This is a genomic window from Gordonia sp. NPDC003425 (assembly GCF_053588635.1).
Genome location: NZ_JBSFQI010000014.1, coordinates 1 through 57201 on the forward strand (window position 1 = coordinate 1; position 57201 = coordinate 57201).

54 protein-coding genes are annotated in these 57201 nt (G+C 67.6%); 15 read left to right on the top strand and 39 right to left on the bottom strand.

All coding sequences use genetic code 11. The annotated features are described in order from the left end of the window. Positions 1 to 91 precede the first annotated feature (91 nt). The 7 genes from ACWDTD_RS15685 to ACWDTD_RS15715 all read right to left on the bottom strand — a co-directional run bounded on the left by ACWDTD_RS15685 (position 92) and on the right by ACWDTD_RS15715 (position 5172). A complete protein-coding gene (locus ACWDTD_RS15685; RefSeq protein WP_449748053.1) occupies positions 92 to 313 on the bottom strand; it encodes a hypothetical protein in 222 nt (73 codons plus the stop codon). Positions 314 to 356: 43 nt separating this feature from the next. Next, positions 357 to 1181 carry a DUF1542 domain-containing protein gene (locus tag ACWDTD_RS15690; RefSeq protein WP_449748054.1) on the bottom strand — a complete coding sequence of 275 codons (825 nt, stop codon included), beginning with the start codon at positions 1179 to 1181 and terminating at the stop codon, positions 357 to 359. A 97-nt stretch (positions 1182 to 1278) separates the two neighbouring features. After that, positions 1279 to 2415 carry an LmeA family phospholipid-binding protein gene (locus ACWDTD_RS15695; protein ID WP_449748055.1) on the bottom strand — a complete coding sequence of 379 codons (1137 nt, stop codon included), beginning with the start codon at positions 2413 to 2415 and terminating at the stop codon, positions 1279 to 1281. A 51-nt stretch (positions 2416 to 2466) separates the two neighbouring features. Further along, the gene (locus ACWDTD_RS15700) at positions 2467 to 3276 is read right to left on the bottom strand and encodes a carbon-nitrogen hydrolase family protein (RefSeq protein WP_449748056.1); all 810 of its coding nucleotides are present in this window, start codon (positions 3274 to 3276) and stop codon (positions 2467 to 2469) included. Positions 3277 to 3292: 16 nt separating this feature from the next. Next, complete coding sequence (locus tag ACWDTD_RS15705; protein ID WP_449748146.1) at positions 3293 to 4045, bottom strand: class I SAM-dependent methyltransferase; 753 nt, start codon at positions 4043 to 4045, stop codon at positions 3293 to 3295. 29 nt (positions 4046 to 4074) lie between these two features. Then, the gene (locus ACWDTD_RS15710) at positions 4075 to 4584 is read right to left on the bottom strand and encodes a DUF2505 domain-containing protein (protein ID WP_449748057.1); all 510 of its coding nucleotides are present in this window, start codon (positions 4582 to 4584) and stop codon (positions 4075 to 4077) included. A gap of 93 nt (positions 4585 to 4677) precedes the next feature. Continuing rightward, entirely contained in the window at positions 4678 to 5172 is a 495-nt protein-coding gene (locus ACWDTD_RS15715; protein WP_449748058.1) for a DUF2505 domain-containing protein, read from the bottom strand. An 87-nt stretch (positions 5173 to 5259) separates the two neighbouring features. Here ACWDTD_RS15715 and ACWDTD_RS15720 point away from each other — a divergent pair, with 87 nt between their 5' ends. Continuing rightward, entirely contained in the window at positions 5260 to 6339 is a 1080-nt protein-coding gene (locus ACWDTD_RS15720; RefSeq protein ID WP_449748059.1) for a UDP-N-acetylmuramate dehydrogenase, read from the top strand. Here the strand turns inward: ACWDTD_RS15720 and ACWDTD_RS15725 are convergent. The 6 genes from ACWDTD_RS15725 to ACWDTD_RS15750 form a co-directional block, all read right to left on the bottom strand. Next, positions 6323 to 7411, bottom strand: a complete 1089-nt coding sequence (locus ACWDTD_RS15725) for an alpha/beta fold hydrolase (RefSeq protein ID WP_449748060.1) — start codon at positions 7409 to 7411, stop codon at positions 6323 to 6325. The two genes, ACWDTD_RS15720 and ACWDTD_RS15725, sit on opposite strands and share 17 nt — an antisense overlap. A 51-nt stretch (positions 7412 to 7462) precedes the next feature. Then, positions 7463 to 8353: a MerR family transcriptional regulator gene (locus tag ACWDTD_RS15730; protein WP_449748061.1), complete on the bottom strand. Its 891-nt coding sequence runs from the start codon at positions 8351 to 8353 to the stop codon at positions 7463 to 7465. Between the two features lie 66 nt (positions 8354 to 8419). Continuing rightward, on the bottom strand, positions 8420 to 8716 hold the full coding sequence (locus tag ACWDTD_RS15735; RefSeq protein WP_449748147.1) for a DUF2516 family protein: 297 nt from the start codon (positions 8714 to 8716) through the stop codon (positions 8420 to 8422). Positions 8717 to 8785: 69 nt separating this feature from the next. Beyond that, on the bottom strand, positions 8786 to 9766 hold the full coding sequence (locus ACWDTD_RS15740) for a heparin-binding hemagglutinin (RefSeq protein WP_449748062.1): 981 nt from the start codon (positions 9764 to 9766) through the stop codon (positions 8786 to 8788). A gap of 128 nt (positions 9767 to 9894) precedes the next feature. After that, positions 9895 to 10380, bottom strand: coding sequence for a helix-turn-helix domain-containing protein (locus ACWDTD_RS15745; RefSeq protein ID WP_449748063.1), 486 nt, complete (start codon positions 10378 to 10380; stop codon positions 9895 to 9897). 94 nt (positions 10381 to 10474) lie between these two features. After that, a complete protein-coding gene (locus tag ACWDTD_RS15750; RefSeq protein WP_449748148.1) occupies positions 10475 to 11782 on the bottom strand; it encodes a DUF445 domain-containing protein in 1308 nt (435 codons plus the stop codon). 85 nt (positions 11783 to 11867) lie between these two features. On the opposite strand from ACWDTD_RS15750, the gene ACWDTD_RS15755 reads away from it, so the two are divergent. Both ACWDTD_RS15755 and ACWDTD_RS15760 read left to right on the top strand, forming a co-directional pair. Beyond that, positions 11868 to 12683 carry a TetR/AcrR family transcriptional regulator gene (locus ACWDTD_RS15755; RefSeq protein WP_449748149.1) on the top strand — a complete coding sequence of 272 codons (816 nt, stop codon included), beginning with the start codon at positions 11868 to 11870 and terminating at the stop codon, positions 12681 to 12683. After that, positions 12676 to 13104 carry a hypothetical protein gene (locus tag ACWDTD_RS15760; protein ID WP_449748064.1) on the top strand — a complete coding sequence of 143 codons (429 nt, stop codon included), beginning with the start codon at positions 12676 to 12678 and terminating at the stop codon, positions 13102 to 13104. Before ACWDTD_RS15755 ends, ACWDTD_RS15760 begins: the two co-directional genes overlap by 8 nt. 13 nt (positions 13105 to 13117) lie before the next feature. Here the strand turns inward: ACWDTD_RS15760 and ACWDTD_RS15765 are convergent, their stop codons facing one another. Then, complete coding sequence (locus ACWDTD_RS15765; RefSeq protein WP_449748065.1) at positions 13118 to 14299, bottom strand: benzoate/H(+) symporter BenE family transporter; 1182 nt, start codon at positions 14297 to 14299, stop codon at positions 13118 to 13120. Positions 14300 to 14362: 63 nt separating this feature from the next. Between ACWDTD_RS15765 and ACWDTD_RS15770 the strand changes: the two genes are divergently transcribed. Then, positions 14363 to 14926 carry a helix-turn-helix domain-containing protein gene (locus tag ACWDTD_RS15770; RefSeq protein WP_449748066.1) on the top strand — a complete coding sequence of 188 codons (564 nt, stop codon included), beginning with the start codon at positions 14363 to 14365 and terminating at the stop codon, positions 14924 to 14926. Positions 14927 to 14994: 68 nt separating this feature from the next. On the opposite strand, the gene ACWDTD_RS15775 is transcribed toward ACWDTD_RS15770, so the two are convergent. From ACWDTD_RS15775 to ACWDTD_RS15790, 4 genes are all read right to left on the bottom strand, one after another. Next, entirely contained in the window at positions 14995 to 15816 is an 822-nt protein-coding gene (locus ACWDTD_RS15775; RefSeq protein WP_449748067.1) for a heparin-binding hemagglutinin, read from the bottom strand. Positions 15817 to 16022: 206 nt separating this feature from the next. Beyond that, a complete protein-coding gene (locus ACWDTD_RS15780; protein ID WP_449748068.1) occupies positions 16023 to 16910 on the bottom strand; it encodes a 3-hydroxybutyryl-CoA dehydrogenase in 888 nt (295 codons plus the stop codon). A 166-nt stretch (positions 16911 to 17076) separates the two neighbouring features. Then, complete coding sequence (gene aceA / locus ACWDTD_RS15785) at positions 17077 to 18363, bottom strand: isocitrate lyase (protein ID WP_449748069.1); 1287 nt, start codon at positions 18361 to 18363, stop codon at positions 17077 to 17079. A 429-nt stretch (positions 18364 to 18792) separates the two neighbouring features. After that, positions 18793 to 19539 carry a hypothetical protein gene (locus ACWDTD_RS15790; RefSeq protein WP_449748070.1) on the bottom strand — a complete coding sequence of 249 codons (747 nt, stop codon included), beginning with the start codon at positions 19537 to 19539 and terminating at the stop codon, positions 18793 to 18795. 81 nt (positions 19540 to 19620) lie between these two features. Between ACWDTD_RS15790 and ramB the strand changes: the two genes are divergently transcribed. The 3 genes from ramB to ACWDTD_RS15805 all read left to right on the top strand — a co-directional run bounded on the left by ramB (position 19621) and on the right by ACWDTD_RS15805 (position 24046). After that, a complete protein-coding gene (ramB, locus tag ACWDTD_RS15795) occupies positions 19621 to 21039 on the top strand; it encodes an acetate metabolism transcriptional regulator RamB (protein ID WP_449748071.1) in 1419 nt (472 codons plus the stop codon). Between the two features lie 63 nt (positions 21040 to 21102). Next, on the top strand, positions 21103 to 22497 hold the full coding sequence (locus ACWDTD_RS15800) for a lipase family protein (RefSeq protein ID WP_449748072.1): 1395 nt from the start codon (positions 21103 to 21105) through the stop codon (positions 22495 to 22497). Between the two features lie 190 nt (positions 22498 to 22687). Beyond that, the gene (locus ACWDTD_RS15805) at positions 22688 to 24046 is read left to right on the top strand and encodes a lipase family protein (RefSeq protein WP_449748150.1); all 1359 of its coding nucleotides are present in this window, start codon (positions 22688 to 22690) and stop codon (positions 24044 to 24046) included. On the opposite strand, the gene ACWDTD_RS15810 is transcribed toward ACWDTD_RS15805, so the two are convergent. Beyond that, complete coding sequence (locus tag ACWDTD_RS15810) at positions 24033 to 24500, bottom strand: MaoC family dehydratase (RefSeq protein WP_449748073.1); 468 nt, start codon at positions 24498 to 24500, stop codon at positions 24033 to 24035. The genes ACWDTD_RS15805 and ACWDTD_RS15810 overlap by 14 nt on opposite strands. Positions 24501 to 24538: 38 nt before the next feature. On the opposite strand from ACWDTD_RS15810, the gene ACWDTD_RS15815 reads away from it, so the two are divergent. Further along, on the top strand, positions 24539 to 25075 hold the full coding sequence (locus ACWDTD_RS15815; RefSeq protein ID WP_449748074.1) for a carboxymuconolactone decarboxylase family protein: 537 nt from the start codon (positions 24539 to 24541) through the stop codon (positions 25073 to 25075). A gap of 7 nt (positions 25076 to 25082) precedes the next feature. Here ACWDTD_RS15815 and ACWDTD_RS15820 read toward each other — a convergent pair whose 3' ends face one another. Beyond that, positions 25083 to 25928, bottom strand: a complete 846-nt coding sequence (locus tag ACWDTD_RS15820; protein WP_449748075.1) for a carbon-nitrogen hydrolase family protein — start codon at positions 25926 to 25928, stop codon at positions 25083 to 25085. Between the two features lie 44 nt (positions 25929 to 25972). On the opposite strand from ACWDTD_RS15820, the gene ACWDTD_RS15825 reads away from it, so the two are divergent. Further along, positions 25973 to 26614 (top strand): GntR family transcriptional regulator, encoded by a 642-nt coding sequence (locus ACWDTD_RS15825; RefSeq protein ID WP_449748076.1) that lies wholly within the window; start codon positions 25973 to 25975, stop codon positions 26612 to 26614. Here the strand turns inward: ACWDTD_RS15825 and ACWDTD_RS15830 are convergent. After that, complete coding sequence (locus ACWDTD_RS15830) at positions 26586 to 27920, bottom strand: MFS transporter (protein ID WP_449748077.1); 1335 nt, start codon at positions 27918 to 27920, stop codon at positions 26586 to 26588. The two genes, ACWDTD_RS15825 and ACWDTD_RS15830, sit on opposite strands and share 29 nt — an antisense overlap. Positions 27921 to 28046: 126 nt before the next feature. Between ACWDTD_RS15830 and ACWDTD_RS15835 the strand changes: the two genes are divergently transcribed. Continuing rightward, complete coding sequence (locus ACWDTD_RS15835; RefSeq protein WP_449748078.1) at positions 28047 to 28739, top strand: DUF2848 domain-containing protein; 693 nt, start codon at positions 28047 to 28049, stop codon at positions 28737 to 28739. Between the two features lie 25 nt (positions 28740 to 28764). On the opposite strand, the gene ACWDTD_RS15840 is transcribed toward ACWDTD_RS15835, so the two are convergent. From ACWDTD_RS15840 to ACWDTD_RS15860, 5 genes are all read right to left on the bottom strand, one after another. Continuing rightward, positions 28765 to 29862 carry an LLM class flavin-dependent oxidoreductase gene (locus ACWDTD_RS15840; RefSeq protein ID WP_449748079.1) on the bottom strand — a complete coding sequence of 366 codons (1098 nt, stop codon included), beginning with the start codon at positions 29860 to 29862 and terminating at the stop codon, positions 28765 to 28767. Then, complete coding sequence (locus ACWDTD_RS15845) at positions 29859 to 30641, bottom strand: ABC transporter ATP-binding protein (RefSeq protein WP_449748080.1); 783 nt, start codon at positions 30639 to 30641, stop codon at positions 29859 to 29861. Before ACWDTD_RS15845 ends, ACWDTD_RS15840 begins: the two co-directional genes overlap by 4 nt. Next, entirely contained in the window at positions 30638 to 31480 is an 843-nt protein-coding gene (locus ACWDTD_RS15850) for an ABC transporter permease (RefSeq protein ID WP_449748081.1), read from the bottom strand. The genes ACWDTD_RS15845 and ACWDTD_RS15850 overlap by 4 nt, the downstream gene beginning before the upstream one ends. Next, entirely contained in the window at positions 31477 to 32487 is a 1011-nt protein-coding gene (locus ACWDTD_RS15855) for an ABC transporter substrate-binding protein (protein WP_449748082.1), read from the bottom strand. The genes ACWDTD_RS15850 and ACWDTD_RS15855 overlap by 4 nt, the downstream gene beginning before the upstream one ends. Before the next feature lie 292 nt (positions 32488 to 32779). Then, entirely contained in the window at positions 32780 to 33664 is an 885-nt protein-coding gene (locus ACWDTD_RS15860) for a DNA-3-methyladenine glycosylase family protein (protein ID WP_449748083.1), read from the bottom strand. Between the two features lie 147 nt (positions 33665 to 33811). On the opposite strand from ACWDTD_RS15860, the gene ACWDTD_RS15865 reads away from it, so the two are divergent. After that, complete coding sequence (locus ACWDTD_RS15865; protein ID WP_449748084.1) at positions 33812 to 34822, top strand: linear amide C-N hydrolase; 1011 nt, start codon at positions 33812 to 33814, stop codon at positions 34820 to 34822. Between the two features lie 88 nt (positions 34823 to 34910). After that, positions 34911 to 35762 (top strand): universal stress protein, encoded by an 852-nt coding sequence (locus ACWDTD_RS15870; protein ID WP_449748085.1) that lies wholly within the window; start codon positions 34911 to 34913, stop codon positions 35760 to 35762. A gap of 8 nt (positions 35763 to 35770) precedes the next feature. Here ACWDTD_RS15870 and ACWDTD_RS15875 read toward each other — a convergent pair whose 3' ends face one another. Together ACWDTD_RS15875 and ACWDTD_RS15880 are read right to left on the bottom strand one after the other, a co-directional pair. Then, positions 35771 to 38110 carry a glycoside hydrolase family 65 protein gene (locus tag ACWDTD_RS15875; protein WP_449748151.1) on the bottom strand — a complete coding sequence of 780 codons (2340 nt, stop codon included), beginning with the start codon at positions 38108 to 38110 and terminating at the stop codon, positions 35771 to 35773. 2 nt (positions 38111 to 38112) lie between these two features. Next, the gene (locus ACWDTD_RS15880) at positions 38113 to 38844 is read right to left on the bottom strand and encodes an HAD family hydrolase (protein ID WP_449748086.1); all 732 of its coding nucleotides are present in this window, start codon (positions 38842 to 38844) and stop codon (positions 38113 to 38115) included. Between the two features lie 264 nt (positions 38845 to 39108). On the opposite strand from ACWDTD_RS15880, the gene ACWDTD_RS15885 reads away from it, so the two are divergent. Beyond that, the gene (locus ACWDTD_RS15885) at positions 39109 to 39762 is read left to right on the top strand and encodes a class I SAM-dependent methyltransferase (protein ID WP_449748087.1); all 654 of its coding nucleotides are present in this window, start codon (positions 39109 to 39111) and stop codon (positions 39760 to 39762) included. 427 nt (positions 39763 to 40189) lie between these two features. Here ACWDTD_RS15885 and lpdA read toward each other — a convergent pair whose 3' ends face one another. From lpdA to ACWDTD_RS15900, 3 genes are all read right to left on the bottom strand, one after another. Then, positions 40190 to 41587, bottom strand: coding sequence for a dihydrolipoyl dehydrogenase (lpdA, locus tag ACWDTD_RS15890; protein WP_449748088.1), 1398 nt, complete (start codon positions 41585 to 41587; stop codon positions 40190 to 40192). A 69-nt stretch (positions 41588 to 41656) separates the two neighbouring features. Next, positions 41657 to 43291: a serine hydrolase gene (locus tag ACWDTD_RS15895; protein ID WP_449748089.1), complete on the bottom strand. Its 1635-nt coding sequence runs from the start codon at positions 43289 to 43291 to the stop codon at positions 41657 to 41659. A 292-nt stretch (positions 43292 to 43583) separates the two neighbouring features. Continuing rightward, entirely contained in the window at positions 43584 to 45239 is a 1656-nt protein-coding gene (locus ACWDTD_RS15900) for a hypothetical protein (protein WP_449748090.1), read from the bottom strand. Positions 45240 to 45524: 285 nt separating this feature from the next. Here ACWDTD_RS15900 and ACWDTD_RS15905 point away from each other — a divergent pair, with 285 nt between their 5' ends. Beyond that, positions 45525 to 46466: a hypothetical protein gene (locus ACWDTD_RS15905; protein ID WP_449748091.1), complete on the top strand. Its 942-nt coding sequence runs from the start codon at positions 45525 to 45527 to the stop codon at positions 46464 to 46466. Here the strand turns inward: ACWDTD_RS15905 and ACWDTD_RS15910 are convergent. Beyond that, complete coding sequence (locus ACWDTD_RS15910) at positions 46435 to 48888, bottom strand: excinuclease ABC subunit UvrA (RefSeq protein ID WP_449748152.1); 2454 nt, start codon at positions 48886 to 48888, stop codon at positions 46435 to 46437. The two genes, ACWDTD_RS15905 and ACWDTD_RS15910, sit on opposite strands and share 32 nt — an antisense overlap. 142 nt (positions 48889 to 49030) lie before the next feature. Between ACWDTD_RS15910 and ACWDTD_RS15915 the strand changes: the two genes are divergently transcribed. Then, positions 49031 to 51157, top strand: coding sequence for a prolyl oligopeptidase family serine peptidase (locus ACWDTD_RS15915; protein ID WP_449748092.1), 2127 nt, complete (start codon positions 49031 to 49033; stop codon positions 51155 to 51157). Here the strand turns inward: ACWDTD_RS15915 and ACWDTD_RS15920 are convergent. The 7 genes from ACWDTD_RS15920 to mbtM form a co-directional block, all read right to left on the bottom strand. Then, positions 51063 to 51743, bottom strand: a complete 681-nt coding sequence (locus tag ACWDTD_RS15920; RefSeq protein WP_449748153.1) for a rhomboid-like protein — start codon at positions 51741 to 51743, stop codon at positions 51063 to 51065. The two genes, ACWDTD_RS15915 and ACWDTD_RS15920, sit on opposite strands and share 95 nt — an antisense overlap. Positions 51744 to 51792: 49 nt before the next feature. Next, entirely contained in the window at positions 51793 to 52602 is an 810-nt protein-coding gene (locus ACWDTD_RS15925; protein WP_449748093.1) for a hypothetical protein, read from the bottom strand. Between the two features lie 2 nt (positions 52603 to 52604). Then, the gene (ppk2, locus tag ACWDTD_RS15930; protein WP_449748094.1) at positions 52605 to 53552 is read right to left on the bottom strand and encodes a polyphosphate kinase 2; all 948 of its coding nucleotides are present in this window, start codon (positions 53550 to 53552) and stop codon (positions 52605 to 52607) included. 60 nt (positions 53553 to 53612) lie between these two features. Further along, positions 53613 to 54131, bottom strand: a complete 519-nt coding sequence (locus ACWDTD_RS15935; RefSeq protein ID WP_449748095.1) for a DUF6764 family protein — start codon at positions 54129 to 54131, stop codon at positions 53613 to 53615. Positions 54132 to 54251: 120 nt separating this feature from the next. After that, entirely contained in the window at positions 54252 to 54692 is a 441-nt protein-coding gene (locus ACWDTD_RS15940; RefSeq protein ID WP_449748096.1) for an SRPBCC family protein, read from the bottom strand. A 45-nt stretch (positions 54693 to 54737) separates the two neighbouring features. Then, positions 54738 to 55415, bottom strand: a complete 678-nt coding sequence (locus ACWDTD_RS15945; protein ID WP_449748097.1) for a DUF4166 domain-containing protein — start codon at positions 55413 to 55415, stop codon at positions 54738 to 54740. Between the two features lie 82 nt (positions 55416 to 55497). Further along, the gene (gene mbtM / locus ACWDTD_RS15950) at positions 55498 to 57159 is read right to left on the bottom strand and encodes a long-chain-fatty acid--ACP ligase MbtM (RefSeq protein WP_449748098.1); all 1662 of its coding nucleotides are present in this window, start codon (positions 57157 to 57159) and stop codon (positions 55498 to 55500) included. Positions 57160 to 57201 lie beyond the last annotated feature (42 nt).

A 57201-nucleotide genomic window follows, 5' to 3' on the forward strand; every position in this document is an offset into this window, starting at 1 on the left:
GAACGACCGCAAACACCCCTTCGTGTGGACGAAACCGGTCGAGGAGATTCTCAAGAAAGCTCAACCGAAAACCAACTAACGAAACGCGACACTAGTTGAGCCGTCGCTCGCTGGTTGAGCTCCTCCTGCTGGTTGAGCTCCTCCTGCTGGTTGAGCTTGTCGAAACCACCCACACCCGCTGGTTGAGCTCCCCGTTGAGCGTGCCCAGATCGGCGTTGAGCGTGCCCAGAATCCCGTCGAGCGTGCCCAGATCCCGGTTGAGCGTGCCCGGATCGGTGGTTTCGACAAGCTCAACCAGCGGGTGGCGGCTCAACCAGCGGGAGGCGGCTCAACTAGGGGCACGCTCGACGGGTGGGTCAGAAGTCGAAGCCGCCGAAGTCTCCCCCGCCGAAATCGCCGCCGCCCCAGTCGCCGCCAGAATCACCGCCGCCCCAGTCGCCGCCACCCTGGTCGCCGTAGTCGCCACCCTGGTCGCCGTAGTCGCCGCCCTGGTCGCCGTAATCGCCCGAGTCGAGGGCGCCGCCGTCGGAGCCGTCACCGGCCCCGCTTTCGAACGAGCTCGCGTCGTAGGGCACACCGTGCATGCCGGAGAACATTGTGGAGAACAACAGCATCGAGCCCACACCCCAGGCACCGCCGATCAACGCGGGCTTCCACCACGGTTCGGAGTACCAGCCGGCCGGCACCGGACGGCCGGCCACGCGCCCTCCCGGGTAGTAGTTCGGGGTGTTCGGCGACGGCGACGGCGACGCCTCCACCTTGCGGCCCTCGAAATCGACGACACGGTCCTCGGTGACCTGACCCGCGCTGCGCTGCCCGTCCAGTTCGGGGATCGCGGGACCGGGATCGAGATTCATCGCGGTGCGCGCCGCACGGATGTAGTACAGCCCCTCGAGTGCGGTCTGCTTGGCCAGCCGCGCCTGCGCGGGCGTGGAGGCCTGGTCGATCTGCGACCCGGCGGCATTGAGTCGTTCACCGGCGTCGGCAAGTGCCTGTTTGGAGGCCGGCGAGTCGCCGACCAGCATGTAGACCTGCCCACCGAGACGCTCGATGGCCTGGCGGGCGTCGGCCTTGGCGTCGTCGAGGGTGCGGGCGTTGGAGGCGCCGGACCGTCGCTGGCTGACCACCACCACCCCGACAACCAGGGCAACGACGATCACGATCAAGAGCAGGGTGCTCATCTTCTCCTCCAGCGGCGGGTCGCTCGGATCGGCGGGCCCGCCCGACGAAATCGGACATTCACCAACGAGCGTACCGGCGTCGCAGCAGTGGCAGCGGTCAGAGAACCTTGCAGCCGCCCGCGTTGCCGCCGGTTTCCGACGAGGCGAGCTTCACGTCCTTGCCCGCGATCGAGAAGTCGACGCCCTGTTCGGTCACCTTGAGGTTGCGGACGTCGATCTCGTCGAAGAACGGCCCGAACAACGACGTGGACACCCCGTCGACGATCTCCTGCGCGAAGTTCGCCGGAATCCCGAAGATGAAGGCACTGGCCTTGACCACTTCGAAGTGGATGTGACCGTCGGTGACGACGGGTTTGATCGTGGTGGAAACGGGAATCGGCAGGAACGCCATCTGGAACGACGACTGCACATCGACCGTCCCGTCGGCCGGATTGCCGGTCATCGACTCGATGGTGGCGCCCTGCACGATGTCGGTGTTACCGCCCGTGCCGTTGGTGCCGCCCGTGCCGTTGGTGCCGCCCGTGCCGTTGGTGCCACCCGTACCACCCGTGCCACCCGTGCCGTTCTGGCTCATCCCCTGCTCGCCCAGATCCACCACACGGGAGAACGGGATGTAGCCCGCACCGTTGAGTGAGCCGACGCTGGTGGTGTCACCGTTGGCGGTGATGTCCTCGGCGCGCACGTGCATGCGGGTACCGCCGGCACCGTCGTCGGTGTCCACCTGGACGTACGGGATCGATCCGCCGCCGAAGCCCTGCATCAGGATCGGGGTACGGCTCAGCGAGACGCTGGTGGGGACCCCGGTGAGGGCGCTGAATTGCTGGTCGAGGCAGTCGGTGACGCGTTTGCGCAGAATGAGTTCCGAGGCCACCGCGCCGATCACCAGGATCAGCACCAGCCCCAGCGCGGTCAGCCCGATGATCTTCGCGGTTCGTCGTCGGCCCGCGGGGGCGGTCTTGACCGGTTCCCCGGATGGTTCGGGTTGCGGTGCCGGCGCCTCGTCGACCACCGCGGTCTGCGACCCGGTGGAGAACCGCGCCGTCTCGGCGCGCCGCACCTGCGAGTAGGCGCGAGGTTCCGGCTCGGTGGGCGACGGCTCGAACCGCTCGGTGCCGGGCGCAGTTCCGGAGCCCGTGTCGGCCCCGGTGCTCGGCACGGCCTGTGTTCCGTCTTCGGGTACCGGCGTCCACTCGTCGTCGCCGGATGCCGGCGCCGGCTTTTCGTTGTCGGTCATGATGTCGCCTCGCTCCGTGTCGGCGGTCTCCGGGGATGGGCCCGGATCGAGTCAGAAGGTCTTCCGGTTGGCCAGGACGGCGAGCTGCTCACGCGCGGTGGTGACGAGCGACAGATCGATGTCGTGCACACCGACCGTGTGACCTGGACCATATGCGGCGACCACGGTACCGAAGGGATCTGTGATTTGGCTGTGGCCGACCCCGGTGGGTGCACTGCCGTCGCGCACCGCGGGATCCGACGGCTCGGCTTGCCCGACCGCCGCGACGAACGTCGTGGAATCCAGGGCGCGCGCGGTGGCCAGGATCTGCCACTGATGCACCTTTCCCGGACCCGATCCCCACGATGCAGGCACCACGATCAACTCGGCGCCACGGTCGGCGAGCGTGGTGAACAGCGAGGGGAACCGGATGTCGTAACAGGTGGCGACCCCGACCGCGACACCGTCGACGTCGACCACCACCGGGCTCGTCCCGGCCGCCACCGTGCGGGACTCCTGGAAGCCGAAGGCGTCGTAGAGATGGATCTTGTCGTAGGACTCCACCCGACCGTCCGACAACGCGATGACCAGCGTGTTACGCACTCGTGCGCGGTCGTCGGCGGGGTCGCCGGCCGGGGTGAACATGCCCGCGACGACGGCAACCCCGTAGGCGGCGGCGATCGCCGACACCTCACCGGCCCACGGGCCGTCGACCGGCTCGGCGATCGGTCCGAGCGGCACCCCGAAACGGCACATGGTGGCCTCCGGGAACACCACGAGTGAGGCGCCAGCCGCCGCGGCGTCGGCGGTCGCGTCGGCGACGAGTCTCAGGTTGGCGGAGGGATCATCGCTCGAACTGATCTGGGCCATGGCGATGCGCATGGCCACACCCTAGTTGCTATTCGCGAGGGGCCACCACGGCCCAGGGAACGGTCAACACACTGTCTGTCATTCGATTGCGGGACACCTGCACCGGCACACCGGACTCGGCGAGCAGCCGCAGCGCCGCGCGCCAGCGGGCCCGCGGACCGAAGGGGGCGTGCCCGGCGGCACGGTCCCAGCAGTCGTCGGCGGCGGCGAGAAGATCGTGGACGGGTTCGCCGGGCACGTTGTGGTGGATGAGTGCCTTGGGCAGTCGCGGTGCCAGTTGCGAGGGGCGTTCGGTGTGCGCCGGGGCCCAGCACAGGGTCAGGCTGAGCGGACCGTCGGCGTCGAGGAGGACCCACGCGCAGCGACGGCCGATCTCGTCGCAGGTGCCTTCGACGATCAGTCCGCCGGGGCCGAGCCGGTCGGTCATCTGCCGCCAGGCGGGCCACACCTCGGACTCGTCGTACTGCCGCAGCACGTTGAAGGCGCGCACCAGTTGGGGTCGCAGACCGGCAAGTTCGAACCCGCCCACCGCGAACCGCACCCCGTCACGCGCCTCGACCACCCGGTCGGGATCGATCTCGAGTCCCACCATCTCCAGGCCGGGTGCCACCGCCCGCAGCCGGTGCGCCATCTCCACGGTGGTGTCGGGTCGGGCTCCGTAGCCCAGGTCGACGATCAGCGGCCGCGACACCTGATGCAGTGCCGAGCGGATCGCCGGGTGGTGGGCCATCCAGCGATCCACCCGGCGCAGCCGGTTGATGTTGGTGGTGCCGCGGGTGATGCGGCCGGACGGATTCAGGCCGGAATGGGTCAGAGGTTCTTGGTGATCCAGTCGGCCGCGTATTCGGCCTCGGCGCGGAACAGGTCCACCAGGTTCACCAGCATGAGCTGTTCGAGCTTGCCGTTGATGAACGGGATGAACACCTTGACCTCGGTGGTCTTACGGATGGTGCAGCCGGTCTCGGTGGGAAACAGTTCTTGCCAGCCGTTGAGGCTGCCGGGACCGGCGGGGATCGACGCGGTGTAATCGCCCTTGGTGTTGTCGACGTCGAACGGACCGAAGCTCTCCTCGCGCGTGATCACCATGTCCTTCATCAACACGGTGTGCGCGATGGCCGGTAGCTGGTCGCGTCCGATGGTCTGTTTGAGCACCACCCGCATGCCGGTCTCGTCGGAACGGAAGTCCTCCACCGAACAGTGCGGGGAGATCATCTGGAATCCGGCCATCATGTCGTCCCAGTACTGGCGGGTGCTCTGCGCCTGGTAGAGCTTCTCCACGGGATGCTTGTAGCGCGCTGAATAGCTGAGCCGTCGTGCCATGGTAGAAGAGGCTACGTGAGGTTCAGTGGGCGACCAAAGTCGAGGTCAGCGCCCGCGAGTCAGGGATGGTCCGCAAGTCAGGGATGGTCCGGATCAGGGATGGTCCGCAGCCCAGGTGACGGTTTGCTCACGTTCGGCGTCGAGGAGTGCCCCGATCTCGTTGATGACCACCTTCTCGATCTTGCCGCCGACAAACGGTATGGCGACCGTCACCTCCGCGGTGTAGTCGGCGTGCGCCGGGTCTCCCGACACCGTGAACGTGCCGTCGACCTTGGCCGAGACACCGCTGATCGAGGCCGTGATCGTTCCGGTGATCGTGTCGCCGGTATGGGTGAACACGACGGCGCGTGGGATGTCGAGATCTCCGGGCCGCACCTTGGTGACCATCGGCGGCAGATGACTCTCCGGTATCCCCTGCTGCATCTGGACGGTGACGGTGTCGCCGTCGATGGTGAGCGAGTCGAGTTTGCCGTGGCTGGAGTTGATGGCCTCGAGCAGATCGTGCCAGTACTGCTCGGTGGACACGATCTCCCAGTACCGCGCCACCGTGAACGGGTAGGTGACCGTGTGTTCCAGCTTGCTCGCCATGACTGAGCAGACTACCCGAGGCGGCGCAGAATACCCGGGCGGCACAGACTCCCGAGGCAACGTCGGGCGCTCGGTTACGGTTGGTCCGTGACGGACATTCCCGCGAGCACCGCGACGCCGCTGGCCGAGTTGACGACGCTGCGTCTGGGCGGACCTCCGCGCAGGTTGGTCCGTTGCCCGGATACGCGGAGCGTGGTCGAGGAGGTCACCGCACTCGACCGGGAGTCCGAGCCGGTGCTGATCGTGGGCGGCGGCTCCAATCTGGTGGTTGCCGACGAGGGCTTCGACGGTACGGCTGTCGTGATCGAGAGCGACCGAGTGGATTTCGGGACGGGACGCGAATCAGGGCGCTCCCACGTCACCGCAGACGCCGGTGTCGTGTGGGATGACCTCGTCGCGGCCGTCGTGGACGCCGGGTTCGGTGGCCTCGAATGCCTGTCGGGTATCCCCGGGGCGGCCGGTGCGACGCCGGTACAGAATGTCGGCGCCTACGGTGTGGAGGTGGCCGATGTGCTGCGCAGCGTTCAGGTGCTCGACCGCCGCGCGGGCACGCTGCGGTGGGTGTCTCCGGGCGAACTGGGCCTGGGGTACCGCACCAGCAACCTGAAGCACCGCAACGACTTCGTCGTGGTGGCGGTCTCGTTCTGGCTCAACGACGATCGCCTCGGTCAGCCCTTGCGCTACCGCGACCTCGCCGCACGCCTCGACGTCGCCGAGGGTTCCCGGGTGGACGCCGCGACACTGCGGGATCTGGTGCTGGAATTGCGTCGCGGCAAGGGTATGGTGCTCGACGCCGACGACCACGACACATGGAGTGCCGGTTCGTTTTTCACCAATCCGATCATCGACTCCGAGTCGACGCCGGAGATCATGCGCCGGATCCACGAGCGCGTCGGCGCCGACATCTCGGTACCCGCCTATCCGATGGTCGACGGGCTGAAGCTCTCGGCCGCGTGGCTGATCGAGCGTGCCGGCTACGCCAAGGGATATCCCGGACCCGGTTCGGCGGTGCGGCTGTCCACCAAACACACTCTGGCACTGACCAACCGGGGTGACGCCACCACTGACGAATTGCTCGACTTGGCCCGCGACGTGCGGTCGGGAGTGGCACAGGCCTTCGGTGTGACGCTGCACCCAGAGCCGGTGCTCGTCAACTGCGCACTGTAGGAGTTGAACCAACCGGCTCAGGCGTGGCGGTCAGCAGGTCGTCGAGCAACGCGTTGACCCTCTGGTCGGCCTCGATGGTCGACATGTGCCCTACTCCGTCGAGCACCACCAGCTCACGCAGATGTCCGGACCGCGCCAGCACATCGGCCATCTGGTCGGCATGGGTGCGGGGGGTGAGTCGGTCTTCGGTGCCCACCACCAGGGTCACCGGCACCGTGAGCGCGTCTAGTCCCGCGGTCACGTCGAGACGTCCCATGGCCGCGCCCCATCGCCCGCGGGCGCGGGCGGGGCACGCCGAGATCATGTCGTCGACGAAGGCCACATGCGATGCGCGGGCGTGCGTTCCCAGCGCGATGTAATGCGCCAACAGAGGGCTGTAGTGGTTGTGCGGCAACGGGACCGGCGCAGAGGTGAATACTCGGCTTACCGCGGGCGCGAACGGTCTGCTGTAGCGAGGCAGGTCGACGGGGATGAGCAGGTGATTCTGGACCACGGCCTTGGCCGCGGTGGACGCGAGCACCACCTGCGAGACCATGGTGGACACCTTCTCCGGGTACTGCGCCGCCCATGACAGGACCGTCATCCCGCCCATGCTGTGACCGATCAGGACGGCGCGGCGACCGGGCGGCACCACCGCGGCGAGCACGGCGTCGAGGTCTTGGCCGAGCATGGCGACGCTGGGGCGGCGGCGGCCGAGTTCACTGGCACCGTGACCGCGCTGGTCATAGGCCACAAAGGTGTGGCTGTCGGCGAGATGGTTGATCTGCGGATTCCAGTAGTGGGTGTTGCAGGCCCAGCCGTGGACCGCGACGATCACGTCGCCGGTGTCGGCGGCGGTGGGGTCGGGCCCGTACACCTCGACGTTGAGCCGGGTTCCGTCGGACGTCGACACCGCAGGCCGGGCGCATGGGGCCACGGGGTCGGCGAGCAGGGCGTCCGGGCCGTCGTCGACGGCGGGTTCACCGCGTAACGCGTCGCGCACCATCCCAGCGGCGTTGGTACCCATGCCCACGGCGACCGCGGCGACACCCGCAGCCACTCCGGCACCGATCAGCCAGGCTTTGCGGTTCACGCGCTGTCACATCCCCTCGCAGACGGGAGCACCCCGTCGACGGCGGAGTGCTCAGGAGTTGTCGGCCGCCGACTCCGCGGCCGCGGTGGGCGCCGAACCGTCGGCGCTCACGCGATGTGATGTAACACTACTCGTTGTCACGTTATTGTCGAGGCCGCCGTCCGTGGCATGGCCGGTCGCGGGCTCGCTCGGCACGGGCTCGTCGGCGGTGGGGGGTTCGTCGGCGGCGGCATCGAAGTAGGTCGACGCCTCGCCGATCGCCTTGGAGATCTCGTCGTCGAGAGCCTTGCGGAAGGTGGTCTCGACGATGTCGTGCGCCATCGGGCGGACGGTCCCGATGAGTTCGGCCATCTTGCTGATGTTGGCCTCGCCCAGGTCGGGCAGGTTCTCGTCGAAGTACTTGTCGGTGATGATCGAGACGAAACTCTTCGCGGCGTCTTCGAGGTCAGCCTGTACGCGCACGAAGCGGTCGAGGAGGACGTCGATGTCGATTCCGCTCTTCACGAGCACCTCGGCACCTTCGAGTACCTCGGGATTCTTGATCGCGTAGTGGGCGCCGTCCTTGACGAGGAGGCCGAGTTTCTGGCTGAGCGCGATCGAGCGGTCGCTGGCGTTGAGCGACTTGCGCAGTTCGGTGATGGTGATGGTCGCGGCGCGGCGGAAGTTGCGGAAACGACCGCCCTTCGGCTCGGCGCGCAGCACGCTCTCCACCTTCATGCCGTAGTGGGCGGCGTGCAGCAGTTCGCTGATCGTGGCGAACGTGTAGCCACGTTCGAGCATGCGGGAGATGAGATTGAGCCGCACGAGGTGTTCGGCGGAGTACCAGCCGGTGCGGCCGCGGATGACCGGCGGCGGCAGGAGCCCGCGGTCCTGGTAGACCCGGATGTTGCGAACGCTGACGCCGGACGCCTCTGCCAGGTCGTTGATCCGATACTCAGCCACGATGGTCAGTCTATGCGGGCCGGCCCGGTGCTCTGTGCACCGCTCCGGGGGTGGGATGGTGCGACGTCACGCCCGCTTGCTGAACCAGTGCTTGCCCTGGATCGCGTCCACCCGGGGTCGCACGTCCACCAGGTAGACGAGCATCGCGACGATTCCGGCCAGGCCGAGGAAGTTGACGGCACCGAAGACCCAGATGAACAGGGTTGCCGCGGCGAGAATCGACACCCAGATGACCTTGGACTGGCGATCGACGGCCGGGAATGCGTCGGACCGCTGCACCGCGGCGTGAACCAGCGCGAGTGCCGAGGCCAGCCCGGCGACCACGGTCAGCACGAGGAGGATCAGGCTGCGCGAATAGTCCATGATGGCGAAGAAGCTCACGCGACCACTCTAGCGGGGCGGGTGTCGGCGCGTGGTCGCGTGTAATCGTGGTCAGCCGGTGGTCTTCTTGGCCGCAGTGGTCTTCTTGGCCGCAGTGCTCTTCTTCGCCGCGGTGCTCTTCTTGGCCGGAGTCGTCTTCTTGGCTGCGGTGGTCGTCTTGGCCGGAGTCGTCTTCTTGGCCGGAGTGGACTTCTTCGCCGGAGTGGTCTTCTTGGCTGCGGTGGTCGTCTTCGCCGGTGTCGACTTCTTGGCTGCGGTGGTCGTCTTCGCCGGTGTCGACTTCTTGGCTGCGGTGGTCGTCTTCGCGGGAGTGCTCTTCTTCGCGGGAGTGCTCTTCTTCGCCGCAGTGGACTTCTTCGCCGCGGTGGTCTTCTTCGCCGCAGTCGACTTCTTCGCCGGAGTCGTCTTCTTCGCCGCAGTGGTTGTCTTCGCCGGTGTCGACTTCTTCGCCGCAGCGGTCTTCTTCGCGGGTGCGGTCTTCTTCGCGGGCGCGGACTTTTCGGCCGGCACCTCGGTGCCGCTCGACCCCGGTAGCAGCCCGGCCGGAGCCAGGTTGACGGCGTCGGAGTACACCTTCTCCAGCCTGGGCAGGTTCTCGCCGATGAGTGGCTGCGCCTTGATGCGTTCGATCGCATCCTCGCCCCGTTCGGCCAGAGACGTGAGGAGCGCGGCCGCCACGGCCAGGTAGGCCTCGGCCACCTTGCGCAGTTCCTCGGGCGAGAACTTGGCCTTCAACTCGTCGATCTCGGCGGGCAGTTCCACCGGCAACGACGACAGCTTCTCCTTCGCGTCCTCGAATGTGGCGAGCGCGAGCGACAACGCGTCGTCGATCTTGGCCTGCGCGGTGCCGGTGGTTTCGCCGATCCTCGCCTGGGCGGTCGACGCCGTCTCGACGAGCTTGGTCTGGGCGGTCTCGGCGGTCTCCGCGAGCCGGGCTTGCGCCTGCTCGCCCGCCGCCTCACTCCTGTCGCGGACATCTGCCAGCAGCGCAGACACCTGCGCGAAAGCGGTCGACAGCGGATTCTCGGTCATGGATGCTCACTCCTCGACTGGATGGCCGATGTGTTCGGCGACCAGTTCGCCGGACGCATCTCCAGAATGCCCGCACGCACATCCAACACCGCGACAGACACGCGGCGGAGGCCGTTGATGATCGGCGATCACTCCTCGACGAGGTGCCCGGCGTTCTGTTCTTCCGCGTTCTGCAGTGCGGTGTTCTCCCGCTGGAACGACTCGTAGATCTCGAGCAGCATCTGCTTCTGCCGCTCGCTGATCGACGTGTCGACGAGAAGCGCGTCGCGCACCGGACTCGCCGGACGTTCTTCCAGGATGCCCGCGCGGACATACAGCACCTCGGCCGAGACGCGGAGGCCCTTGGCGATCTGGGCCAGCACGTCGGCCGACGGTTTGCGCAGGCCGCGCTCGATCTGGCTGAGATAGGGGTTGCTCACCCCGGCCCGTTCGGCGAGCTGACGCAAGGACACCTCGGCGGCCACTCGCTGCGACCGGATGAACGACCCGATGTCGGAGGCGGCGGTGGCCACCGCATCCTGTGCTGCGCTCGCCACCGACTCGACCGTGCTGGTCGGACCATCGGATGATCCGGCGTCGTCGCGCAGCTGCTCGTCGTTGCCGTCGGTAGACATCTCACTCCCGAAAGTCGATTCGGTCCCAAGTATCCGCCCCGGGTGCTAGCTCGTGCAAGCAGGGCGAGGCCGAGGCGTTTCGAGGTCGGGCGGGTCAGCTGAAGATCAGCACCGACACCGTGTAGATCGCGAGGCCGGCGAGCGATCCCACGACGGTGCCGTTGATCCGGATGAACTGCAGGTCGCGACCCACCTGGAGTTCGATCTTGCGGCTCGTGTCGTCGGCGTCCCAGCCTCGCACCGTCTCGGTGATGACCGAGATGATCTCCCGCGAATAGTTCGCGGCGACGTGATGGGCCACCCGAGCCACCCAGCCGTTCATCTTCTCCTGCAGCGGCCGGTCGTCGCGGATCCGCACGGCGAGGCGCACCACCGCATCCGACAGCGTGTTCCGCAGGGTGCTGTTGGGGTCCTCGAGCATCTGCTCGATGACCGCCTTGCCGGTCTGCCACGCCGTCGACGCGGCATCGGCCACCTCGTCGCTGCCCACCAGATCGTGTTTGATGCCCTCGAAACGCGCGATCATCTCCGGATCGTGCTGCAGGTCGTGGGCGAACTGCTCGACGAACTGGTGCATCGAGCGGCGCATCTCGTGGTCGGGGTCGGTCTTGACCTTCCAGGTGAAGTCGACGAGTTCGCGGTAGATCTTGTCGCCCACCAGGTTGCTCACGAACTTGGGTTTCCACGACGGCCCGACGTCGCGGTCCACCACCCGTTCGATCAGGTCCTGACTGCCCTGAGCCCAGTCGTAGGCGCGGTCGCACAGCAGTTGGAACACCGGGTCGAGGCGGTCCTCATCGATGAGTTGCTCCAGGATGCGACCGATCGGGGGCGCCCATTCGGGTTCGGCCGCCCATCTGAGGATCGCCTGAATGAACTGTTCGATGTCCTCGTCGCGCAGCATCTCCGACGTCAGCGTGATCGCGCGGGCTGCCTCGTCGGAGACGCGTGGCGCGTTGGCCGGGTCGGCCAGCCACGTCGACACCCGGCGCGGCAGGTCGAGTTGCTCGGCGCGCTGAACCACCACCGCGGGTGTCATGAAGTTCTCTTCGATGAAATCGCCGAGCTGATCGCCGATCTCGTCCTTCTTCTTCCGGATCAGCGCGGTGTGCGGGATCGGCAGGCCGAGCGGATGGCGGAACAGGGCGGTGACGGCGAACCAGTCGGCGAGGGCACCCACCATGCCGGCCTCGGACGCGGCACGGACGTAACCCACCCAGGCGGCCACATCGGTGCCGTCGCGGTGCTCGAGGTAGCGCGTGAACAGGTAGACGATCGCGGCCAGCACAAGAAACCCGGTGGCGACGACCTTCATCCGACGCAGATCGCGTCGTCGCTTCTCGTCGGCACCGCCGCCCGCACCGGCGAATCCGGGCGAGGTGGCGATCACCGATCGTGCCACCGGTTCCTGCTGGCCGGATACGTCCGGAATGACAGTCGACACTCCATCAGTTTTACCCCTCGCCGGGCACTACGCTGACGAAGTGATCGCCAATCGTCCCAGCCCCGCGTCGGCTGCCCGCAGCGCACTCGCGACTGCCGCGACCGTAACCCGCGGACTCGAGCAGGCGCTGCTCACAGCCGTCACCGACGGGGGCGACTCGAACGGCGCAGGCAAGCCCGACGGGCGTCGGCAGCGCTGGGAGAAGCACAAACAGGCCCGGCGGACCGAGCTGACGGACGGCACCATTTCGGCGGTCCGCGAGCTCGGCGCCGACACCGGGATGGACGAGATCGCCAACCACATCGGGGTGTCGAAGACGGTGCTCTACCGCTACTTCTCCGACAAGGCCGACCTCGGTAACGCCGTCACCGCACGGTTCTTCGAGTCCGTGCTGCTGCCCCGGCTCACCGAGGCCATCACCGACGACACCGATGAGTACACGCTCACCAGAACGGTGATCGGCGTCTATGTGCGCGCCGTCGCCGACGACCCACAGCTCTACCGCTTCGCCTTGGCCACCTCACCGACGTCGTCGGTGGGATCGGTGGAATCCGAACGCCTCGTCGCCCAGTTGCTCACCGCCGCCATCGTGGTGCGCATGACCGAACGCTCGGGCGACGTGTCGGGGGCCGAGGTGTGGTCGCACACACTGGTCGGCGGAATCCAGCGGGCGGTGGACTGGTGGATGTCGGACACCGCCATGCCCGTCGACGACCTCATCGACTACCTGACAATGCTGGTGTGGAGTGCGGTCGTCGGCATCGGCGCGGCCAACGGCTCGCGGGACGAGTTCCTGGTCCACCCGCCCGTGCTGCCGGAGCCGGAACCCGAGTCGCGGGTTGCGGGCCTCGATGACTGAGGAAAGCGGTACAGGGGAATCCGGTACAGGGGAATCCGGTACAGGGGAATCTGGCGCAGGGGAATCCGGTGCCGCCGGGGCGGTGCGTGCCCGACTTCGGGCCGAACTCCGCACGGCGATGAGATCCCGCGATCGGGTCGCCGTGTCGGCGCTGCGGTCGGCGCTCGCGGCCATCGACAACGCCGAATCGTCGGGCATCGCGGCACCGGCGGCCGGTGCCATCGAGAACACCGCGCTCGGACCGGGTGCGGCCGAGGTGCCCCGTCGCGAACTCAGCAAGGCGGATGTGGTGGCCGTGCTGCGTGCCGAGATCAGCGAACGTGACAGCGCCGCAGCAACTCTCGATGCCGCGCAGGCCGCGGACCGGGCGGCTGAGCTGCGTGCGCAGAGCGCATTGCTCCGTCGCCTGCTGTCGGAGTGATCCGCGTCTGCCCTCACCGCGCCACACGCAACACCGCGTGCGCACCGAGTCCGACGACGAGCGCCCAGAACGCGCCACTGATCCCGAAGAAGCTCACCCCGGCGGCCGCGGTGACGAAGCTGAGCGCCGACGGTATGCGGTATTCGTCGTGCTGCAGCGCCCCCACCACCGCGTTGGCGAATGTGGACAACAGCGCCAGACCGGCCACCGCCTCGAGCAGACCGGCGGGCGCGACCGCGGTGATCGTGACCAGTGCCCCCGACGAGGCCGCCAGCACGAGGTAGCTCACCCCGGCCGAAACGCCGGCGATCCATCGGCGACTCGGATCGGGTCCGGCCTCCTCGCCTGCGGCCAACGCCGCCGAGAGTGCGGCCAGATTGATCGCGTGACCGCCGAACGGTGCACCGATGACGGTGCCGGTCCCGGTCACCAGCATCGACGCACGCCACGGAGTCTGGTAGCCGAAGGATTTCAGAACCGCGACGCCGGGCACGTTCTGCGACGCCATCGTCACGATGTACAGCGGCAGGGCGATACCGACCAGGGCGGCGGGGTCGACGGCGGGCGTGGTCCACGACAGCGTGGGCCACCAGGTGGAGTGACCCCATCCAGCCACACCGTGCACGCCGAGGTAGATGCCGATCACCGCCAGTGCCGTGAGCAACGCCAGCGGCAGCGCCCACCGCGTGAGCCAGCGCATCGCGATCAGCCACACCAGCAGTATCGGGATGGTCAGCAGCGGTTGTGCGGCCAGCGATTTCATCGGCGCGAGACACAGTGTGAGCAGCACCCCGGCCAGCATGGCCTGCGCGATCGGTGTCGGGATACGTCCGATCAGATCGCCGAGAGCCGGGATCAGTCCGGTGGCGAGGATGAGGATTCCCACCACGAGGAAGGCGCCCACCGCGGCGGGCCATCCGGCGTGATACGAACTCCCGGCGGCCACGAGCAACGCCGCACCGGGCGTCGACCAGGCAAGGGTGATCGGCATCCGGAAACGCACACACAGCACGATGATGCCGATCGCGAAGGTCACCGTGAGGACGAGTAGACCCGAGGCGGCCTGCCGCGGGTCGGCACCCACCGCACGCAAACCGGCGACCACCACCACGAACGACGAGGTGAAGCCGACCAGGGCGGTGACGACACCCGCGATGGCGGGCTCGACGACATCCTGTTGTGCTGTGATGGGCATCGACACAGCCTAACGCACATCGTTCCGTAAACAGAACGATGGATGAGGGGAGAACGTCGTACGGTGAGGCAGCACGATGTCCGCGACGACCGGCGCCGCGAGGTGGGCGCACGTATCGCGGCGCTTCGCTCCGCACGCGGGATGAGCCTGTCGGCGCTGGCCAGGGCGGCCGGTGTCGGTAAGGGTTCATTGTCCGAACTCGAAGCGGGACAACGTAATCCGACGCTCGACACGCTGTACGCCGTGGCCGGGCCACTCGGGGTCCCGTTGACCGCGCTGCTCGGTGAGGAGTCGGGCACCGAGGGCGGCGGCTCGTTCCTGACCGCGCGGCTGATCCACGTCGAACACCACGACGACGGTGCCACCACCGAGGTCTTCTGGCTGCGCGTGCTACCCGGTGGGCTGCGTCGCTCTCCCCCACATGGGCCCGGGGTTGTCGAACATGTGCGGGTGATCCGCGGTCACCTGCACGCGGGCCCCGAGGGCAGCGAACGCGCCGCCGGCCCAGGCGAGTCGCTGCAATGGCTCAGCGACACCCCACACACCTACCGCACCGACGACGGCGTGCTCGCGGTACTGACCATCGACTCGCCCCCACGCCCATCAGTCGAGGGCGCCGAGGGCTGAAGCGACACGGCCGACAACGAAAACGGCCCCGCATACGCGGGGCCGTTCTCGGACTGGTCGACCAGAGACTAGCTGGTGGTCTTCTTGGCCGGAGTCGACTTCTTGGCGGTCGTGGTCTTCTTGGCCGGAGTCGTCGTCTTCTTCGCGGCGATCTTCTTCGCCGGCGAAGCGTTGGCGGTCCGTGCCTTGCCCTCGACAGTGCCTGCGGCGCCGTCGATCTTGGCTGCCGCGGTGGCGCTACGGGCCTTGGCGGTGGCACCCGCCTCCGACACCTTGGCGGCCGCGTCGTCGAGCTTCTCGCCCGCTTCGAGGGCGGCATCGTCGACGGCGTCGTTGAACTTGTCGGCGGCCTCGTCGAGCTTGTCGCCCGCCTCGCCGACCCGAGTGCTCACGATGCCGGCGAACTTCGCGGCCTGCTCACCCACGGCGCGGGTCTGATGCGACACCACACCCAGGGTGTCCTCGGTGAGGTCGACGGCCTCGTTGTAGGTCTTCTCCGCCCGGGTCAAGCCCTCCTGCACCAGCGGCTGCTGCCACAGGCGGCCCACGGCCTCTTCGCCACGCTCGGCCAGCGAGGTGTAGATCGAGCCGGCCAGCTCGACGTAGCCGTCGGCGATCTTACGAATCTCCTCGGGCGAGAACCTGGCGCGCAGGTCGTCGATGGTGGACTCGATGGTGCCGGGCAGTTCGTCGGGAAGTGCGTTGAGCTTGCCCCGGGTCTCCTCGAGGCGGGTCTTGGTCTCTTCGAACCGAGCCTGTGCGGTCTCGCTGGCCGCCTCGGTACGCTCGCGCAGTCCCACCACCGCGTCGCTGACCTGCTTGACGGCGAGGTCACCGGCGCCGACAACGGCGTAGAACGGCGTGGGAAGGTTGCGATCTGCTGTGGTCATGCTGAACTCCTCATAGTTCATGGACGCCAGAAGATTTGCTGCACAACGGAATTGATTCACTCTGACGTCGTCGTGGAATCGGGATGCGACTTTGCTTGCCGCAGTCGTTGTGGTCCCAGTACCCAGTATCCACATTGTTGCTAGCAATTGCAAGCATCCTGTTAGCAGGAGCACACTCTCCGGCACCGCGGCTGCGTCGCCGCAGGTCACCGCACCGGCGAACGCTCGTCGTCCCAGCCGTAGAAGCCCCGGCCGCTCTTCTTCCCGATTCGGCCCGCCTCCACCAGGCGAACCAGCAACGGGGGCGGCGCGTAGAGCGGTTCGCGAAACTCCTGATACATCGTGTCGGCGATGGCCTTCACGGTGTCCAGTCCGACGAGGTCGGCCAGCCGTAGCGGCCCCATCGGGTGCGCGCAGCCGAGCACCATCCCCTTGTCGATGTCCTCCACCGACGCAAAACCGCTCTCCACCATACGAATTGCCGAGAGCAGGTAGGGCACCAACAGGGCGTTGACGATGAATCCGGAGCGGTCCGCCGAGCCGATCACCTGCTTGCCCAGCACGTCTTGGGCAAAGGTGTGCGCGCGTTCGCGAACGGAGTCGGCGGTGATGGGCGTGGTGACCACCTCGACGAGTGGCAGCACCGCAACGGGATGGAAGAAGTGCATGCCGATCACGCGCGCGGGGTTCTGCGTCGCCATGCCCAGCCGGGTGATCGGGATCGACGACGTGTTGGACGCGAGCACCGCCGCCGGGTCGGTGACCACCTTGTCGAGTTCGGCAAACATCCGGGTCTTGCACGACTCGTCCTCGATAATGGCCTCGCACACCAGATCCCGGTCCGTGAGATCGCCGAGGTCGGTGGTGAATCGCAGTCGCCAGGACACCTGCTCGCGTTCGCGCTCGGTGAGCGCACCCGAGGAGACCGCATGGTCGATCGAGGCGAGGATGCGGGTGCGGCCCGCCGCGAGCAGTTCACGGGTGTGCTCGTAGACCAGCACGTCGGCGTGCGCGCGGGCGCAGATCTCCGCGATGCCCGCGCCCATCTGGCCGGCACCGATCACCCCGACGCGGGAGATGGCCGAGTCGACCACAACGCCCTCCTCCAAAAACGAGACGCGACAACTGATTTCGTAAGCACATGGGTAACTCACCGGGGACGGGCAAAGCCCTGACATGCCAACAGGCGGCCCGCAACGGAAGTCGCGAGCCGCCTGTCTTGTTCGCCTGATGCCCCGGAGAGGCGGTCGAGCCTGGTTCCTAGTGGAACTGGCCTTCCTCGGTCGAGCCCTTGAGGGCTGCGGTCGAGGTGTTGGGGTCCACGGTGGTGGCGATCCGGTCGAAGTAGCCGGCGCCGACCTCGCGCTGGTGCTTGGTGGCGGTGTAACCGCGCTCCTCGGCGGCGAACTCGCGCTCCTGCAGGTCGACGTAGGCGGTCATCTGCTCACGGGCGTAGCCGTAGGCGAGATCGAACATCGAGTAGTTGAGCGCGTGGAAGCCGGCCAGCGTGATGAACTGGAACTTGAAGCCCATCGCGCCGAGCTCGTTCTGGAACTTGGCGATGGTCGCGTCGTCGAGGTGCTGCTTCCAGTTGAACGACGGCGAGCAGTTGTAGGCCAGCAGCTGGTCGGGGAACTCGCTCTTGACGGCCTCGGCGAACTGGCGGGCCAGCTCCAGGTCGGGCTTGCCGGTCTCCATCCAGATCAGGTCGGCGTACGGGGCGTAGGCCTTGGCACGCGCGATGCAGGGCTCGATGCCCTTCTGCACGTTGTAGAAGCCCTCGGTGGTGCGCTCACCGGTCACGAACGGCTTGTCGCGCTCGTCGACATCCGAGGTGATCAGGGTGGCGGCCTCGGCATCGGTACGGGCGATGACGACGGTCGGGGTGTTGGCGACGTCGGCCGCGAGGCGAGCCGAGGTCAGGGTGCGGATGTGCTGCTGGGTGGGGATGAGCACCTTGCCACCGAGGTGGCCGCACTTCTTCTCCGACGCGAGCTGATCCTCCCAGTGGGTACCGGCGGCGCCGGCCTTGATCATGGCCTTCTGCAGTTCGTAGACGTTGAGCGCGCCACCGAAGCCGGCCTCACCGTCGGCCACGATCGGCACCACCCAGTTGTCCACCGACTTGTCACCCTCGACGCGGGCGATCTCGTCGGCGCGCATCATCGCGTTGTTGATGCGCTGCACCACGCTCGGCACCGAGTTGGCCGGGTACAGCGACTGGTCGGGGTAGGTGTGGCCGGAGAGGTTCGCGTCACCGGCGACCTGCCAACCCGACAGGTAGATGGCCTTGAGGCCCGCGCGCACCTGCTGCACGGCCTGGTTACCGGTCAGCGCACCCAGGGCGTTGATGTAGTTGTCGCTGTTGACGCCGTCCCACAGGATCTCGGCGCCGCGGCGGGCAAGGGTGTGCTCTTCGACGACATTGCCCTGCAGTTCGGCGACCTGCTCGGCCGTGTACTCGCGGGTGATGCCCTTCCAGCGCGGGTTGGTGTCCCAGTCCTGCTGGATTTCCGCGGCGGTGCGGGGCTTTCCGACGTTGCTCATTAGCCACTTCGCTTTCGTTGTCCTACTCGGCCCGGTTGAGTCGCACGGCCAGGTGCGATCCGGGGTGCTGACAGACATCCTGAGCGCATCGCGGGCACGCAAGTGTGACCCGCGCCATACTCTCCGGCGCGGACTTTGCGAACTCTCCGACACATCTCGGTAGTGCCTACATCAAGAGTGCCACACGGCAAACATGCAGGTCCAATCGGGTTTGGAGTGTGAATACCCGCCAGTATTCTGCGCAGATTTGCAAATTTTGCGAATCTTGACATGTGAAGACTTGCCGAGTCGCCGCCAAAAAGTACGCGCGTACTGCGTTTTTGTGCCGCGCCCAACCCACTGCACCCGAGACGAGACGCGCGCCCGGATGCAACCGCACCGCACGGGATCGGCGACCTCCGAGCGCAGGCGTGTGATGCGATTCACATCTCAGTCGACGGCGTTGCGCACCGCCGTCGCGAACAGTTCCCCGAATCCGTGCGCCGACATCGGCTCGGGCGCGGGCTGCGGCGGGTTCGCGGCGTCGCTCGTCGCGCCGTTGACCGTCAGCGAGACGGTGACCACGTCGTCGGCGGTACGACGCACCAGCGCGTACCCGGAGTACCCGATCTGCGTGCGCACGGTGGCGTCGGGGAGCCGGGTGGTCACCACCGACCGCAGCACCAGGGTCTGCTCGACGTCGCCGTCACGGGTGCTGCCCATCCGGAATCCGGCCGGGTCGGGCAGCGTGGTGGTGGAGGTGGTCACCACCGCACCCGACAGTCCACCCGACGAGATCGTCGTCTCGGTTCGCGCGCAGTCGCCGGTGCGTTCGCGCACATCGGCGTCGATGTCGCGACGCGCGGTGGTGACCAGGGCCACCAACCCGGTGTCGGATCGGTTGGCGGCCAGCACCGCGGAGTTGGCGGCATTGAGCTGCGGGTTCAGGTCGGCGTCGGCGGTCGGACGGCACTGGGGCGGCGTCACCGGGTCGGCGCGCGTCGCGTCGATGCGGGCGCGGTCGGCCGTCGCGAGATCACTCACGGAGAACTGTGCGGGTGTGAATCCAGGCGGCAACTGGCCCGGTCGCAACACCAGGTCGGCGGGGACCGCCGAGGAGGCCGGCGCGGGCGCCGTCCGGTCGGCGCCGCAGCCGGCGAGGAGCATCATCGACCCGGCGCACGCGGCCGCGATCACCGCCGGCGCTCTCCGTCGAAACCGCGCCGGAAATCGCACGCGGTCACCGTACCCTGGGCAGATCATGACAGGGACCGAAACATGACCCGCGCGTATGTGGGTTCGCGACTGCGCCAGCTCCGCAACGAGCGGGGCCTGTCCCAGGTGGCGCTCGCCCAGACCCTCGACATCTCGCCGTCGTATCTGAATCAGATCGAACACGACACGCGCCCGCTGACCAGTTCGGTGCTCACCCGCATCACCGAGGCGTTCGGGGTGGACGCGGGCTTCTTCGACTCGCAGGATGACGTGCGCCTGGTGGCCGAACTGCGTGAGGTGCTCCTCGACGACGACGTGGAGGCACCCGTCTCGGCCACCGACGCCCACGAGATCACCGCGATGGTCACCGCGCATCCCACGATGGCGCAGGCGATGGTCAACCTGCACCGTCGCTACCGCATCGCCATCGACCAGCTCGCCGCCGCCACCGACGACCGCAGTGACCGCGCGATGCGCGGGTCCATCACGGCGCCCCACGAGGAAGTTCGCGACTACTTCTATCAGCGCCGCAACTACATTCACGCTCTCGACATGGCCGCCGAGGAACTCACCACGCGGATGCGGATGCATTCCCAGGACGTCCGGCGCGGGATCTCCGAGCGTCTGGAGAAGACACACGGCGTCACCATAGCACCGCGCGTCGATCTCGGGGATCATCTGCTGCACCGCTTCGATCCGCAGGCGCGACGACTGGAGGTGTCCGCGGCACTCTCGGCCGGGCAGCGGGCGTTCAAGCTGGCCGCCGAACTGGCCTTCCTCGAATACGCCGACCTGCTCGACGAACTGGCGCAGGAGGGAAACTTCACCAGCGCCGAGGCCGGCTCGCTCGCGAAGTACGGCCTGGCCAACTACTTCGCCGCGGCGGTCCTGCTGCCGTATACCCAATTCCACGGCGCTGCAGAGGATTTCCGCTACGACATCGAGCGGCTGTCGGCGTTCTACTCGGTCTCCTACGAGACCATCTGCCATCGGCTCTCCACCCTGCAGCGACCGAACCTGCGCGGCATCCCGTTCTCCTTTGTCCGGGTGGATCGCGCCGGAAACATGTCGAAACGTCAGTCCGCCACGGGTTTTCACTTCTCCTCCAGCGGCGGCACGTGCCCGCTGTGGAATGTGTACGAGACCTTCGCCTCCCCGGGCAAGATTCTCACCCAGATCGCCGAGATGCCCGACGGCCGCGACTACTTCTGGGTGGCGCGCACCGTCGAGCGCCGGGCGGTGCGGTTCGGGCAGCCGGGTAAGACCTTCGCGATCGGCCTCGGCTGCGAGTTGCGCCATGCGGCGCGGCTGATCTACTCCGACGGCCTCGAGATCGGTCCGCAAGCGCGCATCACCCCGATCGGTGCCGGATGCCGGGTGTGCGAGCGCCAGCACTGTCCGCAACGCGCGTTCCCCGCACTCGGTGCCGCGTTGCGCGTCGACGAACACCGGAGCAGTGTGTCCCCATACATGGCGATCTGACCCAATGGCGATCTGACCCGATACATGGCGATCTGACCCAACCGGCCGACAGGAGTTTCAGGCGTGTCCCTTCGTGTGTCGCGGCGCCGAGCCGCGACGATCACCGTTGCCGCGGTACTCACCCTCGCCGGGAGCGGTGGGGCATCGGCGGAGCCACCCAACCTGGCCGCCGTACCCTCACGCGTGCCCAACACGATCGACCGGATGGTTCCACCGCCGTCGATACCCCCGCTCACCACCATCCCGCCGAGGTCGGTGACCCCGGGCGCCGACCACTCGCTGGAGGAACTGCGCGAGGCCGTCATGCCGTCGACGACCGGGGACGAGTTCTTCGACACCTGGCCGACGGACCTCGCCGCACACCGGCCGGGTGAGATCCTGATGAGCCGCAGCGTGGCGCCCGTGGCCGCGCCGCTGCTCGAGGTACGCGCCGCCTACATCCGACAGCTGAAGTTCGCGACCCGCGACGCGAAGGGCCTGCCGATCTTCGGCACCGCGACGTTGCTGGTGCCACCCACCCCGTGGCGGGGCCCGGGCGCCCGGCCGGTGCTGATCAACAATCCGCCGATCGTCGCGCTCGGCACCCGCTGCACCACCGGTTACACACTGGCCCACGGCAAGAGCAACGACACCAACAGCACCGACCTGAAGCCGCCCACCACCCAGGAGGCGCTGCGTCGGGGCTTCGCGGTGATCGTCCCCGACCACACCGGACCCCGGATGGCGTACGCCGAACCCTTCGTCGCGGCGCATGTGGTGCTCGACGCGGTGCGCGCCGCCGCCACCTACGATCCGGCCAATTTCGGGCGCGGGCGCATCGGGATGCTCGGCTACTCCGGGGGCGCGATCGCCACCAATGCCACCGCGAAACTGGTCAGCAGCTACGCACCGGAGCTGGTGCCGCGGTTCGCCGGTGCCGCCATCGGCGGTGTGCCCGCCGACTACCGGGTTCTGGCCGGGGCGATGAACGCCAATCTCGCGACCGGCGTCTTCCATGCGGCCATCCTCGGTATCGCCCGTGAACGGCCCGAGTTGCTGCCGATGGCCAACAACCTCGCGCTCTGGCTGGCCACCAACAACACGATCAAGAACCTGTGCAGCGGCACCATGGGCGATCTGGGACTGAGTTTTATTGGTACGCAAGCACTCTCGAAGGATCCCGACCCCTACCACTCGCCCGTCGCCAACGAGATCTTCCAGATCACCGACATGGCCGGGCTCAAGGCGCCGATGCCGCTGTACTTCTACCACGGTGCGCAGGAGTGGTGGATTCCCGCGTCACAGGCGCACGCCCTGTTCGCCGAGCAATGCCGGCTCGGCGCCAACGCGACCTTCCGCGAGTATCCCGGCGAGCACATGACCACCGTGTTCGTGGGGTTCCCGGATGCGATGAACTGGCTCGCCGATCGGCTCAACGGCATACCCGCGGTCAACGGCTGTCCCGCCCACCAACGCTGAGATAACGATCCCACATCGCGCAGGTCACCGATGCGTATCGAGACTCCCGAGTGAGTCGATCGTCCCACTTGGTCTTCTAGCCTCCGAACCTGAGGGGAAGCGCCGGTCGGGGGCGCTTCCCTCGGCACAGGGAGACGCCATGGTGTGCAGGGTCGGGTTCGGCTGGTGGCGTGCGGTGCGTCGCGGCGGCATGGTCGTTGCGGCGTGCCTGCTGGTGTGGCCGGCGGCAACTGCCGCCGCCGACCCGCCCAACATGATGCCCGCGCCGCCGCAACTGCCCCGGGCCATCGACGGCGCGATCGGTCCGCCGCCCTTTCCGCATCTGCAGACCATCCCGCCGCGCGCGGTGGCACCGGGCTTTGATCACCGCACCCAAGAGCTGCGCGAAGCGGTGCTGCCCACCCCCACCGGCGACCCGATGTTCGACCGCTGGCCGTCGGACCTCGCGGCGATGCGGCCCGGACAGGTCATCGCCGTACGTGACGTCACCGCCGCCGCGGCACCGGTGGTCACCGTGCCGATCGCGTCGGCGCGGCTCATCAAGTTCCGCAGCACCGACGCCGTCGGGGCGCCGACCTACGGCACCGCCACCCTGGTGATCCCGCGCGCGGCGTCTCCGGTGACGGGTGATCGTCCGATCCTGGTGAACAATCTGCCGATCGACTCACTGGGCACCGCATGCAATCCGGGATACACACTCTCGCATGGCTTTTCGATCGCCACCGGGGTCACCGACCTGATCCCGCCCACCACCGCGCTGGCCCTCTCGCACGGCTACGCCGTGCTGATACCGGACCACCAGGGACCGCGCATGGCCTACGCCGAACCGGTGGTGGCCGGCCACATCGTTCTCGACGCGATCCGCGCGGCGAGCGCCGCGGCACCGGCGAGCATCGGACGAAGCCGGGTCGCGATGACCGGCTATTCCGGCGGGGCCATCGCCACCAGGGGGGCGGTGAAGCTACTGACCGACTATGCGCCGGAGTTGCGCGGGCGTGTCGTGGGCGCCGCGCTCGGTGGCGTACCCGCCGACTTCCGGATGCTCGTCGGCAGCATGAACGCCAATCTGGCCACCGGGCTGTTCCACGCCGCCACGTTCGGCATCGCCCGCGAACGCACCGAGATACTCACCATGGCCAACAACCCCGCGCAGTGGATTGCGACATCGCCGCTGAAGAACGTGTGCACCATCCCGATCGCGATCGCCGGCGCCACATTCCTTCCGATGCAGGTGTTTTCCACCGTCGCCGACCCGTTCCACTCGCCGGTAGCCGAGGAGATCTACCGCGTGACCAAGATGTCCGGGATGCGTTCGGCCGTACCGCTCTACATCTACAACGGCACCCAGGAGTGGTGGATACCGGCGGCCGGGGCACGCGACCTCTTTCACGAACAATGCGCGCTCGGCGCCAACGCCACCTACCGCGAGGTCTTCGGAGAGCACCTCACCGCGGCACTGCTCGGCTTTCCCGAGGCGATGAGCTGGCTCGACGCGCGCCTGCGCGGCGTGCCGGCGGTGAACGGATGTCCCGGCGTCAGAACACGATGACGCGCACCGTTTCGGCGACGCACGCGGGTTTGGCCGATCCGTCGATCTCCACGGTCGAGCGCACCACCACCGTGACACCCGCGGCGCCCTCCTCGACGGACACGATCTCGGCGTCCGCGCGCACCCGGGAGCCGACGGGCACCGGACTCGGGAACCGCACCTTGTTGAGCCCGTAGTTGATGGTCAATTTCGGACCGGTGACGGTGAAGATGTCGCCGGCCAGCAACGGCAGCAGCGACAACGTGAGGTAGCCGTGGGCGATGGTGGTACCGAACGGACCCGCCTTCGCGCGCTCGGCATCGACGTGAATCCACTGGTGATCGCCGGTGGCCTCGGCGAAGGCATCGATGCGTTCCTGGGTGATCTCCAGCCAGTCGCCGTGGCCGAGATTCTCGCCGATCGCCGCCTTGAGCTCATCGACGGAGGTGAAGGTGCGCGATGTGATGTGAGTCATGGTGCTCAAAGTCTAACGAGGCCGTCTACGGTGACCGCATGGGTACTCCACGTGTTGCTCCGGGGGGATTCTCCGAGCTCGGTCCGATCAACTGGGCGTTCGCGCGCATCGCGGCCCGAACCATCGGGGTTCATGACGCACACATCTTCTCGACGCTGGGACGGACCCGCGGTCTGTTCCGCGGATGGCTGTACTTCGCCTCTCGGCTCATGCCGTTCGGCTCCCTGTCGCGGCGCGAATCGGAGATGGTGATCATCCGGGTGGCGCACCTGCGCGAGAGCACCTACGAACTCGATCACCACCGCAGGCTCGGCAAGCAGGCCGGAATCGACGACGTCGAACTCGCCCGCATCCTCGAGGGCCCCGACGCGGGGTGGGGTGACCGGGAACGTGCGATGCTGCGCGCGGTGGACGAACTCGTCGTCGACCGCGACATCAGCGACGTGTCGTGGGCGGCGCTGCGCCGTCATCTCGACGATCGGCGGGTGATCGCGTTCATCCTGCTCGCCACCCAGTACGACATGCTCGCCACCACGCTGCAGGCGCTGCGGGTGCAACCCGACAGCCGCGTCTGAACTCCGCTCAGGAGTTCGCCACCGCGCGCGCCGCGGTGACGTCTGGGCGTCGGTTGGCCAACACCGGCAGGGCGCGGCGGAGTCCGTCGACCTCGCCGAGATCGAGGTCGACCACCAGCAACCCGGGCTCGGCACCGAGCCCGGCGATGGGCTCACCCGCGGGCGAACACACCACACTGTGCCCGACGCCCAGCGGTGCGGTGCCGGTGACCGTTTCGCCACTGGCCTCGGGATCGGCCTGGTCGCAGGCCACCACGAACGACGTCGCATCCAGCGCGCGGGCCCGCGCCAGCAGCGACCACTGCTCGGCCTTCCCCGGCCCGCGTCCCCACGACGCGCACACCACGATCAGCTGTGCGCCACGCGCCGCGAGTTCGGTGAACAGCTCCGGAAACCTGATGTCGTAACAGGTCGCGAAGCCCACGGGGACGCCGGCGATGTCGACAAGCCGCAGGTCGTCGCCCGGCGCCACCGCATCGGACTCGGCATACCCGAAGGCGTCGAACAGGTGGATCTTGTCGTAGTGGGCACGGATCTGCGGTCCGGTGATCAGCAGGGTGTTGCGGACCCGTCCGTCGTCGGCGGGGGTGAACATGCCGACGACGACGGTGATGCCCGCCGACTGCGCGATCGCGTCGACCGCCGACGCCCATCGGCCGTCGAGTGGCTCGGCCACGTCGCTGAGCCTCCCGCCGAATCGGCACATCATCGCCTCGCCGAACACCACCAGGTCGGCGCCGTCCGCTGCGGCCGCACGCGCCTGTGCGTCAATCACCGTGAGGTTCGCGTCGGGGTCGGAACCGCTGCTGACCTGCGCGAGCGCCACGCGCAGGCGGGGGGTCGTCGAACTCATGTGTCCTCCTGGTTCACCATCGGAATTCGAGGTATACATAACGTATGCAGAGTGTGTCGGGCCGCGACAAGGCCTACGAGTACGTCCGCGACGTCGTACTGACCTCGCCCACCGCGGCCGGCGCCTTTCTCAACGAGCAGGAACTCGCCACCCGGATCGGCGTCTCGCGCACCCCGGTCCGCGAGGCCCTGCTCATGCTGCAGGCCGAGGGACTCGTCGAACTGGTACCGAAGCGGGGCGCGCACGTGCCCGCCATGTCGGGCAGACAACTGCGGGAGCTGATGGACCTGCGTGGCGTCCTGGAACGCCACGCGGCGTCCGCCGTGATCCGCACCGGCACCGCCCCGGTGGCCGCGATGCGCGCGGCGCTGGCGCAACAGCACGCCTTGGCCGACATCGAAACCCCAGGTGCGGCAAAGGAATTCATCGACATCGACGGCCGGTTCCACCAGTTGCTGATCGACGCCGCGGGCAGCGAACTGTTGTCCACGACGTATGCCGGTCTGCGCACCCGGCAGTTGCGGGCGGGCCTGACCGCCCTGTCCACCACGCACGACCGCCAGCAGGCGGTGTGCCGCGAGCACGAGGCGATCGTGGAGGCACTCGAACTCGGTGATGATGCGTTGACCCACAAGGCGATCGACGACCACTTACAGATCACGCTGCAGGCTCTGCTGCTGGGCTGAAGCCCATCCGCAGTGCGTGTTCCTCGGATTCGGCCGCGTCCGGGTCGGAGCCGAGGGCCAGCCCGATCAGGGTGAGCACGCCGACAAAGCCCACGTAACCGGCGACCGGCACCCAGCTGTCGGTCTTGTCGAGCAGGAAGGTGAACACCAGTGGCGCCAGCGCCCCGCCGAACACCCCGGCGATGGTGTAGGCCAGTGAGCTGCCCGTCGAGCGCAGCCGCACGGGGAACTGTTCGGTGACGAACGCCGCCTGCGGTCCGTACATGAAGGAGTGGAAGGCCAGCCCGATGGTGACGCCGACGATCAACAGCGGCAACGATTCTCCGCCGATGATGAGGAAGAACAGCACGCTCCAGATCACCCCGCCGACCGCGGCGGTCGCGTAGACCAGCCTGCGGTTCACCCGGTCGGAGACCGCTCCGGCGAACGGAATGAGAAACAGCTGGAACGCCGATCCCACCAGGATCGCGATGAGTACCTCGCTGCGATTGAAGCCGAGTTTGTTGACGCCGTAGGTGATGGCGAAGACGGTGAACAGTGCGTAGATGACGTCGGGGGCGATACGCGAGAGGATTGCCGAGAGCAACGAGGTGCCCTGGGTACGGAAGACCTCACTGACCGGCGCCTCCGCGCGGTCCTCGCTTTCCTGCAAAGCCTGGAACACCGGCGTGTCCTCCAGACGCAACCGGATCCAGAGTCCGAACGCCACCAGCACCGCCGACAGCAGGAAGGCGATGCGCCATCCCCACGATTCGAACGCGCTCTCGCTCAGCGTGACGGTGAGCAGCGCCAACGCGCCATTGGCCAGCAGGTTGCCCGCGGGCGGTCCGATCTGGGCCGCCGACGACCAGAATCCCCGTCGCTCGGGTGGGCCGTACTCACTCGACAGCAGCACCGCGCCACCCCACTCGCCACCGACGGCGACGCCCTGCGCGAAACGCATGATCACCAGCACGATGGGGGCGGTGACCCCGATCGCGTCGTAGCTCGGGATGAGGCCGATGGCGAAGGTGGTCACGCCGATGAGGATCAACGTCATCACCAGCAGTCGTTTGCGGCCGATGACGTCGCCGAGACGTCCGAAGACGAATCCGCCGATCGGGCGGGCCACGTAGCCGACGGCGTAGGTCGAGAAGGCCAACAGCGTCCCGGTCAGCGGATCGCTGTCGGGAAAGAAGACTGCCGGGAAAACCAGCGCCGCGGCCGCGGAGTAGACCGCAAAGTCATACCACTCCAGCGCGGTTCCGGTCAGACTCGCCGCAAAGGCTTTGACCAGTGATTTCTTGTCGACTGAGGGCTCAGTCATGGGTCATTCCCACTTTCGTTCGGGACGGTTCGCTCCGTTGTTCAGTCTCCATACTTGCTGTATACAAGACGTATGCGCAATACCTGGAGCGCATCGAAACACGAAAGTAACGAAGGGGTCCGACCCATGCTCACGTTCACCCTCCCCGACGACTCCACCGTCTCGGTCGAGCCCACGGTGCTGCTCAATGCCGGATACGCGGGTCGTGACCAGGACGAGGTCGCCGCCCATATCGAAGAGTTGGCGCGGCTCGGAGTGCCCGCTCCGACGGTCACGCCTGCGCTCTACCCCATCGCGCCCTACCTCGCCCAGCAGACCGGTGAGGTGCGGGTGCAGCACGGCCACACCTCCGGGGAGGCGGAGTGGGCGCTGATCGTGCTCGGCGACTCGCGCGACGACGTGCTGCTCACCGTGGCCTGCGATCACACCGATCGCGACCTCGAGGTGCACAGCGTGGCGTGGAGCAAGAACGCCTCACCCGACATTCTGGGCACCGGCGCGTGGCGTCTGGCCGACATCGCCGACCACGTCGACGACATCACCCTGTCGGCCTGGGTGGGCCACGGCGACGGCCCGGCCGACACCCTCATCCAGACCGGTTCGCTGGCCGACCTGCTCTCCCCCGACTATTGGCTCGACGTCCTCGCGCAGCGGGACCTGCTCCACCGCGGCACGATCCTGATCTCCGGCACCATCTCCATGCTCGACGGAGTGGATCAGTTCGCCGACGCCTGGCGGGTCGCGCTGACCGACCACACCACCGGCCAGAGCATCGAATGCGGTTATCGCACAGTGCGAATGCCCGAACCCATCGGCTGAGGCACGAGCGGAGCCACAACCGCCGTCAGTTCGCCGCGGCGGCGGAGGCGGCACGCACCAGCGGGGCCACGCCCTCGGCGAACCAGTAGGCCTCCTCGATGTGCGGCTGCCCCGACAAGACGAAATGGTCGACACCCAGGGCTTGGTACTGCCCGATCAGGTCGGCCACCTCGGCGTGGCTGCCGACCAGGGCGGTGCCCGCACCGGGCCGCACCAGGCCATAGCCCGCCCACAGCCCGGGATACACCTCGAGATTCGCCAGGTCGGCGTTGAGCGCGAGTTGACGGCGCTGTCCCTCGGATTCGCTCTGCTGCAACCGTTCTCGCGCCAAGGTGATCAGCGCCGGGTCCATCCTGCTCACCAGCTTGCGCGCCTCGGCCCACGCCTCCTCTCGGGTGTCGCGGGTGATCACGTGGGCGCGGATACCGAAGGACAGTTCGCGGCCGTACCGGGCGGCACGGGCGCGCACATCGTCGATCAGTGCGCCCACCTTGTCCGGCGGCTCGGTCCAGGTGAGGTAGGTGTCGACGTGGGCGGCGGCCACCTCGCGCGCCGCCTCGCTCGCGCCGCCGAAGAACACCGGCGGCGCCGGGCGCGGCGGTCGTCCCACGGTGGCGCCGGTGACGTCGAGGTACTCGCCGGCGAAGTCGTACGGCGTCCCCGACCATGCGCCGCGCACGATCTGCAGGAACTCGCCGGTGCGCGCGTAGCGCTGCTCCTTGGTGAGCCGGTCGCCGTAGCGCTCCTGCTCTTCGCGGTCGCCGCCGGTCACGATGTTCAATGCCAGGCGGCCGCCGGACAGGTCGGCGAAGGTCGCGGCCTGCTGCGCGGCGAGCGTCGGGGTGATCAGTCCGGGCCGAAAGGCGACGAGAAACTTCAGCCGGCTGGTCTCCCGGATGAGCGCGGCGGTGGTCACCCACGCGTCGTGGCACCACGTGCCGGTCGGGGTGAGCACCGACTCGAAGCCCAGGTGTTCGGCGGTCTTGGCGACCAAGGTCAGATAGTCGAGGTCGGGGGCGCGGTGCGCCGACGCGGTACCCAGCACACCCGAGGACTGCAGCGCACCGATCACCTCGCGGCCGTCGCCGGAGGTGGGCAGAAACCAGTGGAAGTGGGTGGTCATCGGGCGTACTCCTCGGCAACGTCGACGTCGATGGGGGCGCCCGTCCCCACGCCGAGGTGCGCCAGGACGCGTTCGCGCAGCTCCACCAGGCGCAGGTCGTCGCGGTGGCGCGGCCGCTCGACGTCGACGGCGACGCTGTGGGCGATCTCGCCGTCGGAGAGGACGAGCACGCGGTCGGCGAGGAGCACGGCCTCCTCCACGTCGTGGGTCACCAGCAGCACGGCGAATCCGTGACGCTGCCAGAGCCGGACCAGCAGGGTGTGTGCCTCGATCCGGGTGAGCGCGTCGAGTGCGCCGAACGGCTCGTCGAGCAGCAGCAGTTCGGGCTGCCGCACGAGTGCACGCGCCAGCGATGCCCGCTGCGCTTCGCCGCCCGACAAGGTCAACGGCCACGCGTCCACGCGATGCGAGAGCCCCACCTCGCCGAGTGCCTCGACCGCCCGCTGTGCGGGATTGTCGCCGGAGAGGTTGAGCGACAAGTTCTTTCGCACGGATCGCCACGGCAGCAGCCGCGGTTCCTGGAAGGCCACCGCACGTGACCCGTCGACTTCCAACCGCCCACCGTGGTCGGCGTCGAGCCCTGCGACGATCCGCAGTAGCGTCGACTTGCCCGAGCCGGACCGGCCCACCAGGGCGACGATCTCCCCGCGGCGCAACGTGAGGTCGATGCCGTGCAGGATCTCGACGTCGCCGAAGGATCGCGTGATCTGCTCGGCGCGGACCACCACGTCCGTGTGGGCCACATCGGTGTCGGCCACATCGGTATCGGGGGCGGTCACCGGGCCACCCGCCAACGCAGCAGCCACGCTTCGAGTGCCCGCACGATCGAGTCGCTGAGCAGCCCAAGGAACGCGTAGATCACCAGTCCGAGAACGATGATGTCGTTGCGCAGGTAGGTGCGTGCGTTCATCACGAGATAGCCCAAGCCGGCGTCGGCGTTGATCTGTTCGGCGACGATCAGCGACAGCCAGGCGACGCCGAGCGAGAGCCGGAATCCGGTCAGCGCGCTGGGCATCGCCCCGGGCAGGATCACCGCACGCGCCAGTCCCAACCGGCCGAGCCCCACCGATCGTCCCGCCTCGATGAGCTTGGGGTCGACGCCCCCGATACCCGAGACCAGGTTCAGGTAGAGCGGGAACAGCACGCCGAGGGCCACCATGTACACCTTGGGTTCCTCGCCGATGCCGAACCACACGACGAACAGCGGGATGAGACCGAGGAATGGGATGGTGCGCAGCATCTGCAGAGGCGGGTCGATGGCCAGGTCGGCGACGCGGAAGAATCCGACCAGCAGGCCGAGCACCACGGCCACCGAAACACCCAGCGCCAGACCGATTCCGACGCGCTGCAGGGATACCGCGAGAGCATCCTGCAGTTCTCCGTCGGCCCACAGTTCTTTCGCGGCGGCCCACACCTGGGTGGGTGGGGAGAGCTTGCTCTCGGGGATCACTCCCCGGTCCGAGAGCACCTGCCATGCCACCAGCAGGGCTATCGGCGAGATCAGGCGCAGCAGTGGCGTCAGTGGTACTCGCGTGCGTGTGCGGGGTGCCCTGACGGGCACCGATGCGGTGGCCGTGGCGCGTGTCCGCGGTGCACCCGCGATCAGAAGGTCGGTCATCCCGTCGCCCCCGTCCCGGCGAGTGCGCCGTTGAATTGTTCGTCGAAGTAGTCGGCGGCCGTGGGATGGGTGGGGATCACCTTCGCGTCGGCGAACAGGTTGATGAGCCGCTGCTGCTTGGCGATCTGCTCGGGTCCGATCGGCACGATCCCGCCCGACGACGTCGCGAAGGTGGCGCGGGCGATCGGTTCGGGAAGCTTGGTCAGCTTGCTGTAGGTCGGAATCCACTCGTTCTCGTGGGTCACCGCCCACTGGTTGGCGCGGGAGAGCCGGGCGACGAGGTCGTTGATGGCCTTGCGCTTCGGCTGATCGGCGATGGACGCATCCGACGCCAGGTAGTAGGCCTGCTGGGTCACCAGGCCCGCACCGTCGGACACCACCGTGGCACCGTGCTGGGAGATGGCCACCTGCGCGAACGGGTTCCACACCGCCCAGGCATCCACCTGACCGTTGGTGAACGCCGACAGCCCTTCGGTGGGCGTGAGGAACGTCTGCTCGATGTCGGCGGGTTTGAGACCGGCCTGATCGAGAAGTGCGAGCACCAGTCCGTTGGAACTCGACCCCTTGGTGAAGGCCACCTTCTTGCCCTTGAGGTCGGCGATCGAGCGCACCGACGATCCCGGAGGCACGAGCAGGAAGTCGCCGGGCTTCGAACGCGCCTGCACGGCAACGATCTTCAGCTTCGCGCCGCTCGCCTGGGCGAAGACGGGCGGCACGTCACCGGTGCCGCCGATGTCGACCTTGCCGGCGGACGCGGCCTCCAGCAGCGGCGGCCCCGATTCGAACGACGCCCACGTGATGTCGTACGGGAGATCCTTGAGCTCACCGGAGGCCTCCAGCAGCGACTCGGTCTGCTTCACCTGGTCGCCGACGGTCAGGGTGATCCTGTCGTTTCCGGATGAGCTTGCGCCCGAGCTTGATTCGTCCGACGAGCAGGCACTCAACGAGACTGCCAAAACGGCGGCCACACCTGCCGCGACGGCACTGAAACGCTTCGCGAACAACACGCTCTCCCTTCGACGTCCCGATACGTCCTCGGGCTCCGGAGAGAATTGTGGGCCGCAGCCGATGCCCGATTCCAGCCGCCACCGCCGACACGCGCTCACTCTCGGGTGAGAGTGCGCAGGTCAGCGGGCTGCACGGCACTTGGGATCGCCGCGACGTTAAGTGGCTTCCTCATCGCGGGTGCGCAGACGGGTGCGGTGGTTCGCCCGCGTCGTGTCGGGTTCGCGCGGGTCGTATCGGTTCGCGCGGGTGGTCGACGGCCCGCGCGAACGGAGAAGACCCGCGGGAGGCGGATCAGATCGCGCGATAGTCCCGCACCGACATGCGATGCCCCCGCCGCGGCGCCCAGGTGCCGTGCAGTTCGGCCATGCGGATGATCCGATAGCGTTGTCCCGCATAGGGTTCGAGTAGCTCCAGCATGCCGTCGTCGTCGACGGCACGACCGATCAGGGTGTGACCCACCAGCGCCGGGATGTGATAGTCGCCCACCGGCACCGCATCGGCGTCGCCGACGGCCCGCGTCCGTGTTTCGGCGACGGTCCACGCCCCGACGCCGCGCAACACGTCGAGTCGGTCGACGTGACGCTCGACGTCGAGTGTGGTGGCGCCCCGGATCGTCCGGGCGCGCACCGGCTCGGCGCCACTGCGATGCCACTCCCACGACGGAATCTGCGCCCACACCCGCTGCGGCGGGGGCACCCGCATGTCGGCCGGCACCGGACCGGGTGCGGGTTCGCCGAAGACGCGCAGGATGTGCCGCCACGCACGCCACGCCTCGGTACCCACCACCTTCTGCTCGAGGATGGCCGGCGCGAGGGCCTCCCACACACGACCGGTGCTACCGATCCGCAGACCGGCCGACAGTGCCACCAGTCGCGCGACGGCATCGTCACGGACCGTGAGGGCGCGGGGGTCGTCGTTGACGCCGAGCATGTCGGGCACGTGATGGAGCAGCCAGTCGGCACCCGGACCCCAGGCCCGCGCCCGCACCGACCCGTCGCGCATCCGGATGGCGAGGGTGCCCGGGCCGTCGGGGGTGTGCACCGCACGCCACACCGATCCGTCGGCGGCGTACCGAAACGCGGGATCGCCGCTGCCCCGTCGGTGCACACCGAGCGTGGCCCGCAGGTCCACTCGCTCGGGCGGTGTCCACGTCCGGGAGGATTCGGCCACACTCATCGCCGACAATTCTAGTGCGCGCGGCTCAACCGGCTTCAAAGCGTGCCAAGTGAGCGTGGATTTGCGACCAACTTCGGCATCGGCACCATCCGCGTATCCGTCTGGGGCACTGTCATACTCATCAACAGAGTGTCCGAGGAGGACGACATGTGTACACGCGTCATGTGGCCCGATGCCGACGGATCGGTCATCGTCGGACGGAATATGGACTTCCGTAGGGATCTGGCCACCAATCTGTGGGCGTTCCCCCGTGGGATCAGCCGCGATGACGGCATCGAGGGAGCGCTCACGTGGACGTCGAAGTACGGCAGCGTCATCGCGGCCGCCTTCGACATCATCTCGGTCGACGGCATGAACGAGGTCGGACTCGCCGGACATGTGCTGTGGCTCGCCGAATCCACCTACGCCGAGTACGACCCGTCACGTCCGGCGCTGAGCCAGGCCATGTGGCTGCAATACTTCCTCGACAACTTCGCCACCGTCGACGAGTGCGTCGCCTGGATCAACGAGACAGATGTTCAGGTGATCCAGATGCCCGACCCCACCGGCGGTCAGCCGCCGACCATTCATCTCGCCCTCGACGATGCCACCGGCGACTCGGCGATCATCGAATACCTGGATGGGAAGGTGCACGTCTATCACAGCAGGAAGTACCACGTGATGACGAACTCCCCCTCCTACGATCAGCAGATCGAACTGCTCAAGCGGTGGGAGGGTCTCGGCGGTGATCAGCCGCTGCCCGGCGACACCCTCGCCGAACACCGGTTCGCACGCGCCGCCTACTACGGGTCACGACTGCCGAAACCCACCAGTCAGCTCCAGGCGAGCGCCAGCATGTTCAGCGTGATCCGAAATGCCGCCCAACCGTTCCGCGTCGGGGACAACCCGGACAGTCCCGACGAGTCCGAAACCATCTGGCAGGTGGTGCTCGATCTGACCCGCAAGCGCTACGTATACCAGTCGACGATTCGCCCCAACATCGTGTGGGTCGACTTCGCCGACCTCGACTTCAGTGAGGGCACACCGCAACTCAAGCTCGACATCTGTGGCGAACTGGCTCTCGAGGGCGGCATCGCGGGCAACGTGGCCAAGGACTTCAAGGACGTCGGTCCGATGACGTTCCTGTCGTTCAAGCTGCTGTCACAGCTCGACGGCTGATCGCTGCGGCGGCTAACACATCGAGAAACTCCTTGACGTGGGCCGAAAGTCCCGTTACGCCTCCGGTCTGCGGGCGCAGACTGGAGGTATGAGGTACGCAGAATTCATCACCGTCGGCGTCGACGGATCCTCGACGTCACTGGCCGCGGTGCGCTGGGCCACGCACACCGCGACGATCCACCACACCGGCCTCGACATCGTCTACGCGATCGACGCGGTGTCTCCGCCGCTGGTCACCTACGCCATTCCGGACGCCTATTTCGACGGCATGCGGATCCACGGGCGCGAGGTCCTCGACGAGGCGCAGACGGTGGCCGCGACATTCGATCCGTCTCCTCCGGTACGGACCCACATCATCGGTGATTCGCCGCGAGGTGCACTGCTCACGAGGTCGAAGCATGCCTCGATGCTGGTGGTCGGTGCCTCCGGCACCGGACGGGCGGGGACGATACTCGGCTCGGTGCCCACCGCACTCGTCGCCCACTCCAAGTGTCCGGTCACCGTGGTGCGCGAGGCAGCGCCCGGTCGCCCCACGTCGGACGTGGTGGCGGTGGGTGTGGACGGGTCCCAGGACTCGCTGGTCGCGCTGGAATGGGCCGCCGATGAAGCCGTCGCACGCGGTGCCCGACTCGACGTGATCGCGGCCTGGGATTCCTCGGGCTTCGTGGAGGCCGGCGCGGCCTTCGCGGGAGTTGCCGAGCAGATCGAGAACACGTTGGCCGACGCGGTGGGCAAGGTGCGTACACGTCTTCCCGACCTGCCTGTGCAGTCACACGTCATCGACGGCTCGCCGGTCGATGCGCTCGTCAAGGCGTCCGACACCGCCGATCTGATGGTGCTCGGCCATCGCGGTCGCGGCGGCTTCGGCGGTCTGCTGCTGGGTTCGACGACCCGCAGGGTGCTCAACGAGGCGCACTGCCCGCTGACTGTCGTGCACTGACCCCCGGGTTACCCCCGTCGGTAGCGTTCGCAACCCACCGGGGGTTCGGGCGGTTCGCGGTAGACCAATTCGGGGATCGGCATGCTGACCGGTTCGGCCGTGGTGAGGGTGAACGCTTCGCCGTGGTGGCTCAGTTCGATCGGATCGCCCCCGGTCAACGTGTAGGTCACGGTGTTGCCGTCGACGGCCACCACGATCTTGCTTCCGCACACCACCATGCGGAAGGTCATCGCGCTCAGTTGTGTCGGCAGCCGTGGTGCGAACGTGATGTGTCCACCGAAATCCCGCATTCCGCCGAGTCCGGCGACGATGCCCAGCCAGGTTCCGGCCATGGCAGCGAGATGCATTCCGGCAGAGGTGTTTCCGTGCAGGTCGCGCAGATCCATGAACGACGTCTCCACGATGTAGTCGAACGCGAGGTCGACGTAGCCCACCTCGGCGGCGACGACGCCCTGTGACCACCCCGACAATGACGAGTCACGGCAGGTGATCTGCTCGTAGTAGTCGAAGTTGCGCTGCTTCTCCTCCAGTGTGAACGCGTCGCCGAACAGATAGAGGGCCAGCACGAGGTCGGCCTGCTTGACCACCTGCTTGCGGTAGAGCTCGAAGTACGGGTAGTTCAGCAGCAACGGGTAGCGGCCCCGTGAGGCCTCGAAATCCCATTCGCCGAGCGCGGTGAAGTTCTCGGATTGTTCGTGTACCCCGAGAGTGTCGTTGTAGTCGAGCGTCATCCGGTCGGCGCGGTTCTCCCACGCCGCGATCTCCTCGGGTTTCACGCCGAGACCGCGGGCGAGGTCGGGGTGACGCTTACATGCCGCGGCGGCCTCGAGCAGGTTCTGCTTGGCGGCGAGGTTGGTGAACGCGTTGTTGTTGACCACTGCGGTGTACTCGTCGGGGCCGGTGATCCCGTCGATGCGGAATCGCCCGTCGCCGCCGAAGTGCCCGAGGGACAACCAGAGTCGCGCGCACTCCACGAGTAGTTCGAGGCCGTAGTCCTTCTCGAACTCGACGTCGCCGGTGGCGTACACATATTTCGCAACGGCCATCGCGATGTCACCGGTGAGATGTACCGCGGCGGTACCTGCAGGCCAGTACCCGGAGCACTCGTCGCCGTTGACGGTGCGCCAGGGGAACATCGCGCCGCGCTGCCCCAGTTCGATGGCACGGTCCTTGGCCTTGTCCAGGGTGCTGTGCCGCCACCGCAGCACCTCCCGTGCCTCGTGGGCGCGGGTGTAGGTCAACATCGGGAGCACGAATGTCTCTGTGTCCCAAAAGGTGTGGCCGTCGTACCCGGATCCGGTGAGTGCCTTGGCGCCGATCGACCGGCCCTCACACCGCGCGCCCGCCTGCAGCACGTGGAACAGCGCGAACCGGATGGCCTGTTGCAGTTCGGGATCCCCGTCGATCTCGATGTCGACGTCGTACCAGTACTGGTCGAGATACTCGCGTTGTTCGGCGACGAGGCGATCCCAGCCGACGGTCATCGCCATCGCCAGCGCCGCGTCGACCTGGGCGCGCAGCGCGGGCACCGAGCGCTGCGAGGACCAGCCGTAGCCGATGAACTTGGTCAGCACGATGGTTTCGCCCTGGGCCAGCGGGGCCGCGATGGTCAGGCGGGCGAGGTCGTCGTCGGAGGTGATGGTGCGCGTGGCCCCGTCGGGGAGTTCCACGAGGTGGTCCATGCCGGCCGCCACGTACCGGCCGGATTTGCGGGTGTGGTGCACCAGCAGTGCCCTGTTGCCGTCGGCGACGGCGAAATCGTTGACCAGCGCCGATTCCGGGATGGCGGCCAGGCGGGGGTCCTCCTTGTGTCTGCTCGCGATGGGCTGGTTGGCGAGCAGATCCGACTGCAGCACGATGCGGAGGTCCTCGGCGTCGTCGGACTGCACTTCGTAGCGGATCGCGGCGATCGACCGGTTGGTGAACGACACCAACCGTTCCGACCGGATCGTCACCCGCCGGCCGGTGGGCGACTCCCACACCGTGGTGCGCTTCAAGAGCCCTGCCCGCATGTCGAGCACCCGGGAGTGCTCGATGGTCTTGCCGTAGCGCATGTCGAACTGTTCATCCCCGACGAGCAGCCGGATGATCTTTCCGTCGGTGACGTTGATGATCGTCTGGCTCGACTCCGGGTAACCGAACGCCACCTCCGCGTGCGGGAGCTCGCGCAGTTCGTAGACACCGTTGAGGTAGGTTCCGGGCTCACCGATCGGTTCGCCCTCTTCCAGATTGGCGCGAAGTCCGAGGTACCCGTTCGACAGCGCGAACAGGGTCTCGTTGCACGGCAGCCCGTCACCTTCGACGCCGTGCCAGCGCAGCTCCCACGGATCGACCTCGAAACCCTGCATCGTCACTCTCCCAACAGTTCGGACAGATCGTCGACCACGATGTCGGCACCGGCGTCACGCATGGCGTCGACGTGGCCGGGCCCTTCACGATTGACGCCGATCACGTAACCGAAATGCCCGGCGCGACCGGCCTGCAGTCCGGAGATCGCGTCCTCGAACACGGCCGCGTTCTCGGGTGCCACTCCCATCACCTCGGCGCCCGCGAGGTAGGAGTCGGGTGCGGGTTTGCCCGACAGGCCGCGCGCGACGATGTCGTTGCCGTCGATCCGGTGTTCCACGTAGTGGGAGAGATCGGCCGCGTCGAGCACCTGTGCCCCGTTCTTCGACGAGGTCACCACCGCGATGTGCACGCCGTGCTTCTCCATCGCGTCGAGGTAGCGCACCGATCCGGGGTAGGCCTTGGCCTCACCGCGCCCGACGGCGGCGAGGAACTCGTCGTTCTTCGACGTTCCGATCCGTTCCACCAGGGCGTCGTCGGCCGGCAGCCCCCGCGACTCGAGGAAGGTGCGCACACCATCGGCGCGCGGCCTGCCGTCGACGTAGGTGATGTAGTCGTCCTTGGTGAACGGTCGGGTGGTGTCACCCTGGTCGGGCAGCGACTCGAGGTAGTGGTTGAATGCGCGCGTCCACGCGGTGAAATGGACGGCCGCGGTGGCGGTGAGCACGCCGTCGAGGTCGAACAGGGCCACCGAAATGTTCTCGGGCAGTCCAGTCTCGGGATTGATGGGCGTCACAGCGGTGTCCTTCCGGATCGGTCCACCGGGCGCCGGAGCCGGCACAACCCGATGGTTCACGGGTTATTCACCTCGGGTTTTCCCCTTCGCTCGGTGTCAACCCAAGGGCGCCTTGATCATTCGCGGCCCGCCGAGGCCCGGCACAGACATCACACTATCAATGGTCACCGGTTCTTCGGGTGACATCGGAAAGGGGGACCGCCACTCGACGCGAGTGCATGGTTCTCCGGGTAACGTGAGTCGGCCCGGTCTACGGTGGCAGCCATGGACGGGGCCGATTCGATCACGCTGCGCGTCATGCGCAATCCGGTGTTCGCGGCGGTCTACGAGCGGTTGTGGCGGCCCACCTTCACGCGGCTGTTTAGTCTCGGCGGTAGCGCCACCGCAGACTACGACCGCGCGCTACGCGCCTATCTCTGCCGGCCCGGCGAACGCCTCGTGCTCGACGTCGCGTGCGGTCCCGGAAACTACACGCGCGGTATCGCCGACGGTCTCACCGGGGACGGCCGCTGTGTGGGAATCGACTTCTCCGCACCCATGCTGACGCAGGCGGTGCGCACCAATCGGAGTGGCCGCGCGCACTACATCCGAGCCGACGCGCATCGGCTGCCGGTGGCCGACAACAGCTTCGACGTGGTGACCTGCCTGGCCGCGCTCTACCTGATCCCCGATCCGCTTCCGGTGATCGACGAACTGGTCCGCGTGACCCGCCCGGGTGGGGAGATCATCGTTTTCGCCTCGGCCTCAACCGATCTCACGTCGCTGCCCGGGGTTGGTGCGCTGACGTCGATGTTCGGCTACCGGATCTTCGACCACCACGAACTCGTCGACCGGTTCCGCCGCGCCGGGGCGGTAGGCGTCGAACAGACCGTCACCGGCCTCGGGCAATACGTCCTCGCCCGCACCCCCGACCCCTGACCGTCGAGCGTGCCCAGAACCGCGTCGAGCGTGCCCAGAACCGCGTCGAGCGTGCCCAGAACCGCGTCGAGCGTGCCCAGAACCGCGTCGAGCGTGCCCAGATCCGCGTCGAGCGTGCCCAGATCCGCGTCGAGCGTGCCCAGAACCGCGTCGAGCGTGCCCAGAACCGCGTCGAGCGTGCCCAGATCCGCGTCGAGCGTGCCCAGAACCGCGTCGAGCGTGCCCAGAACCGCGTCGAGCGTGCCCAGAACCGCGTCGAGCGTGCCCAGAACACTCTTCGAGGGCACGCTCAACCTGAAAGTGGGCACGCTCAACCCGACGGTGGTTTCGACAAGCTCAACCAGCGGAAGGCAGCTCAACCAGCGAAAGGTGGTTTCGACAAGCTCAACCAGCGAAGGCAGCTCAACCAGCGAGACGGGCGGTGCGGTCAGAGGTTGATCATGTGCCCGATCGCACCGTGGAACGTCTCCTGCAGGGCCTCGCTCATCGTCGGGTGGGTGTGCACGTTGCGGGCGAGTTCCTTCGCGGTGAGGTCCCACTTGTGGGCCAGGGTCATCTCGGGGAGCATCTCGGAGACGTTGTCGCCGACGAGGTGCCCGCCGAGCAGTTCGAACGTCGACGCATCGGTGACCAGCTTGGCGAAGCCGGCCGGCTCCGCGAGCCCCTGCGCCTTGCCGTTGGCGCTGAACGGGAAGGTGGTCACCTTCACGTCGTAGCCCTCGTCCTTGGCCTGCTGCTCGGTGAGCCCGAAGGACGCCACCTGCGGCTGGCAGAACGTGGCACGCGGCATGAACCGGTAGTCACCGAGCGTCATGGTCTCGGCTCCGGAGATGGTCTCCGCGGCCACCACGCCCTGCGCCTCGGCCACGTGGGCCAGTTGCAGCTTGGCGGTCACGTCGCCGATCGCGTAGATGCCCTCGACATTGGTGCGCATGAAGTCGTCGATGGCGATGGCGCCACGTTCGGTGAGCTCCACCCCGGTCTTCTCCAGCCCGAACCCTTCGACGCGCGGCGCAAATCCCACCGACATGAGCACCTTGTCGACAGTGATCTCGCCGTCGTTGTCCTTGGCGTCCTTGTAGGTGACGGTGACGCTGTCCCCGTTGTCTTTGACGGTCTGCACCTTGGTCGAGGTGAGTACCTTCACGCCCAGCTTCTTGTACTGCTTGGCGATCTCCTTGGAGACGTCGGCGTCCTCGTTGGGCAGCACGCGGGGCAGGAATTCGATGATGGTGACGTCGACGCCGTAGTTGGCCAGCACGTACCCGAACTCCATGCCGATGGCGCCCGCGCCGACGATGACGATCGAGCCGGGCAGCTCACGGGTCAGGATCTGGGTCTCGTAGGTCACCACGTTCTCCGACAGTTCGACGCCGGGCAGCAGCTTCACGGTGGAGCCGGTGTCGATGATGACGTTGTCGAAGGTGATCTCCCGATCGGCGTCCTCGCCATGCACGACGATGGTCTTGGCGTCGGTGAACACCCCGTACCCGTTGATCTCGGTGATCTTGTTCTTCTTCATCAGGAAGTGCACGCCCTTGACGATGCCCTCGGACACCTTACGGCTGCGGTCGAAGGCGGCTCCGAAGTCGAACGTGACCTCGCCGGACATGCCGAAAGTGGAGGCCTGATGGTTGAAGATGTGGGCCAGTTCGGCGTTGCGCAGCAGCGCCTTGGACGGAATGCATCCGACGTTCAGACAGACACCGCCCCAATACTTCTCTTCGATGACGGCGGTTTTCTTGCCCAGCTGGGCGGACCGGATCGCGGCCACGTACCCACCCGGACCGGCACCCAGGACAACTGTTTCAAAGTGTTCAGCCACAAATGCCAGCCTACTTCCACCGCGCGGGCGGCCGCACAGCGTTGCGGTACCCGCCGGTAACGTCCTCGGTCACTGCCGCACGAACACGCCGTCGTTGATGTCGTCGGCGTAGTACTCGATGGTCATCCGGGGACCGTCGAAGGTCACCTTGGAGACCGATCCCGGTGCGGCGTTCTCGTTGCTCAGCGTGAAGGTGAAGGTGTTGCCGTCCCAGTGGGTGAGTTCGCGGGTCGTCTGTCCGTCGGGCCCCATCGCCAGCACCAGCTTCCCGCCGGACTCGCGCACCGTCGCCGGACCGTAGTACGCGTTACCGTAGGTACCGGCATAGGTCGAGAGTGGCTGTGCCGGAGCCGGATTCGCGGGCGCATGCTGGCCGACGAGGCTTCCCTCCGGTTTCGAGATCGACGCGTAAGCCGTGGCATAGAGATCCCGCCACGCCTCCCGGACCTTGCCGAACTCGACGATGTCGAGGAACTCGGCACACAGGGCGTCGACCGCGCCGATCGGTGCGGCGTTCGACAATGCGACGATCGCCACATTCGCCGAGGGCAGCACCAGGAAGTTCGTTCCCGCCCCCATGGCGAAGGCACCCGCGTGACCGTAGCGGGTGCGACCGCCGCTGCCGACGTCGGCATTGAACCCGTATCCGTAGAAACCGGCGCGGTCGGCCGGCTCGGCCGACGGTGCCGACACGATCTGCGGAGTCACCGCAGGGGTCAGCGCGTCGGGGCTGATGAACTGCTTCCCGCCGACCTTCCCGTCGGCCAGCAGCATCTCGAGCCAGCGGGCGACGTCGTTGACCGACGACGACACCCCGCCGGCGGGGGACTGCGCGTCCGGGTCGCGCTGCTCGGGGGTCTTGACCCACTTCCCGTCGACCATCACGTGGCCGACGACGCGGTTGGATCGAGCCTCGAAGTCGGCGAAACGCGACGACGTGCGCGTCATGCCCAGGGGGCCGTAGAGCGCCGTGGCCGACAGCGTCTCCCAGTCCGTCCCGGCGCCGTGTGCGACGGACTCGGCGGCCGCGGTGACCCCGAAGTTCGTGTAGTCGTAGGTGATCCGGAAGGGTTGCAGCGGCACGTAGCGGAGCCGCTGGAGAATGGTGGCCCTGTCGTAGCCGAGGTCTTCGAGTTTGTCCCCGGCGTGGTCGGGCAGCCCGGAACGGTGTGCGTACATGTCACCGACGGTCACCGTCCGTGTCACGTACGGGTCGGCGAGGACGAAACCCGGCAGGCCCGCGGCAACCGGAGTGCTCCAGGTGATCCGACCGTCGGTGATCAGCTTGGTCAACACCGTCGACCCGATCGGCTTGGACATGGAGGCAAGCGGGAACACGGTGTCGGCGTTGACTTTTGCGCCGGTGGTGACGTCGGTGACGCCGAATCCCTTCGCATATTTCACCGTGTCGCCCTCGACCACCGCAACGGCCATTCCCGGAATCTTGGTGGACGCCATCATCTCCGACACCAGGCCGTCGAGCTGTCCCACCGCATCGTCGACGGCGTTGGGCGGCAGCTGTTGGGCCACCGCCTGGTTCGGGTTGCCGGCGGGCGTGGTTGCCGACGCAGACGATGCACTACTGCCACCGGTCGAATCCGACGATGCGCACCCGGCGAGGAGCGCGGCCACCACGGTCAGTCCCGCGGCGGCCGCACCGATACCCGATCGTCGAGCCCGGAGGTGAGTCGAGGTCACGTCCATTGCCGTTCCTGACCGTCGAGGCAGGTCAGATGCCTGCCGACTGGCACTGACGGTAGTTGAACGCTCCAAGCCTCCGCGCCGTTACCCCGATATTCGCGCAGTCTGCCGCACGCAGCCGGCCGGAACAGTGCCTCTTCGCATTGGACTGCCGGACTGGATCGCCGCACCGAGTGCATCAGACCCCTGGTGAGCGCGAGCGCGCCCCCGGCCGCTGCGCGGCGCGGTTCGCCGAACACGAACGCAACGTGGGCCGGTCCACCAGGACCGGCCCACATCAACTCACCCGGCGTGCCTAACCGATGCCGCCGTCAGCACCGTGACTGCCGGCAGCCCCATCACTACCGAGAACACCACCAACACCACCCCCACCACCGGCGCCGCCCGCACCAACGGCGTAACCGCCATGGCCACCCGTGCCGCCGTCGCCGCCGTTGCCGCCGTCACCGCCGACGCTGCCGCCAGCACCACCCCCACCACCGGCGCCGCCCGCACCACCGGTGAAGGAGCCATCGCCACCCGTACCGCCGGTGCCCCCACCGCCGCCCGTGCCGCCGATGCTGCCACCAGCACCACCCCCACCACCAGTGCCGCCCGCACCACCGCGGGCGTCGTCGCTATGGCCACCCGTACCGCCGGTGCCCCCACTGCCGCCCGTGCCGCCGATGCTGCCACCGGCACCACCGGCCCCGCCGTCACCACCGTCACCACCGTCACCACCTGGTACTCCGCTGTCGCTACCGGTGCCGCCTGTTCCTCCGTTGCCGCCGGTGCCGGTGATGACTCCGCCGTGACCGCCGGCGCCGCCGGTGCCGCCGGTGCCGCGGATGTCGTAGTCTATGCCGCCGCCCGTGCCGCCGCCGCCGCCGGTGCCGATGAGCCCTGCGTTACCGCCGGCACCACCAGACACTCCGGCCACGATTGAGTTGGCGTTGGCGCCGGCGTTGCCGCCGGTCCCGCCGCTGCCGATGATCAGGCCACCACGCCCACCGGCCCCGCCGATACCACCAACACCACCGTAGGGGACGCCGTAGCTGCCGGTGCCGCCGGTGCCGCCGGCGCCACCGAGTCCGAAGAATCCCGCGTTACCCCCCGCACCACCGGCACCACCAGAACCACCGACCTGGGAGCCATCGAGGAATTCCATTCCGGTGCCGCCGGCACCACCGGCACCACCATTGCCGTACAGCATCACCAACCGGCCGGCACCGGTGAAGGTGAACCCGCCGAACAACAAACCACCACGCCCCCCGGCACCACCGACACCACCGTTGGGGCTGGCCGCGGTGCCGTCGGCGCCGTCACCGCCCGCACCGCCAACACCCACAAACCAGGCGTTACCACCCCGACCACCGGTCCCATCCGCACCGGTCACCCCGTTACCGCCATTACCCCACAACAAGCCACCATCCTGACCATCAGGACTCTCCCCGGCCGTGCTGGAACCGTCGTTGCCGTTACCCACCCACAACACGCCCAGACTGTAAACCTGAAGACCGTTATCACCCTGGGTGACCGTCAACAAAAACCCCAGATCAATACCCTGCGCAGTCGCCGTGATCAACGCCGCCGGAACCACCGACGGACCCACCGCCACACCACCCTCACGCGTGGTGTAGCTCACCGCCGACACACCCGCCGTCGACGTCGGCGACGTGTGAGCACCCGAATCCAGACCCGCGAGGACCTCCTCAAACGGTCGCCCCGTCAACCGCTCCACCGCGGCACGCACATTCGCCGCGAACCCCGCCACCACCGCACCGCCATCCCCCGACACACCCACACCATCGACCGCAGCCAACACCTCAGCCACCGACACCACCCCCACCACATGCCGACCATCACCAGTCGCCGTCACCGCCGAGCGAGGCGTGATACCACCCACCAACCCCGCCAACCCCACCCGGTCATACACCACCGACGACGACGCCGACGCCAACCCCGGCATCATGAACACCGATCGCCGCGCCAGGCACCACCACCGCACCAATACCCACCATCGCCGCCGCAGTCATCGCAAAACCGGTGAACCGTGGTGTCGTCATCATTGACCTCACCTCACAGAGTCCAGAAGCCCAGCACAGGCATCACTTATTAAGTTGCGCGCTACCAGGTAGCACATACCATCAGGATACTCCGACACCCCCACCCAACCCGCACAATCACCCACACACCACTGTCTGATCACTCACACCACCACCAACCCACCACCCCACCCGCCCGCTAGGTTGACTGCATGGCCCTTTTCCGACGCCGCGATCGCAACCCGGACCCCGAGCCCGGCGGGCACGAACCCGATGCGCTCTTCCCGGCGATGAGCGCCGCGGACGTCGCGTGGATCCGCTCGCAGGCACAGCTCGCGCTGGCGCACAACGGTGTGGAGGTGGTGGTCGCCGGCAACGGCGCCGACCTGTTGGCCGTCGACGGCTCACGGATCACCATCGACAACGCGGTCACCAAATGCCGCACCTCCGCACGGGCCGACTGGCCCGCCATCGTCGAACAGCATTTCGGTGCGATGGCCCGCGCGCAGCATCAGACCCCGGTCGCCGACCTCACCGCCGAACAGTTGTCGGCGCAGATTCGCACCCGACTCCTTCCGGTCGACGCACTGCAGATGGGCGGCATCGACATGTCCGGCTATGCCCGGCCGATCGCCGACGACCTCGCCGCGGTGCTGTGTGTGGACTATCCCGAGACCGTCACCTACCTCGACAGCACCCGCGCTCTCGCACTGGACCTACCCGCACTGTTCGCCGCGGGCCAGCGCAACACCGACGCGGAGCAGATCGACGAGATCGCCACGGTCGGCGACGGCTCGGTGACGATGGTGATCGGCGAGTCGGTGTTCACCGCGTCGAAGGCGCTGAACATGGCCACGCTCACCGCGCGCGTGTTCGCCCGCGACGCCCCCTACGGCGTGGTGTTCGCGGTCCCCGACCGCAACATCCTGCTCGCCCACGTGATCGAGTCGTCGTCGGTGATCGACTCGATCGCCCAGATGGCACGTCTGGCTGCGGAGGCGTACTCCGATGCCGCCTGGTCGATCTCGCCCAACGTCTACCACTGGTACGGCGACACCATCACGCGGATCTCGTCGACCGACATCGTCGACAAGACCATCGAGATCACCCCGAGCCCGCAGCTCACCCGGATTCTGGAGACGTTTCCCGACTGACGTGTTCCCCACCGAGGTGCTCGGCGAGATAACGTCCGGTCACCGATTCGGGGTCGCCCGCCACCTGCTGCGGTGTTCCGGTGGCGATGATCCGGCCACCGTGCTCGCCGCCGCCGGGCCCCATGTCGATGACGTGGTCGGCGTTGGCGATCACATCGAGGTCGTGCTCGATGACGATCACCGACGCCCCGCGATCGGTGAGCCGCGTGAGCACCCGCAGCAGCGTCCGCACGTCGAGCGGATGCAGGCCCACGCTCGGTTCGTCGAGCACGAACACGGCGTCGGACTGGTCACGATGCAGCTGGTTGACCAGTTTCAGGCGCTGCGCCTCCCCGCCGGACAACGCGGGCGTGGCTTCGCCGAGCGTCAGATATCCCAGGCCGAGTTCGTCGAGTGCGGTCAATTTCTTGCGCACCCGCGGCAGTCCGGCCACCCGATCGGCGGCGTCGCGCACCGTGTGGCCGAGCAGCCGCGGTAACGAGAGTCCGTCGCGGACGAACTCGTCGGCGCGGGGCGCGTAGCGGCTGCCGTCGCAGTCGGGGCACACGATGTCGACGTCGGGCAGGAACTGCACGTCCAGCGACACCTCGCCGGTGCCCTCGCAGCGCGGGCACGCCAGCGATCCGGTGTTGTAGGAAAAGTCCGACGCGGTGAGCCCGGCAGCGCGCGCCGCATCGGTGTCGGCGTATGCGCGGCGCAGATCGTCCATCACACCGGAGTAGGTGGCAACCGTCGACCGCACGTTGATGCCGATCGGTGTCGCATCGACGACGTGCACCCGTATCCCCTTGTCCGACAACGAGGTACCGGTGTCGAGCATCCGGACGTGACCGGGCATGCGCGCCGCCGAAGCCGACTGCGTGGCCGCCAGTGCCGGCACCAGCGAGTCGAGCACCAGGGTCGTCTTGCCCGACCCCGACACCCCCGTCACCGCCACCAGGCGGCCGCGCGGGATGTCGACGGTGAGGGGACGCACCGTGTGGATGGCGCCGGTCTCCAGGTGAAAGGCGCCCAGCGCGAACACCTCGCCGGCGGCCACCGGTGTACGCACCACCACCGGTTGCGCGCCGGTCAGGAACCCGCCCACCAGCGAGTCGGGATCGTGGGCCACCGCGTCCACTGGACCCTGCGCGATGACGCGTCCGCCATCGGTACCCGACCCGGGACCGATCTCCACCAGCCAGTCCGCGCGGCGCAGGATCTGCACGTCGTGGTCGACGAACACCACCGAATTGCCGTCGACCAGAAGGTCGTTCATCACGCCGAGCAGACCGTCGACGTTGGCGGGATGCAACCCGATCGATGGTTCGTCGAGAACATAGAGCACCCCGGTGGTGCGGTTGCGCACCGCCCGCGCCAGTTGCACACGTTGGCGTTCGCCCGTCGACAGCGACGACGAGGCGCGGTCGAGCGCGAGGTAACCCAAACCGAGTTCGACGAGGCGCCGCGCCATCCCGAACAGGGTGTCCACCAGCCCGGTGGCCATCGCCTGCATCTCCGGCGGGCAGCTCGACGGCACCGTCGGCGCCCAGGCGAGCAGGTCGTCGAGCGGCAGTGCGGTGATCTCGGCGAGATTGCGTCCCTCGATCAGCGGGGCGCGCGCGGCGTCGCTGAGCCGGGTGCCGTGGCAGGTGGGGCAGGTGCCCTCGGTGAGAAACCGGCTGACCCGCGCAAGCCGCTTCTCGTTGTCGGCACGTTTGAGTTCCTCGGTGACGGTGAGCCGGGCATTGCGGAAGGTGAAGTCGAGGTCGTGCAGACCCTTCCGCGAGGTCACCGTGATGTGCTTTTTCTCCTCCGGGCCGTCGAGCACGATCTCACGCTCGGCGTCGGTCAGCTCGGCCCAGGGCACGTCGGTGCGCACCCCGAATTCACGGGCGATCGCGGGTTGGACGTTGAACCCGAACATGTTCCACGGCGCCACCGCGCCCTCGTCGAGGGTTTTGCCGGGATCGGGCACCAGCGCGTCGTCGTTCACGGTGCGCACCACGCCGGTGCCGCTGCAGGTGGGGCACGCGCCGCCGGAGTTGAAGGCCAGCGCCTCCGCGCCGGGAGCCTCGACGGGGGCGCCGCACACCGGGCAGGAGAACGGCCGCTCGGCGGCCACGTCGATGGTCGGCGGCACGTGATGCCCGTTGGGGCACAGATGTGAGGCGAGCCGCGAGAACATCAGCCGCAGCACGTTGAGGAGTTCGCTGGAGGTGCCGAAGGTGGAGCGCACCCCGGGTGGCCCGGGTCGCTGCCGCAGCGCGAGCGCGGCGGGCACGTGCTCCACGTCGTCGACCGCCGCGCGCGGCGCCTGGGACATGCGGCGGCGGGTATAGGTCGACAACGCCTCGATGTAGCGCCGCGATCCCTCGGCGTAGAGCACCCCGAGCGCGAGCGACGACTTGCCCGAGCCGGACACCCCGGCGACGCCGACCATCGAGCGCAGCGGGATGTCGACGTCGATGCCACGCAGATTGTTCACCCGGGCGCCACGCACCGCGATCCGGTCGGGTGTCGGTGTGTCGGCCTTGCTCACCTCACCCAGATTATCGTCCGGCCACACCACATATCCTGAACCGATGTGCTCCGCGACTCCTGAACCGTTGCGCCCCGCGACCCCCACCCCCGACGATCCCTATCTCTGGCTGGAAGACGTCACCGGCGACGACGCGCTGGCCTGGGTACGCGCCCACAACCAGCCCACCGTGGACCGGCTGACCGGTTCGGCCCGCTTCGCCGCCATCGAGGCGGAGACCCTGGCGGCCCTCGACACCGACGACCGCATCCCCTATGTGCGGCGACGCGGCGAGTACCTCTACAACTTCTGGCGTGACGCCACCAACACCCGCGGACTGTGGCGGCGAACCACGCTGGAGTCGTATGTCACCGACAACCCCGAATGGGATGTGCTGATCGACGTCGACGCGCTCGCCGCCGACGAGGACGAGAACTGGGTGTGGAAAAGCGCGGGCGTGCTGCGCCCCACCTACGACCGCGCGCTGATCGCACTCTCGCGCGGCGGCGCGGACGCCAGCGTGATCCGCGAATTCGACCTCACCACCCGCACCTGGGTGACCGACGGCTTCAGCCTGCCCGAGAACAAGTCGTCGATCAGCTGGATCGACCGCGACACCGTCTATGTGGGAACCGATTTCGGTGTTCAGCCCGACGGCCACACATCGATGACCGACTCCGGGTATCCGCGGGTGGTCAAGCGCTGGTCGCGGGGAACACCGCTCTCGGAGGCGGTCACCGTGTTCACCGGCGAACCGTCGGATGTGGCGGTGGGCGCGGCCTACGACGACACCCCGGGCTACGAACGGCATTTCCTGTCCCGCTCCACCGACTTCTTCAACGCCCTCGACTATGAGATCCGTGACACCGAGATCCGCGACGGTCAGCACATTCTCATCGACGTCCCCACCGACGCACACTCCGCGGTACGCCACGACTGGCTGTTCGTGCTGCCCCGCTCCCCGTGGGCGCCCACCGCCGAGGGCCCCACCTACTCACCCGGCACACTGCTGGTGTTCAACTACCCCGGATACCTCGACGGAAACCGCGATACGCGAATCCTGTTCGAGCCGGACGCGCACACCAGCCTCGTCGACTACTCCTTCACCCGCAGCCATCTGATCGTCACCACGCTGCACGACGTGCACACCCGAGTGACGGTACGCACGCTGGGCGACTGGAACCCGGTGCCGCAGCCGGGAATTCCCGACATGGCGACGGTGTCGGTGATCGGCACCGACCCCGACCACAGCGACGAGGTGTTCTGGTCGGCAACCTCGTTCACCGAGCCGCCGAGCCTGCTGCACGGCAATTCCGGCGGGCCGACCACCGTCATCAAACACAGCCCGGCGTTCTTCGACGCGTCGACGGTGACCGCCGAACAGCATTTCGCCACCTCCGACGACGGCACCGCGGTGCCCTACTTCGTGGTGCGACGCATCGACGTCGAGTCCGGTCCCACACTGCTCTACGGGTACGGCGGATTCGAGAACTCGCTGACCCCGGGCTATCTCACCGTCGCCGGCCAGGCGTGGATCGAACGCGGCGGCATCTACGTCATCGCGAACATCCGTGGCGGCGGCGAGTACGGCCCGTCCTGGCACACCCAGGCGCAAAAGGCCGGCCGGCACCTGGTGTACGAGGACTTCTCCAGTGTGGCAACCGATCTCGTCGCACGCGGACTCACCACCCCGGCGCAGTTGGGGGCCCAGGGCGGATCGAACGGCGGCCTGCTGATGGGGGTGATGCTCACCCGCTATCCCGAGTTGTTCGGCGCCCTGGTGTGCCAGGTGCCGCTCATCGACATGCGCCGGTATCACCTGCTGCTCGCCGGTGCGTCGTGGGTGGCCGAGTACGGCAACCCCGACGATCCCGACGAGTGGGCGTTCATGGAACCCTTTTCGCCGTACCAGAATCTGCGCCGCGACGTCGGCTACCCGCCGATCCTGGTGACCACGTCCACCCGTGACGACCGCGTGCACCCCGCACACGCCCGCAAGCTGGTCGCGCGTCTGGAGGAGTACGGCCACGACGTCTCGTACTACGAGAACATCGAGGGCGGGCACGGTGGTGCCGCCGACAACAAGCAGGCCGCGTTCAAGTCTGCGCTGGCGTATGAGTTCCTGTGGGAGCGGTTGTCCGACGACGCCACAGCGTCCGCGGATCCCACGGCGCACCCCGACCACGGGTGATCGGATACCAGGCCAGGCCGATCAGCGCCGCGGTGGCGTGGCCCAGCACGGTGAAGTTGATGTGGGTGATCAGCGGCAGCCCGTAGTACACCGCGACGCCGGCCAGATACACCCAGCGCCACGGACGCGCGACGTGATAGGTGAGCACCCCGATCACCCCCGCCAGAAAGTAGCTGACGCCCACGTCCTGGGTGTTGACCATGTCGGCGCTGCGCACGCCCTCGTGGATGGCGAGGGCGAGCACTCCCTCGCTGACGTAGGTGGCCAGCACGTGGGCACTGAGACCCACCGCCAGCCACCGCAGCGAGCCCAGCCAGCGTTCGGCGGGTACGTGGAAGAGGCAGAAGGCCACCGCGTAGGGCAGCCACGTCGCCCCGTCGATCCAGAACAGGCTCGAGAACAGCACCTGCACGGGGTTGTGGTCGAGATTGGCCAGGTTGGTCGAGCGCCTGCCGAGCGTCTCGTCGAGCTGCTGCGGCGACAACGAGTGCTGCACGGATGTGGTGACCGCCAGAGCCGCCAGCCACACGAACGTCAACGGTGACCCACGCAAACACGCCCAGACACGGCGCACGACCCGACGCATGCGCGTACCGGCCCGCGTGCCGTGAGTGGAGGTGGTCACCGCACCAGTGTCACCTACGACCGCCCACGAGGCGCGCCAAGACGCCCACCACCACCACTGCGGCACCGACGAGACCGGTGATCAGTCCCACGTGCTGCAGTTGATTCGACGCGGTGTCGATCACCAGGTCGGCCACCGGTTTGGCGCTGTTCGACGACGGCGAGATGCTCTCCTTGACGTAGGACGCGTAGTAGATCGCGATCACCCAGCACGTCACACCGGCCAGCACCGCGCCGACGCCGAGCCAGGCGAGCACCGTGCCGCGACGGCGTCCGATCAACAGGGCGAGCAGGCCCGCGACCACCGCGACGGCGGCCGAGGTGTATCCGGCGACCGTCACCACCCGGCCCGCGTCGTGATAGCTACCGGCCTGCAATCCGGTGCCGCCGTCGGAGACGGGGATGAGCACCGGACCGTTGATGGTGATACCGATGCCCGAACTCGCGATCACGCGATTGACCATCTTGGTGATGTCGAGCTGCATCGTCGACGACGAGCCGGTGGGCTCGTCGAACAGCCAGGCGTGCTGTTGGGCGACGACGTCGAGGAAGTCGGCGGGGAATTGTGCGCTGTCGGTGTAGCGCTGGGCCAGCGGCTCCACGAGGGCGCGGGTGCCGGGCAACGACGTCTGCGACGCGATCTGGTCGGTGATCTGCGAGGCCATGTAGTCCTTGACCTGCTGATCGCCGGCGACGGGCGCTATCAGCGAGGTGAACCCGTCGGTGTCGACGATGCGTTCAGTGATCCAGATCGACGGCACGGCCACCACGATGGCCACCATCGCGATGAGCCCGAAGAGTGCGCTGAAGAATGTCCGCACCCTCACTCACCGACGACGTCGCGTGCGCGGCCGACGATCAGCGGGTCGGGCGTGCCGACGATGTCGGGATTCTTGCCGTCGTAGTCGAACAGGCTCAGCACGTGACGCATCGCGTTGACGCGAGCACGTTTCTTGTCGTTGCTCTTGACCACCGTCCACGGTGCGTGGTCGGTGTCGGTGTACTCGAACATCGCCTCCTTGGCGGCGGTGTAGGAGTCCCACTTGTCCAGCGAGGCGAGGTCCATCGGAGAGAGTTTCCACTGCCGCACCGGATCGATCTGACGGATCGCGAACCGGGTGCGCTGTTCGAGGGGGGTCACCGAGAACCAGAACTTGACCAGGTTGATCCCGTCGTCGACGAGCATCTTCTCGAAGGCCGGCGTCTGCTCCATGAACTGCTGGTATTGCGTCGGCGTGCAGAACCCCATCACCCGTTCCACCCCGGCGCGGTTGTACCAGGAGCGGTCGAAGAACACCATCTCGCCGCCCGCGGGCAGGTGCTGCACGTAACGCTGGAAGTACCACTCGGTGGATTCGCGTTCGCTCGGCTTCTCCAGGGCGATGGTCCGCGCACCACGCGGATTGAGGTGTTCGTTGAACCGCTTGATGGTGCCGCCCTTGCCCGCGGCGTCGCGGCCCTCGAACACGAACAGGTGACGCTGACCGTTCTGCTTCGACCACTTCTGCAGCTTGAGCAACTCGATCTGCAGACGCCGTTTGGTGATCTCGTACTCGCGGCGACTCATGCGCTCCTCGTACGGATAGTCCTGTCGCCAGGTGTCCACCACGTTGCGTTCGGGCAGTGTCAGCAACACCGGATCGTCGTCATCGTCGTCGTTGACGGTGAACTGCGTGGTGTCATGCAGATTCACGAGCTCCTGGAGCGCTTCGCGTCCATTCAGCTTGCTGAAGTCTGGGCCGATTTTTTCAAGATCGTGTAGCTCGGTCACTACCCAACGATATGCGGATCCGGGGAACGAAGGGTAGCGAAGGGGTGAACTCGCCGACGGTCAGTTGTGCAGATCGACCGAACCCGAGCGCAGGCATACCTTGCCCGTGGTGGAGTCGGCCGCCGCGGCGAAGCCTCCGGTGCACACCGCTCCCTGGGGTCCCGAGTAGGACTGGCCGCCCCAGCCGCCCACCGACACCGATGTGCCGCCGCGGCGGGCCTGCGCCACCGACAGCGCCCCCGGTCCGGTGGTGACGGAGTAGGCCGTTCCGCCGGAGTTGGCACCGGCCAGCGCGGTGGAGCCGGGCTGCAGATTTCGGGCGGTGGCCCGACCCCCGTTGTCGGACACCGCAACCGCGGTGCCGCTGGAACTGGCGTCCTCGGCGAACGAGGTGCTGCCGGGCCCGGCCTTGGCGCCACATCCGCTCTTGCCGTCGACCCGTTGCACCGACTGACCGTTGGCCGCGCTACACGTGGTGGAGGCATGCGCATCGCCGATACCCAACCCGAGGCCGAGGATCAGACCGGCACCGCCTCCGACGACGACGATGGCACGGGCGGGAAAAACCTTGGTACGCAATTTGATTGGCCTCCTGGCAATACTGGACACGAGCGTGCGCGTAGTCAGCCTACCCGCTGCGCAGGACGCGACGTGAGCCCGGGAACAGGTTCTCAGGTCACGGAACGGCAACGCCGGCGATCAGCCCTTGGCGCGCCGTTCGGCCTCGGCGGTCAGACCCTTACGCGCGGTGTCGATGGCGATCTTCTGCCCCCGTTTCACGATGAGGCCGGGCAGCTTGATCTTCAGATCGATGACGAGTTCGAACTCGACGTGCGAGCCGTCCCCGTCCGGGGTGATGGTGTATTTCCCGTCCTGTTCGGACAGGGTGGTCGCCTTGCTCAGCGTCCACTCGCAGGTGTTCTCGGTCCAGGTGTAGTTGACCGTCTGCTCGTCGTTGATGCCGAGTGCGTTGACGGTCAGGAGCGCTTCGTCGGGGGTGCCGTCGTCGTGGGTGCTGACGATCTTCGCGGCCTTGTGCGGGCCGGACCAGTCCGGCAGCGACTCGATGTCCATCAACACCTCCATCACCACAGCGGGAGGGGCGGCGATGTCGAATTCGGTTTTCGCGGTGACGGCCATGACCTCAGAACCTACCGTGTGCCGTCGGCCACCCTGCAGCGAACCTCAGTTCTCGCGTTCGATCAGGTTCAGCGGCCACGCCTCGTCGGGGATGTCACGCATCGTGCAGGCCAGGTCGGTGGCCGTGAACCACCCGCGGAAGTGGATGATCTCGCCGAACACCGGGTTGCGGACGGTGGCGTCGCAACGGAACCGCTGCCGTTCGTCGTCCCAGCCCTCGATGTACTTCATCTGTGTGGCGAACATGCCCTTCATGCCCACCTTGGGTCCTCGGCCCAGCCACCGCATGGGACCCGATTCGAGCAGCAACTCACCCGCGGGGGTCACCGAGGGTTCGATCGGCCACAGCAGTTCGGGGCCGTCGCCGAAGTAGTCGACGAGGCCGGACCGTCCGGCGACCAGCAACGAGTTCAGCGCGCGCTTACCCGAGGTGTAGGAGAACGTGCGCAGCACGGCCAGACATTCACGGTCGAGTTCGTCGCGGTAGCAGTAGTGGTTCTGCGTGAACGGCACCATCCGGCTCGACTTCGCCGGGAACGCATGGCGCTTGGCGTAGAACCAGGTCACGGGGGGCGGCAACGCGGACGAGACGTACACCGACTCGAAGATCCCCGCGCCCATCTGCGCCACTCCGGACGTCGAGTCGATGGAGTAGCGCCATGCCACGTTGGGGTGGAGGCGATCGAAATCGGAGCCCAATGCCTCCCGGTACACCGGCGTCACCTCGAATCACCTCCCGCGCAGTCCGCTTTCCGCCTCAGCAGAACCTACTATGCGATCGGTCACAACCGAAGTGCCGTCCCGGTCAGTCGATGCGCTGCAGGTTTCCGGCGCGCAGCATCTCGGCGGTCTCGAGGCGACGTACCTTGCCCGACGTGGTGCGCGGGACGCTGTGTGGCGCGACGAAGACCACCTCGGCGGGGACGATGCCGCAGTCCGACGCCACCGCCGCGCCCACCGACGCCCGCGCCGCCTCGGCGTCGCTCCCGCGATATTCGGCGACGATCACCAGCCCGGGACGCGTGGCCCCCTGCGCGCGGGCCATCGCGACCACCCCGCCGCGGCGCACACCCTCCACCGTCGCCGCGGCCCGTTCGATCTCCACCGGGAACAGATTGCGGCCGGCGACGATCACCACTTCCTTGGCACGCCCGCAGATCACCAGCCGGCCGTCGACGAGATAGCCGAGATCGCCCGTGTCGAACCATTCACCGGCCACCAGGCGATCGCGCCCGAGGTAGCCGTTCATCATCGACCGGCCGCGGATCTGCACCTGCCCCACCTCGCGGCCGGCGACCTCGGGCGCCGCGACGCTGGGCGGCACAATGCGGATCTCCGTGCCCGACAGGGGTTCACCGAGGATCGCGTAGCGGCGCCGGACGGTGGTGTCGGCGTCGGGCAGGGTGACGGTCACCTCGTCGTAGTGCGCGCCCTCCCCGTGCCGGGGCATGGTGACCGCGCACGTCGACTCGGCCATGCCGTAGGACGGCGCGGCCGCGGCCGGATCGAAACCGAAGCGGTTCATCTCCCGCAGAAAGCGGTCGAAGGCGTCGGGGTCGATGGGTTCGCCGCCGCTGATCGCGCACTTCACGCGAGAGAGGTCCACCGCCTCGAGCAGGCGGGCGTAGCGGCCGAGGATGTCGTAGGCGAAATTCGGTGCGGCAGTGACCGTGACGCCGAATTCGGAGAGCCATTGCGTCCAGCGGAACGGCGCGGCGGCGAACGCCGAGTTGGGCGCCAGCCACAGCGGCATCCCGCTCACCATCGCGGCCATCACGAAGGTCAGGCCCATGTCGTGGTAGAGCGGCAGCCAGCTCAGCCCCACGTCGCCGTCGGCGATGCGGCGCCGGGAGACGATCTCGGCGGCGTTGGCGTGGGCCGCCGAGACCGACAGCACCGCGGTCTTGGGTTCTCCGGTGGAGCCTGCGGTGCCCTGCAGCACCGCGGCGGCATCGGGATCGACGTGCCGGGGACGGAATCCGGTGGTGTCGGTGTGGCGCGCGTACTCACCGACCGGCGCGATGCGCAGGGCACCGGGATGGCTGCTCAGCAGGTCGAGTTCGGTGCCGGCACCCAGCACGGTGTCGACGCCGATCCGGGCGAATCGTTCGGATGTGCTCTGCGCCCAGCGCTCCGGCTGCGCGCCGCGCGTCGGACCCGGGAGGATGGAGACGGCCACACCGGCGAGCCACGCGCCGTGGATTGCGGCCACCAGATCGTGGGTGGGATCGCCGACCAGTCCGAGCGCGCCGGGCGTGCGGCCCTGTGACCGCGCGTCGGCGATCAGTTGCGCGGCGATCTGCTCGGCCCGGGCATGCACCTCCGGCCAGGACAGGCTCGTCCACTCGTCGGTCTCACCGTCGTAGACCGAGAGGAACCCGCGGTCGGCGAGCATGGCCGCGCTGATCGTGGCCGCGAGACTGTCGCGGACTCCCTGCTCGCCGATCACTGCACTGTTCTGCGACATCGATGCGCTCCTCTGGTGTGGTGGTAGATAGCATAGGCTATG

Bases quoted from the DNA above. Each gene is read 5' to 3' on its own strand.
- ACWDTD_RS15805 (WP_449748150.1), top strand. From the start codon at position 22,688: ATGGTCGTTGCGGCGTGCCTGCTGGTGTGGCCGGCGGCAACTGCCGCC.
- ACWDTD_RS15915 (WP_449748092.1), top strand. From the start codon at position 49,031: ATGTGCTCCGCGACTCCTGAACCGTTGCGCCCCGCGACCCCCACCCCC.
- ACWDTD_RS15695 (WP_449748055.1), bottom strand. From the start codon at position 2,415: ATGACCGACAACGAAAAGCCGGCGCCGGCATCCGGCGACGACGAGTGG.
- ACWDTD_RS15860 (WP_449748083.1), bottom strand. From the start codon at position 33,664: ATGAGTGTGGCCGAATCCTCCCGGACGTGGACACCGCCCGAGCGAGTG.
- ACWDTD_RS15865 (WP_449748084.1), top strand. From the start codon at position 33,812: ATGTGTACACGCGTCATGTGGCCCGATGCCGACGGATCGGTCATCGTC.
- ACWDTD_RS15835 (WP_449748078.1), top strand. From the start codon at position 28,047: ATGCTCACGTTCACCCTCCCCGACGACTCCACCGTCTCGGTCGAGCCC.
- ACWDTD_RS15765 (WP_449748065.1), bottom strand. From the start codon at position 14,299: ATGCCCATCACAGCACAACAGGATGTCGTCGAGCCCGCCATCGCGGGT.
- ACWDTD_RS15940 (WP_449748096.1), bottom strand. From the start codon at position 54,692: ATGGCCGTCACCGCGAAAACCGAATTCGACATCGCCGCCCCTCCCGCT.
- ACWDTD_RS15905 (WP_449748091.1), top strand. From the start codon at position 45,525: ATGGCCCTTTTCCGACGCCGCGATCGCAACCCGGACCCCGAGCCCGGC.
- ACWDTD_RS15895 (WP_449748089.1), bottom strand. From the start codon at position 43,291: ATGGACGTGACCTCGACTCACCTCCGGGCTCGACGATCGGGTATCGGT.
- ACWDTD_RS15810 (WP_449748073.1), bottom strand. From the start codon at position 24,500: ATGACTCACATCACATCGCGCACCTTCACCTCCGTCGATGAGCTCAAG.
- ACWDTD_RS15740 (WP_449748062.1), bottom strand. From the start codon at position 9,766: ATGACCGAGAATCCGCTGTCGACCGCTTTCGCGCAGGTGTCTGCGCTG.
- ACWDTD_RS15760 (WP_449748064.1), top strand. From the start codon at position 12,676: ATGACTGAGGAAAGCGGTACAGGGGAATCCGGTACAGGGGAATCCGGT.
- ACWDTD_RS15775 (WP_449748067.1), bottom strand. From the start codon at position 15,816: ATGACCACAGCAGATCGCAACCTTCCCACGCCGTTCTACGCCGTTGTC.
- ACWDTD_RS15815 (WP_449748074.1), top strand. From the start codon at position 24,539: ATGGGTACTCCACGTGTTGCTCCGGGGGGATTCTCCGAGCTCGGTCCG.
- ACWDTD_RS15850 (WP_449748081.1), bottom strand. From the start codon at position 31,480: ATGACCGACCTTCTGATCGCGGGTGCACCGCGGACACGCGCCACGGCC.
- ACWDTD_RS15900 (WP_449748090.1), bottom strand. From the start codon at position 45,239: ATGATGCCGGGGTTGGCGTCGGCGTCGTCGTCGGTGGTGTATGACCGG.
- ACWDTD_RS15840 (WP_449748079.1), bottom strand. From the start codon at position 29,862: ATGACCACCCACTTCCACTGGTTTCTGCCCACCTCCGGCGACGGCCGC.
- ACWDTD_RS15830 (WP_449748077.1), bottom strand. From the start codon at position 27,920: ATGACTGAGCCCTCAGTCGACAAGAAATCACTGGTCAAAGCCTTTGCG.
- ACWDTD_RS15745 (WP_449748063.1), bottom strand. From the start codon at position 10,380: ATGTCTACCGACGGCAACGACGAGCAGCTGCGCGACGACGCCGGATCA.
- ACWDTD_RS15870 (WP_449748085.1), top strand. From the start codon at position 34,911: ATGAGGTACGCAGAATTCATCACCGTCGGCGTCGACGGATCCTCGACG.
- ACWDTD_RS15735 (WP_449748147.1), bottom strand. From the start codon at position 8,716: ATGGACTATTCGCGCAGCCTGATCCTCCTCGTGCTGACCGTGGTCGCC.
- ACWDTD_RS15920 (WP_449748153.1), bottom strand. From the start codon at position 51,743: ATGCGTCGGGTCGTGCGCCGTGTCTGGGCGTGTTTGCGTGGGTCACCG.
- aceA (WP_449748069.1), bottom strand. From the start codon at position 18,363: ATGAGCAACGTCGGAAAGCCCCGCACCGCCGCGGAAATCCAGCAGGAC.
- ACWDTD_RS15825 (WP_449748076.1), top strand. From the start codon at position 25,973: ATGCAGAGTGTGTCGGGCCGCGACAAGGCCTACGAGTACGTCCGCGAC.
- mbtM (WP_449748098.1), bottom strand. From the start codon at position 57,159: ATGTCGCAGAACAGTGCAGTGATCGGCGAGCAGGGAGTCCGCGACAGT.
- ACWDTD_RS15700 (WP_449748056.1), bottom strand. From the start codon at position 3,276: ATGCGCATCGCCATGGCCCAGATCAGTTCGAGCGATGATCCCTCCGCC.
- ACWDTD_RS15820 (WP_449748075.1), bottom strand. From the start codon at position 25,928: ATGAGTTCGACGACCCCCCGCCTGCGCGTGGCGCTCGCGCAGGTCAGC.
- ramB (WP_449748071.1), top strand. From the start codon at position 19,621: ATGACCCGCGCGTATGTGGGTTCGCGACTGCGCCAGCTCCGCAACGAG.
- ACWDTD_RS15715 (WP_449748058.1), bottom strand. From the start codon at position 5,172: ATGGCGAGCAAGCTGGAACACACGGTCACCTACCCGTTCACGGTGGCG.
- ACWDTD_RS15875 (WP_449748151.1), bottom strand. From the start codon at position 38,110: ATGCAGGGTTTCGAGGTCGATCCGTGGGAGCTGCGCTGGCACGGCGTC.
- ACWDTD_RS15910 (WP_449748152.1), bottom strand. From the start codon at position 48,888: ATGGTCGGCGTCGCCGGGGTGTCCGGCTCGGGCAAGTCGTCGCTCGCG.
- ACWDTD_RS15885 (WP_449748087.1), top strand. From the start codon at position 39,109: ATGGACGGGGCCGATTCGATCACGCTGCGCGTCATGCGCAATCCGGTG.
- ACWDTD_RS15710 (WP_449748057.1), bottom strand. From the start codon at position 4,584: ATGGCACGACGGCTCAGCTATTCAGCGCGCTACAAGCATCCCGTGGAG.
- ACWDTD_RS15690 (WP_449748054.1), bottom strand. From the start codon at position 1,181: ATGAGCACCCTGCTCTTGATCGTGATCGTCGTTGCCCTGGTTGTCGGG.